Annotated in this window: 53 protein-coding genes (2 of these 53 cut by a window edge); 26 read left to right on the plus strand and 27 right to left on the minus strand. The window is 64.4% G+C overall.

Features of this window, described 5'->3' with window-relative positions:
- The 6 genes from FJ977_RS06330 to FJ977_RS06355 all read left to right on the plus strand — a co-directional run.
- A protein-coding gene (locus FJ977_RS06330) for an FAD-binding oxidoreductase (RefSeq protein ID WP_140769533.1) crosses the window boundary here: on the plus strand, positions 1-1,388 show its 3' portion. It extends 19 nt beyond the left edge of the window; 1,388 of the gene's 1,407 nt are visible here — the last part of the coding sequence; the start codon falls outside the window, past its left edge; its stop codon occupies positions 1,386-1,388.
- Between the two features lie 116 nt (positions 1,389-1,504).
- Positions 1,505-3,175, plus strand: a complete 1,671-nt coding sequence (locus FJ977_RS06335) for a thiamine pyrophosphate-dependent enzyme (protein WP_140769535.1) — start codon at positions 1,505-1,507, stop codon at positions 3,173-3,175.
- Complete coding sequence (locus FJ977_RS06340) at positions 3,172-5,268, plus strand: hydantoinase/oxoprolinase family protein (protein ID WP_140769537.1); 2,097 nt, start codon at positions 3,172-3,174, stop codon at positions 5,266-5,268. Before FJ977_RS06335 ends, FJ977_RS06340 begins: the two co-directional genes overlap by 4 nt.
- The gene (locus tag FJ977_RS06345) at positions 5,265-6,884 is read left to right on the plus strand and encodes a hydantoinase B/oxoprolinase family protein (RefSeq protein WP_140769539.1); all 1,620 of its coding nucleotides are present in this window, start codon (positions 5,265-5,267) and stop codon (positions 6,882-6,884) included. The genes FJ977_RS06340 and FJ977_RS06345 overlap by 4 nt, the downstream gene beginning before the upstream one ends.
- Positions 6,881-8,083: a pyridoxal phosphate-dependent aminotransferase gene (locus FJ977_RS06350; RefSeq protein WP_140769541.1), complete on the plus strand. Its 1,203-nt coding sequence runs from the start codon at positions 6,881-6,883 to the stop codon at positions 8,081-8,083. The genes FJ977_RS06345 and FJ977_RS06350 overlap by 4 nt, the downstream gene beginning before the upstream one ends.
- 3 nt (positions 8,084-8,086) lie before the next feature.
- Positions 8,087-8,899 carry an NAD(P)-dependent oxidoreductase gene (locus tag FJ977_RS06355; protein WP_140769543.1) on the plus strand — a complete coding sequence of 271 codons (813 nt, stop codon included), beginning with the start codon at positions 8,087-8,089 and terminating at the stop codon, positions 8,897-8,899.
- A gap of 43 nt (positions 8,900-8,942) precedes the next feature.
- On the opposite strand, the gene FJ977_RS06360 is transcribed toward FJ977_RS06355, so the two are convergent.
- From FJ977_RS06360 to FJ977_RS06385, 6 genes are all read right to left on the minus strand, one after another.
- A complete protein-coding gene (locus tag FJ977_RS06360; RefSeq protein WP_140769545.1) occupies positions 8,943-9,671 on the minus strand; it encodes an ABC transporter ATP-binding protein in 729 nt (242 codons plus the stop codon).
- A complete protein-coding gene (locus FJ977_RS06365) occupies positions 9,671-10,435 on the minus strand; it encodes an ABC transporter ATP-binding protein (RefSeq protein WP_140769547.1) in 765 nt (254 codons plus the stop codon). The genes FJ977_RS06360 and FJ977_RS06365 overlap by 1 nt, the downstream gene beginning before the upstream one ends.
- A 2-nt stretch (positions 10,436-10,437) precedes the next feature.
- Positions 10,438-11,397, minus strand: coding sequence for a branched-chain amino acid ABC transporter permease (locus tag FJ977_RS06370; protein WP_244735203.1), 960 nt, complete (start codon positions 11,395-11,397; stop codon positions 10,438-10,440).
- Positions 11,397-12,308 (minus strand): branched-chain amino acid ABC transporter permease, encoded by a 912-nt coding sequence (locus FJ977_RS06375; protein WP_140769551.1) that lies wholly within the window; start codon positions 12,306-12,308, stop codon positions 11,397-11,399. Before FJ977_RS06375 ends, FJ977_RS06370 begins: the two co-directional genes overlap by 1 nt.
- 121 nt (positions 12,309-12,429) lie before the next feature.
- Positions 12,430-13,539, minus strand: a complete 1,110-nt coding sequence (locus FJ977_RS06380; RefSeq protein ID WP_140769553.1) for a branched-chain amino acid ABC transporter substrate-binding protein — start codon at positions 13,537-13,539, stop codon at positions 12,430-12,432.
- 156 nt (positions 13,540-13,695) lie between these two features.
- Positions 13,696-14,328, minus strand: a complete 633-nt coding sequence (locus tag FJ977_RS06385) for an RraA family protein (protein WP_140769555.1) — start codon at positions 14,326-14,328, stop codon at positions 13,696-13,698.
- A gap of 231 nt (positions 14,329-14,559) precedes the next feature.
- Here FJ977_RS06385 and FJ977_RS06390 point away from each other — a divergent pair, with 231 nt between their 5' ends.
- From FJ977_RS06390 to FJ977_RS06415, 6 genes are all read left to right on the plus strand, one after another.
- The gene (locus FJ977_RS06390; RefSeq protein ID WP_181179632.1) at positions 14,560-15,336 is read left to right on the plus strand and encodes an SDR family oxidoreductase; all 777 of its coding nucleotides are present in this window, start codon (positions 14,560-14,562) and stop codon (positions 15,334-15,336) included.
- Between the two features lie 6 nt (positions 15,337-15,342).
- A complete protein-coding gene (gene pxpB / locus FJ977_RS06395) occupies positions 15,343-15,999 on the plus strand; it encodes a 5-oxoprolinase subunit PxpB (protein WP_140769557.1) in 657 nt (218 codons plus the stop codon).
- The gene (locus FJ977_RS06400) at positions 15,996-16,976 is read left to right on the plus strand and encodes a biotin-dependent carboxyltransferase family protein (protein ID WP_140769559.1); all 981 of its coding nucleotides are present in this window, start codon (positions 15,996-15,998) and stop codon (positions 16,974-16,976) included. The genes pxpB and FJ977_RS06400 overlap by 4 nt, the downstream gene beginning before the upstream one ends.
- A 122-nt stretch (positions 16,977-17,098) precedes the next feature.
- Positions 17,099-18,265: an epoxide hydrolase family protein gene (locus FJ977_RS06405; RefSeq protein ID WP_140769561.1), complete on the plus strand. Its 1,167-nt coding sequence runs from the start codon at positions 17,099-17,101 to the stop codon at positions 18,263-18,265.
- Positions 18,266-18,305: 40 nt separating this feature from the next.
- A complete protein-coding gene (locus FJ977_RS06410) occupies positions 18,306-19,337 on the plus strand; it encodes an Ldh family oxidoreductase (RefSeq protein WP_140769563.1) in 1,032 nt (343 codons plus the stop codon).
- Between the two features lie 44 nt (positions 19,338-19,381).
- Positions 19,382-20,407, plus strand: coding sequence for a proline racemase family protein (locus FJ977_RS06415; protein ID WP_140769565.1), 1,026 nt, complete (start codon positions 19,382-19,384; stop codon positions 20,405-20,407).
- Positions 20,408-20,458: 51 nt separating this feature from the next.
- Here the strand turns inward: FJ977_RS06415 and FJ977_RS06420 are convergent, their stop codons facing one another.
- Genes FJ977_RS06420 through FJ977_RS06440 form a run of 5 tightly spaced genes read right to left on the minus strand, consistent with a single transcriptional unit; the run spans position 20,459 to position 24,699 of the window.
- On the minus strand, positions 20,459-21,232 hold the full coding sequence (locus tag FJ977_RS06420; protein WP_140769567.1) for a 5-oxoprolinase subunit PxpA: 774 nt from the start codon (positions 21,230-21,232) through the stop codon (positions 20,459-20,461).
- 10 nt (positions 21,233-21,242) lie between these two features.
- Positions 21,243-21,665, minus strand: a complete 423-nt coding sequence (locus tag FJ977_RS06425) for a biotin attachment protein (RefSeq protein WP_140769569.1) — start codon at positions 21,663-21,665, stop codon at positions 21,243-21,245.
- On the minus strand, positions 21,655-23,028 hold the full coding sequence (gene accC, locus FJ977_RS06430; RefSeq protein WP_140769571.1) for an acetyl-CoA carboxylase biotin carboxylase subunit: 1,374 nt from the start codon (positions 23,026-23,028) through the stop codon (positions 21,655-21,657). The genes FJ977_RS06425 and accC overlap by 11 nt, the downstream gene beginning before the upstream one ends.
- Before the next feature lie 4 nt (positions 23,029-23,032).
- The gene (locus FJ977_RS06435) at positions 23,033-23,497 is read right to left on the minus strand and encodes a biotin/lipoyl-containing protein (protein WP_246682826.1); all 465 of its coding nucleotides are present in this window, start codon (positions 23,495-23,497) and stop codon (positions 23,033-23,035) included.
- Complete coding sequence (locus tag FJ977_RS06440; RefSeq protein WP_140769573.1) at positions 23,497-24,699, minus strand: pyridoxal phosphate-dependent aminotransferase; 1,203 nt, start codon at positions 24,697-24,699, stop codon at positions 23,497-23,499. Before FJ977_RS06440 ends, FJ977_RS06435 begins: the two co-directional genes overlap by 1 nt.
- 211 nt (positions 24,700-24,910) lie before the next feature.
- On the opposite strand from FJ977_RS06440, the gene FJ977_RS06445 reads away from it, so the two are divergent.
- Together FJ977_RS06445 and FJ977_RS06450 are read left to right on the plus strand one after the other, a co-directional pair.
- Positions 24,911-26,083 carry an FAD-binding oxidoreductase gene (locus tag FJ977_RS06445; RefSeq protein ID WP_246682827.1) on the plus strand — a complete coding sequence of 391 codons (1,173 nt, stop codon included), beginning with the start codon at positions 24,911-24,913 and terminating at the stop codon, positions 26,081-26,083.
- Positions 26,084-26,204: 121 nt separating this feature from the next.
- Positions 26,205-26,858 (plus strand): GntR family transcriptional regulator, encoded by a 654-nt coding sequence (locus FJ977_RS06450; RefSeq protein WP_140769577.1) that lies wholly within the window; start codon positions 26,205-26,207, stop codon positions 26,856-26,858.
- 40 nt (positions 26,859-26,898) lie between these two features.
- Here the strand turns inward: FJ977_RS06450 and FJ977_RS06455 are convergent, their stop codons facing one another.
- The 5 genes from FJ977_RS06455 to FJ977_RS06475 all read right to left on the minus strand — a co-directional run bounded on the left by FJ977_RS06455 (position 26,899) and on the right by FJ977_RS06475 (position 30,938).
- The gene (locus FJ977_RS06455) at positions 26,899-27,363 is read right to left on the minus strand and encodes a VOC family protein (RefSeq protein ID WP_244735207.1); all 465 of its coding nucleotides are present in this window, start codon (positions 27,361-27,363) and stop codon (positions 26,899-26,901) included.
- Positions 27,353-28,147, minus strand: a complete 795-nt coding sequence (locus tag FJ977_RS06460; protein ID WP_140769579.1) for an SDR family oxidoreductase — start codon at positions 28,145-28,147, stop codon at positions 27,353-27,355. Before FJ977_RS06460 ends, FJ977_RS06455 begins: the two co-directional genes overlap by 11 nt.
- Before the next feature lie 198 nt (positions 28,148-28,345).
- Entirely contained in the window at positions 28,346-29,824 is a 1,479-nt protein-coding gene (locus tag FJ977_RS06465) for an aldehyde dehydrogenase (RefSeq protein WP_140769580.1), read from the minus strand.
- Positions 29,825-29,832: 8 nt separating this feature from the next.
- A complete protein-coding gene (locus FJ977_RS06470) occupies positions 29,833-30,420 on the minus strand; it encodes a thiamine pyrophosphate-dependent enzyme (protein ID WP_140769781.1) in 588 nt (195 codons plus the stop codon).
- A 5-nt stretch (positions 30,421-30,425) separates the two neighbouring features.
- On the minus strand, positions 30,426-30,938 hold the full coding sequence (locus FJ977_RS06475) for a thiamine pyrophosphate-binding protein (protein WP_181179679.1): 513 nt from the start codon (positions 30,936-30,938) through the stop codon (positions 30,426-30,428).
- 148 nt (positions 30,939-31,086) lie between these two features.
- On the opposite strand from FJ977_RS06475, the gene FJ977_RS06480 reads away from it, so the two are divergent.
- The 5 genes from FJ977_RS06480 (at position 31,087) to FJ977_RS06500 (ending at position 35,351) form a co-directional block, all read left to right on the plus strand.
- On the plus strand, positions 31,087-32,019 hold the full coding sequence (locus FJ977_RS06480) for a LysR substrate-binding domain-containing protein (protein ID WP_140769584.1): 933 nt from the start codon (positions 31,087-31,089) through the stop codon (positions 32,017-32,019).
- 103 nt (positions 32,020-32,122) lie between these two features.
- Positions 32,123-32,326 (plus strand): hypothetical protein, encoded by a 204-nt coding sequence (locus FJ977_RS06485; protein ID WP_246682839.1) that lies wholly within the window; start codon positions 32,123-32,125, stop codon positions 32,324-32,326.
- Positions 32,323-33,063, plus strand: a complete 741-nt coding sequence (locus tag FJ977_RS06490; protein WP_140769586.1) for an NAD(P)H-dependent oxidoreductase — start codon at positions 32,323-32,325, stop codon at positions 33,061-33,063. Before FJ977_RS06485 ends, FJ977_RS06490 begins: the two co-directional genes overlap by 4 nt.
- Before the next feature lie 151 nt (positions 33,064-33,214).
- Entirely contained in the window at positions 33,215-34,396 is a 1,182-nt protein-coding gene (locus tag FJ977_RS06495) for a histidinol-phosphate transaminase (protein WP_246682828.1), read from the plus strand.
- Positions 34,397-34,445: 49 nt separating this feature from the next.
- On the plus strand, positions 34,446-35,351 hold the full coding sequence (locus FJ977_RS06500; RefSeq protein ID WP_140769588.1) for an allantoinase PuuE: 906 nt from the start codon (positions 34,446-34,448) through the stop codon (positions 35,349-35,351).
- 90 nt (positions 35,352-35,441) lie between these two features.
- Here FJ977_RS06500 and FJ977_RS06505 read toward each other — a convergent pair whose 3' ends face one another.
- From FJ977_RS06505 to FJ977_RS06520, 4 genes are all read right to left on the minus strand, one after another.
- Positions 35,442-36,341, minus strand: coding sequence for an SMP-30/gluconolactonase/LRE family protein (locus FJ977_RS06505; protein WP_140769590.1), 900 nt, complete (start codon positions 36,339-36,341; stop codon positions 35,442-35,444).
- A gap of 111 nt (positions 36,342-36,452) precedes the next feature.
- Entirely contained in the window at positions 36,453-38,873 is a 2,421-nt protein-coding gene (locus FJ977_RS06510) for an FAD-dependent oxidoreductase (protein ID WP_140769592.1), read from the minus strand.
- A gap of 125 nt (positions 38,874-38,998) precedes the next feature.
- Positions 38,999-40,654 (minus strand): ABC transporter substrate-binding protein, encoded by a 1,656-nt coding sequence (locus tag FJ977_RS06515; protein WP_140769594.1) that lies wholly within the window; start codon positions 40,652-40,654, stop codon positions 38,999-39,001.
- 194 nt (positions 40,655-40,848) lie between these two features.
- Complete coding sequence (locus FJ977_RS06520; protein WP_140769596.1) at positions 40,849-41,736, minus strand: LysR substrate-binding domain-containing protein; 888 nt, start codon at positions 41,734-41,736, stop codon at positions 40,849-40,851.
- 167 nt (positions 41,737-41,903) lie between these two features.
- Here FJ977_RS06520 and FJ977_RS06525 point away from each other — a divergent pair, with 167 nt between their 5' ends.
- From FJ977_RS06525 to FJ977_RS06545, 5 genes are all read left to right on the plus strand, one after another.
- Positions 41,904-43,322, plus strand: coding sequence for an MmgE/PrpD family protein (locus FJ977_RS06525; protein ID WP_246682829.1), 1,419 nt, complete (start codon positions 41,904-41,906; stop codon positions 43,320-43,322).
- Between the two features lie 64 nt (positions 43,323-43,386).
- Positions 43,387-44,295, plus strand: coding sequence for a dihydrodipicolinate synthase family protein (locus FJ977_RS06530; RefSeq protein WP_140769598.1), 909 nt, complete (start codon positions 43,387-43,389; stop codon positions 44,293-44,295).
- 8 nt (positions 44,296-44,303) lie between these two features.
- Positions 44,304-45,272 (plus strand): D-2-hydroxyacid dehydrogenase, encoded by a 969-nt coding sequence (locus FJ977_RS06535; protein ID WP_140769600.1) that lies wholly within the window; start codon positions 44,304-44,306, stop codon positions 45,270-45,272.
- A 76-nt stretch (positions 45,273-45,348) separates the two neighbouring features.
- A complete protein-coding gene (locus FJ977_RS06540; RefSeq protein WP_140769601.1) occupies positions 45,349-46,890 on the plus strand; it encodes a trimethylamine methyltransferase family protein in 1,542 nt (513 codons plus the stop codon).
- Positions 46,891-46,902: 12 nt separating this feature from the next.
- Positions 46,903-48,390, plus strand: coding sequence for a D-aminoacylase (locus tag FJ977_RS06545; RefSeq protein ID WP_140769603.1), 1,488 nt, complete (start codon positions 46,903-46,905; stop codon positions 48,388-48,390).
- Here FJ977_RS06545 and FJ977_RS06550 read toward each other — a convergent pair.
- The 7 genes from FJ977_RS06550 to FJ977_RS06580 are packed head-to-tail and all read right to left on the minus strand — an operon-like array spanning position 48,375 to position 55,530.
- Positions 48,375-49,040 (minus strand): isochorismatase family cysteine hydrolase, encoded by a 666-nt coding sequence (locus FJ977_RS06550; RefSeq protein ID WP_140769605.1) that lies wholly within the window; start codon positions 49,038-49,040, stop codon positions 48,375-48,377. The two genes, FJ977_RS06545 and FJ977_RS06550, sit on opposite strands and share 16 nt — an antisense overlap.
- Positions 49,037-50,320 carry a Zn-dependent hydrolase gene (locus FJ977_RS06555; RefSeq protein WP_140769607.1) on the minus strand — a complete coding sequence of 428 codons (1,284 nt, stop codon included), beginning with the start codon at positions 50,318-50,320 and terminating at the stop codon, positions 49,037-49,039. Before FJ977_RS06555 ends, FJ977_RS06550 begins: the two co-directional genes overlap by 4 nt.
- On the minus strand, positions 50,317-51,483 hold the full coding sequence (locus FJ977_RS06560; RefSeq protein ID WP_140769609.1) for an FAD-binding oxidoreductase: 1,167 nt from the start codon (positions 51,481-51,483) through the stop codon (positions 50,317-50,319). The genes FJ977_RS06555 and FJ977_RS06560 overlap by 4 nt, the downstream gene beginning before the upstream one ends.
- A gap of 13 nt (positions 51,484-51,496) precedes the next feature.
- Entirely contained in the window at positions 51,497-52,813 is a 1,317-nt protein-coding gene (locus FJ977_RS06565) for a Coenzyme F420 hydrogenase/dehydrogenase, beta subunit C-terminal domain (protein WP_140769611.1), read from the minus strand.
- 12 nt (positions 52,814-52,825) lie between these two features.
- Complete coding sequence (locus tag FJ977_RS06570) at positions 52,826-53,740, minus strand: nitrilase-related carbon-nitrogen hydrolase (protein ID WP_140769613.1); 915 nt, start codon at positions 53,738-53,740, stop codon at positions 52,826-52,828.
- Positions 53,725-55,155: a dihydropyrimidinase gene (hydA, locus tag FJ977_RS06575; protein WP_140769615.1), complete on the minus strand. Its 1,431-nt coding sequence runs from the start codon at positions 55,153-55,155 to the stop codon at positions 53,725-53,727. Before hydA ends, FJ977_RS06570 begins: the two co-directional genes overlap by 16 nt.
- A gap of 24 nt (positions 55,156-55,179) precedes the next feature.
- Entirely contained in the window at positions 55,180-55,530 is a 351-nt protein-coding gene (locus FJ977_RS06580; RefSeq protein WP_056564911.1) for a RidA family protein, read from the minus strand.
- 304 nt (positions 55,531-55,834) lie between these two features.
- Between FJ977_RS06580 and FJ977_RS06585 the strand changes: the two genes are divergently transcribed.
- Positions 55,835-57,088, plus strand: coding sequence for an MFS transporter (locus FJ977_RS06585; RefSeq protein WP_140769617.1), 1,254 nt, complete (start codon positions 55,835-55,837; stop codon positions 57,086-57,088).
- Positions 57,089-57,098: 10 nt separating this feature from the next.
- On the plus strand, positions 57,099-57,322 hold the 5' end (the start) of the coding sequence (locus FJ977_RS06590) for an SDR family oxidoreductase (RefSeq protein WP_140769619.1). Its footprint extends 526 nt past the window's final position; the window shows 224 of its 750 coding nt (coding positions 1-224); it begins with the start codon at positions 57,099-57,101; the stop codon falls past the right edge of the window.

A 57,322-nucleotide genomic window follows, 5' to 3' on the forward strand; every position in this document is an offset into this window, starting at 1 on the left:
CGTTGCGCGATATCCTCGGACCGAAAGGCTGGCTTTCGGGCGCCGATGCCGAGCCCTACCAGCGCGATTGGCTCAACCGCTATGGCGTTGCGCCGCTGGGCGTTGCCAGGCCAGCGAACACCGCCGAAGTGGCCGCGGTTGTCGTGACATGCCGGGAGGCCGGATTGGCGGTGGTGCCGCAGGGCGGCAACACAGGGCTTTGCGGCGGTGCCGTAGCGGAGCGGCCGAACGCGGTGATCGTCTCGCTGTCACGCATGGCAGCGATCGGCGAACCGGATCTCGACAGCGGCTCGATCGTCGTCGAAGCTGGCGTCGTGCTCGCCGCGCTGCACGAGGCGCTGGAACCGCATGGCCTGATGTTTCCCATGCATCTCGGCGCCGAAGGCAGCGCCAGGATTGGCGGGCTGATCGGCACCAATGCCGGCGGCAGCCAGGCTTTCCGATACGGCATGATGCAGGATCTCGTGCTCGGCCTCGAAGTCGTGATGCCGGACGGCGCGGTATGGGATGGACTGCGCGCGGTGCAGAAGGACAATGCCGGCTACCAGTTGCGCAAGTTGTTCTGCGGCGCGGAAGGCACGCTCGGCATCGTGACGCGCGCGGTGCTTCGGTTCCATCCCACGCCGAGGCAGCAGGCGAGCGCGCTTCTGGTCATGCCCGACTTTGCCGCCGCCGTGGCGTTCGGCGCTTTCCTGCGCGGCGAGGCAGGCGAATTCCTCACCGGCCTCGAATTCTTCAGCGATGTCGGCCTGACACTGGCTCTCAAGCACCTGCCTGACCTCGCCTATCAATTGGAGACGCGCGGTGACGTTTATCTACTTGTCGAACTGGCTTCCGGTTCGCCCCGCGTTCCCTTGGACGAAATCCTGAATTCGGCATTGGAATGGGGCATGGAGCAAGCTCTGGTCCTGGATGGTGCGCTGGCGACATCGGGCGCGCATCGGGCGCAGTTCTGGCGGTTGCGCGAGGAACAACCGGAAGGGCAACGGCTGGAGGGCGAGCAGCTCAAGCATGACATCTCGGTGCCGCCGGGCGCGATCGCCCGCTTTGTCGAGGCCGGCGCCAAGCTCTGCCACGAGATTCTGCCTGGCGTGCGGATCAACCCGTTCGGCCATCTCGGCGACGGCAACATCCACTACAATCTGTCGCCACCGGAGGGCCGTGCCGACTTCAACGGCAAGGCCGGGCAGTTCGCCGAGGCGCTGTCGGCGCTTGCCACGGAAATGGGCGGCAGTTTCGCGGCCGAGCATGGGCTTGGCCGGGCAAAGATCGCCCTGGCCGAGCGCAATCGCGGTTTGGTGGAGCGGGACCTCATGGCACGGCTGAAGGGCGCATTCGATCCTTTGGGCGCAATGAACCCCGGCGTTCTGGTGCGGGCTTCCAAGTAAAGAAAAACTTTCGAATAGACCGCATTTCTTGATTTCGTCCCGATCCGCCAGCGTGCACGTATGAATCCGAAAGGCAGGCCGGATCCGCTTGCCGCCAGACCGAGGATGCCGAAAACATGATCCGCAATGGCGGCCGCCTTCTTGTCGAATGCCTGATCGCTCTTGGCGCGACCAAGAGCTTCGGTGTGCCCGGCGAAAGCTACCTGGCCGTTCTCGACGCGCTGCACGACACGCATGGGAAGCTGGACTATGTGCTCTGCCGCAATGAGGGCGGCGCGGCGTTCATGGCTTCGGCCTATGGTAAGCTGACCGGCTCGCCCGGCATTTGCTTCGTGACGCGCGGCCCGGGCGTCACGAATGCCAGCATCGGCGTGCATACGGCCATGCAGGACAGTTCGCCGATGATCCTGTTCGTCGGCCAGGTCGGCACCGACATGAAGGGCCGCGAGGCCTTTCAGGAGATCGACTACCGAGCCGTCTACGGCACCGTCGCCAAATGGGCGGTCGAGATCGACGACGTCTCCCGCGTGCCCGAGATCGTGGCGCGGGCCTGGACCACCGCCTTGACCGGACGGCCTGGCCCCGTCGTGGTAGCACTGCCGGAAGACATGCTGACGACCCTGACCGAAGCCGCCCCGCTCCGCGGGCCGGCCGCAATCTTCGAAGCCGCTCCGGCGCAGGACGCGATGGCCGCGGCTCTCAAACTTCTGGAAGCATCCGAGAGGCCGGTCCTGCTGATCGGCGGAGCCAACTGGACGGCGGATGGACGCATGGCGCTGCAGGCTTTCGCCGAGGCTTCCGACATCCCGGTCGTGGCAGCGTTCCGCTACCAGGATCAGTTCGACAATCATTCGCAAGTGTTCGTCGGCGAGGCCGGTGTCGGCATGGTGGCGCATGTCAAGAAGCTGATCGGCGACGCCGATGTGATCCTGGCCGTCAATGTGCGCTTCGGCGAGATGACCACGGATGGCTATACGCTGCTGTCGGTGCCGCAGCCGCGCCAGAAGCTGATCCATGTCCACGGCTCCGACCGCGAGATCGGCAAGATCTACGTGCCGGCAATCGGCATCCACGCCGGCCCGAACGCCTTCGCCAAGGCGTTGACGCCGGTGAAGGGCGGCTGGACGGAGTGGCGCGCGTCGGCGCGCAGAGCCTATGAAGGGACATTCGCGGCTCCCGTCCAGCTCGGCCCGGTGGATATGGTGGCGGTCAGCGCCTGGCTGCGCGAGACCTTGCCCGCCGACGTCATCCTCACCAACGGCGCCGGCAATTTCACGGTGTGGCCGAACAAGTTCTTCAAGTTCGGGCCGCAAGCGCGACTGCTTGCGCCGCAATCCGGCGCCATGGGCTATGGCCTGCCGGCGGCCGTCGCGGCAAAGGTCGCATTCCCGCAGCGCACGGTGGTCTGCTTTGCCGGCGACGGCGATTTCCAGATGAACTGCCAGGAGCTCGGCACGGCGATGCAAGCCGGCGCGCAGCCGATCGTGCTGATCATCAACAACGGTATCTACGGCACGATCCGCGCGCACCAGGAACGCAACTACCCGGCCCGCGTCTCGGGAACCTCGCTTGAGAACCCGGACTTCGTCACGCTGGCGAAGGCCTATGGCTTTCATGCCGAGCGGGTCGAGACGACGGCGGATTTCGCCGCTGCCTTCGGTCGCGCGCTCAATTCGGCGACGGGCGCTGTTCTCGACATCGCCATCTCGCCCGAAGCGCTGACGCCCCGGCAGACCCTCTCCCAGATGCGCGAAGCCGCTCTCGCTTCGCAGAAGGCCAAGGCATGACCTCCGGAACCGACGACATCCGTCTTGGCGCTGACATAGGCGGCACGTTCACCGACATTGCCCTCGAGCTGCGGGGCACGCTGTTCTCCACCAAGGTGCTGACCAATTATGCGGCGCCCGAGCAGGCGATCCTCGACGGCATTGCCGTCGTCACCCGCGATGCCGGCATTTCGCCCTCCGAGATCGGCATTATCATCCACGGCACGACGCTCGCCACCAACGCCCTGATCGAGCGCCGCGGCGCGAAGACAGCATTGGTCACGACCGAAGGGTTTCGCGACGTCATCGAGATGCGCACCGAGAACCGCTTCGAGCAATATGATCTGAACCTGCAACTGCCGACGCCGCTCATCCCGCGCGAGCACCGCTTCACGGTCAAGGGCCGGATCGGCGCCGAAGGACAGGAGTTGCAGCCGCTCGATGAAGCCGCGCTGGAGGAGATCGCGGAGCGGATCGCGGCCGGCGGCTTCGGCTCGGTGGCGATCGGCTTCATCCATGCCTACACCAACCCGGCCCACGAGCGCCGTGCGCGCGAGATCCTTTCCCGCCACCTCAACATCCCGATTTCGATCAGTGCCGAAGTGTCGCCGCAGATGCGCGAATTCGAGCGCTTCAACACGGTCTGCGCCAACGCCTATGTGCGGCCGCAGATGGCCGATTACCTCGCCCGCTTCCAGATCCGTCTCAAGGAGATGGGCGCCGAGTGTCCGGTCTTCATGATCCATTCGGGCGGCGGCCTGATCTCGGTGGAGACGGCTTCCGAATTTCCCGTGCGCCTGGTCGAGTCCGGCCCGGCCGGCGGTGCGATCTTCGCCGCCGACATCGCCCGGCGCTTCGGCCTGGAAAAGGTCGTCTCCTACGATATGGGTGGCACGACCGCGAAGATCTGCCTGATCGAGGACTTTGCGCCACGCACGGCCAGAACCTTCGAGGTGGCGCGCACGTACCGCTTCTGCAAGGGTTCGGGCATGCCGATCTCGATCCCTGTCATCGAGATGATCGAGATCGGTGCCGGCGGCGGCTCCATCGCCTGGGTAGACGCCATGGGCCGCATCCAGACCGGACCGGAAAGCGCCGGATCGGAGCCGGGGCCTGCCTGCTACGGCCGCGGCGGCAAGCGTCCGGCAATCACCGACGCCGACCTGGTGCTCGGCAAGCTCGACCCCGACAATTTCGCCGGCGGCGCGATCCGGCTGGACACGGCGGCGTCGGAACAGGCCATCCTGCGCGACGTCGGCGAGCGCCTGTCGCTCGACGCCATGTCGACGGCCTTTGGCATCTGCGAGGTGGTGGACGAGAACATGGCCAATGCCGCCCGCGTCCACGCCGTCGAGAACGGCAAGAATATTTCCGACAATCTGATGATCGCCTTTGGCGGCGCCGCGCCGCTGCACGCGGCAAGGCTCTGCGAAAAACTCGGCATCGAACGCTGCATCATCCCCAAGGGTGCCGGCGTCGGCTCGGCGATTGGCTTTCTCAAGGCGCCGTTCGGCTACGAGGCGCTGGCATCGAAGCTCACCCGCCTGTCGCGGTTCAAGCCGGCCGAGGTCAATGCGCTGCTCGGCGACCTCAAGGCGTCAGCCGAAAGCTTCGTGCGCAGCGGCGCCAGCGGCAGCATCACCTGCGAAATCACTGCCTTCATGCGCTATGCCGGCCAGGGCTGGGAAATTCCCGTACCACTGGCAGACGAGCCGTTCGGCGACGATGCCGTCACAAGGCTCAAGGAGCTGTTCGAGGCGAACTACCAGCGTTTCTTCGGCCGCGCCATCGAAGGGCTCGACGGGCTGGAGATCGAGATCGTCACCTGGTCGGTCAAGGCGACCGATGTCAGGCCTGATGTCGCCAGGCACGAGCTTGCGAGCGGCAAGCGAACCAACGCGCCGACCATCGCCCGCGCAGTGTTCGATCCGGCGAGCGGCGAACCGCAAATCTATGGCATCATCGAACGCGATGCGCTCTGCGCCGGCGACCGCGTGACCGGTCCCGTGGTCATTGTCGAACGCGAGACGTCCACCGTCGTCACCACCAGCTTCGACGCCGTCATCCAGAGCGACGGCGCAATCCTTCTGGTCCGCAAAGGCAGCCGGTCATGAGCGACATCAGCGAAATCCGCATGCAGGTGATGTGGAACCGGTTGATCTCGGTGGTCGAGGAGCAGGCGCTCACCTTGCTGCGCACGGCCTTCTCGACTTCGGTGCGCGAGTCCGGCGACCTATCGGCGGGCGTGTTCGACCCGCGCGGCCAGATGCTGGCGCAGGCGGTGACCGGCACGCCTGGCCACGTCAACACCATGGCCGAGGCGGTGCTGCATTTCATGAATGAAATCCCGCGCGAGGCCATGTTCGAGGGCGACACCTATGTCACCAACGATCCCTGGCTGGGCACTGGTCATCTGCACGACATCACCATGGTGTCGCCGTCGTTCCTGAATGGCGAGTTGGTGGCATTCTTCGCCTGCACGGCGCATGTCGTCGATGTCGGCGGGCGCGGCTTCGGCGCCGACGGCAAGTCGGTCTACGAGGAAGGCATCCAGATCCCGATCATGAAGTTCGCGGAGAAGGGCAAGGTCAATCTCGACCTCGTCCGCCTGCTGCGCGCCAATGTCCGCGAACCGAACCAAGTGGTCGGCGATTTCTATTCGCTCGCCGCCTGCAACGAGGTCGGCCATCGCCGCCTCGTCGACATGATGAAGGAGATTGGCCTGGCATCACTTGATGGCCTTGGCGACTTCATCTTCTCGCGCACCCGCGACGCTATGCTCGAACGCATCAAGGCGCTGCCGAAGGGCACTTGGTCGAATGAACTCGTGACCGACGGCTATGACGCGCCGGTGAAGCTGGCGGCAAAGGTGTCGGTCCGCGACGACCATGTCGAGGTCGATTTCACCGGCACCGATGCGATGAGCCGGTGGGGCATCAACTGCCCGATCATCTACAGCAAGGCCTATGCCTGCTACGCGCTGAAATGCGTGGTTGCGCCCGACATTCCCAACAACGCCGCCTCCCTCGCCTTCTTCACCGTGACATCGCCGGTCAACATCCTGAACGCGGTGCGGCCGGCGCCGGTGGCGCTGCGGCACATCTTCGGCCACATGGTCCCCGATCTCGTGCTGGGCGCGCTCTCCCAGGCCTTGCCAGGCAAGATCCTCGCCGAAGGCGCCGGCGCGCTGTGGAACATCCATATCTCGGTGCGTCCTGTCGCGGGCGGTTTTGGCCGTCGCGCCGAGGTGCTGATGTTCAATTCCGGTGGCATGGGCGCGCGGCCCGGGCTCGACGGCCTGTCGGCGACCGCCTTCCCGTCCGGCGTGCACACGATGCCGATCGAAGCGACCGAGCACACCGGTCCCATCGTCATCTGGCGCAAGGAGCTGCGGCCGGGTTCCGGCGGTGACGGAGAGTTCCGTGGCGGCCTCGGACAAGTCATCGAAATCGCCGCGTTGGAAGGCCACGAATTCGACTTCTCGGCGATGTTCGACCGCGTCAATCACCCCGCCCATGGACGCAATGGCGGCGAGCCTGGCGTCGCTGGCGTGGTCAGGCTGGACGATGGCACGCAGATGCGGCCCAAGGGCTGGCAGCACGTCCCGGCAGGCCGCCGACTGATCCTCGAACTGCCTGGCGGCGGCGGCTATGGCGATCCGGCCAAACGCAGCACCGAGGCGCGGGCGAACGACCGCTCCAAGCAATACATTTCGGAGAACGGTAAATGAGCTACATTGCCTCGCGCCTGTCGGCGGTGAAGCCCTCGGCTTCGATGGCTGCGTCGCAAGCCGCCAAGGCGCTGCGCGCTAAGGGCGTCGACGTGATCGATCTCGGCCTGGGCGAACCGGATTTCCCGACGCCCAGCCACATCATCGACGCCGCCCATTTTGCGGCGAAGGCGGGACAGACGCTCTACACCGGTGCGGCCGGCACGATAGAAGTGCGCGAAGCCATTGCCGGCAAATTCAGACGCGAGAACGGGCTGGACTACACGACCGACGACATCGTCGTGGCCAACGGCGCCAAGCAGATCATCTTCAACGCGCTGATGGCGACGCTGGAGAGCGGTGACGAGGCGATCCTGCCGGCGCCCTATTTCGTCTCCTATCCCGAAATGGTGAAGCTTCTCGGCGGCACGCCCGTCACCGTCGAATGCCCGGAAACATCAGGCTTCCGGCTGACGCCGGATGTGCTGGAGAAAGCCATCACGCCAAGGACGAAATGGCTCTTCCTCAACATGCCGGGCAACCCGTCCGGCGCCGTCTACTCACAATCGGATCTGCAAGCGCTGGGCGCGGTTCTGGCAAGGCACCCGCAAGTGCTCGTGCTCTCCGACGAGATCTATGAGCACATCCTGTTCGACGGCCGCGAATTCGTTTCCTTCGGCAAGGCCTGCCCGGAACTCAGGGACCGCACGCTGATCGTCAACGGCGTCTCGAAATCCTATGCGATGACCGGCTGGCGTGTCGGCTATGCGGCCGGACCAGCGCCGCTGGTGAAAGCGATGTCGACCATCCAGAGCCAGTCCTGCACCTCCGTCTGCTCCATCGCACAGGCGGCGACGGTGGCCGCGCTCAACGGTCCGCAGGACGAGGTGGCGCGCTTCCGGCAAGCCTTCGAAGCGCGCCGCGATCTGGTTGTCGACGGGATCAGGAAGATCAACGGACTGACGCTGTCGCCGCCGGACGGCGCCTTCTATGCCTATATCGGCTGCGCCAGCCTGATCGGCCGCAAGACGCCGAAAGGCGTCGTGCTGGAGGACGATGCGGCGGTGGCAAACTATCTCCTCACCGAAGGCCGCGTGGCGTCCGTGCCGGGTGCGGCCTATGGACTTTCACCCTATTTTCGTATCTCGACCGCGACCAGCGAAGAGGTGCTGACCGAGGCGATCGCGCGGATCAACGCCGCCGTCGCGCAAGTGGAGTAGATGATGCCGCATTACGACCGTATCCTGATCACCGGCGCCGCCGGCCGCCTCGGTTCCGAACTGCGCAAGGGGCTGGTGCCGCTGGCGAAAACCATCCGCCTGGCGGGACGCCTACCGTTCGGCGACCTCGCGCCTCACGAAGAAGAAGCGGTCTTCGATCTCGCCGACATGGAGGCGACGATCGCGGCTACCAAGGACTGTGACGCGATCGTTCACTTCGGCGGCGCGCCGCTCGAATGCGAATGGCAGACGATCCTGGATTCCAGCATACGCGGCTCCTACCACATCTACGAAGGCGCCCGGAAACACGGCGTCAAGCGCGTCATCTACGCCTCCTCGGTGCATGCGATCGGCTATCACGAGGTCGAGGCGCATATCGGCATCGACGCGCCGGTGCGCCCCGACAGCCTCTACGGTGTCTCGAAGAATTTCGTCGAGAGCCTCAGCCGTCTCTATTGGGACAAATTCGGCATCGAGACGGTGTGCTTGCGCATCTTCTCATCCTTCCCCGAACCGGCGGACCGGCGCATGCTGTGGTCCTACCTCTCCTTCGCCGATTGCGTGCGGCTGGTCGAGGCGGCGCTCACCGCGCCACGCGTCGGCCACACGATCTCCTTCGGCATTTCGGACAACAAGGTGAAGACGGTCGACAACAGCGGCGCCAACCATCTGGGGTTCATCCCGCAGGACAGCGCCGAGCCGTTCCGCGCCGCCGTGGAAGCAAAGACCCCCATTCCCGATCCGAAAAGACCGTCGGTAAAATATCTCGGCGGCTGGTTCTGCGAGCTCGGCCACCCCGACGACAAACCCGCATGACTATAGAGCGGGCCGCTGTTTCGGTGAAACGGCGGCCCCGCTTTCAGGCAGCAGCACCGCCCAGATAAGCGCCGATGACCGCGTCGTTGCTCGCGAGATCGCTGCCGGTTCCCTCGAGGACGATGCGCCCGCCTTTCAGGACATAGCCGTAGTCGGCGAATTTCAAGGCAACCTTGCTGTTCTGCTCCACCAGCAGGATGGTCACGCCTTCGCGGTTGAGGCGCTGCACGATGTTCATGACCTCCTTGATCAATTGCGGTGCCAACCCCATTGACGGCTCATCAAGCAACAGCACCTTCGGCGCGGCCATCAAGGCCCTGCCGATCGCAAGCATCTGCTGCTCTCCGCCGGACAGGTTCCTTGCATCGCCATTGCGCCGGCGCGCCAGGATCGGAAAAAGTTCGAAAACGTGATCCATCCGCCGGCGCCGCTCGGCATCGTCGGTCAGCGTGAACGAGCCCAGGTCAAGGTTCTCCTTGATCGTCATGTCGCCGAATATGCGCCTGCCCTCCGGCACATGGACGAGCCCGCGATGCGGCAGGCGATGGGCGGCAACCCTGGTTATGTCCTCGCCCAGAAATCGGACACTTCCGGAGGATGCCGCGATGAGGCCGGACAGTGTGCGCAACGTCGTGCTCTTGCCCGCGCCATTGGCGCCAAGCAGCGTGACGATCTGGCCGCGCTTGACCGAAAGGCTGACGCCGTGAAGGGCTTCGATGCCGCCATAACGCGTGACGATCCGGTCGGCGGAAAGAACAATATCGGCGTCCATCAATCCTCCGTCCCGAGATAGGCTTCGATGACCTTGGGATCCGCACGCACGGCCTCCGGCGTCCCATCGGCGATCTTCTGGCCGTGATCGAACACGACGATCCTTTCCGATACCTGCATGACCAGGCCCATATCGTGCTCGATCAGCAGGACAGTCACACCGGTTTCGTCGCGGATGCGGCGGATCAGGTTCACCAGGTCCAGCTTCTCGTGCTCGTTGAGGCCGGCGGCCGGCTCGTCCAGCAGGATAAGCTGGGGCGTCGATGCCAGGGCTCTTGCGAGTTCGAGCCGCCGTTGATCGCCATAGGAAAGACCGCCGGCCTGGCGATGAGCATGTTCTTTTATGCCGACGAAATCGAGCCAGCGCATGCCGGCCGCGTGAATAGCTTCCTCTTCGCGCCGCTGCGACGGCAAGTGCAGGATCGCCGAGACAATGCCGTGGCGGCTGCGGCAATGCTGGCCCGACATGGCGTTTTCCAGAACGGTCATTTCCTTGAACAGCCTGATGTTCTGGAACGTGCGGGCAAGCCCAAGCGCGGTGATACGATGCGGCGGCAGACCGGTGATCGACCGGCCGGCCAGGCTGATCGACCCACCCTTCGGCTTGTAGAAGCCGGTCAGGCAGTTGAAGAGCGACGTCTTGCCGGCGCCATTGGGGCCGATCAAGCTGTTGATGGCGCCCTTCTCCACAGAGAAGGAGATGTCATGAAGGACCTTCAGCCCTCCGAAGCTGAGACGCAGATCGCGGACTTCCAGCAAGGCCATGGTCAACCCCGCTTGTCCGGCCACAGGCCGTTCGGCCTGAAAAGCATGATTGCCAGCAGTGCCAGAGCAGTTACGAGCGGACGATAGGTGCCCGCCCCACGCAGCACCTCCGGAAGCAGGGCAACCAGGACGGCGCCGAGCACGACACCGGGAATGCGGCCCATACCGCCAAGGACGACGCCGAGAAGGATGAGAAGCGACTGGTTGAAGGTAAAACTCTCAGGCGAGATGGCGGTCATCTTGGCGGCGTAGAGGCAGCCGGCCACGGAGGCGATCACCGCCCCCATCATGTATGCCTGCAGCTTGGCCGCGACCCGGTTGATGCCGATGCCGGCGGCGGCATCCTCATCATAACGAACATAGAACCAGGCCCGCCCCATTCGCGACCGCTCCACGCTCAGGCAGACGAAGACGGTGACGAGGGCCAGCACCAGGAACGCATAGTAGAAGTGTTGCACATGCATCAGTTTGAAACCGAAGATCTCGGGCCGCTCGATGCCGACGAGGCCACTGGCGCCACCCGTGATATCGAGATTGCGGGCGATGATGCGCACGATCTCGCCGAAGCCCAGCGTCACGATAGCCAGATAGTCGCTGCGCAGCCTCAGCGTCGGCGCGCCGATGATGATGCCGGCCACGCAGGCTGCCGCCATGGCGATCGGGATGGTGAGCCAGAAATTGAAGCCGAACTCCGCGGTCAGGATGCCTGATGTGTAGGCGCCCACCGCAAAGAAGGCGGCATAGCCGAGATCGAGCAGGCCGGCATAGCCGACGACGATGTTGAGGCCGAGGCACAGGACGACATAGAGCAGCGTCGTCGTCGCCACCTCCGTCACATAGGCGTTGGCGAATTGCGGCAGCGCCAGCGCGCAGGCAAGAGCCGCCAGTGAGGGCAGTACAATCGACCAGCGCACCGATCGCGCTTGCGCGGCGGCCGGCAAGATCCTTGCTTCGTCGCTCATCACACCCGCTCCACGACGGCGCGGCCAAGAATGCCGGTCGGCTTGAAGACCAGGAACAGGATCAGGGCGCCGAAGACGAAGACGTCGCGCCATTCCGATCCGACGAAGGGCAAGGACGACCCGAAGGCCTCGAGCAGGCCGAGCAGCAGGCCGCCGAGCATGGCTCCCGGCACGCTGCCGATCCCGCCGATGACCGCGGCGGTGAACGCCTTCAGCCCCATGATGAAACCCATGAAGAAATGGACGCTGCCATAGTAGGCGCCGGCCATGACGCCGCCGCCGGCGGCGAGCGCCGAGCCCATGAAGAAGGTCAGCGCGATGACCCGGTCGACATCGATGCCCATCAGGCGGCTGGCGCCCATGTCGATGGAAACGGCGCGCATCGCCTTGCCGTACATGGTGCGCGAGATGAATATCTGCATGCCGGTCATCAAGGTGATGGAAGCGCCGACAAGCACTATCTGCGTGTAGGTGATGTGGACCGAGGAAACATCGATGCCGGCAAAACCGAGATCCGTGCTGAAGGCATAATGCCGCCCGCCGGTCAGGGCGAGTGCACTGCCGTTCAGCACCATCGAGGCACCGAGCGCAGTGATGAGTATGGAGAGGCGCGGCGCATTGCGCATCGGCCGATAGGCGAAGCGCTCGATGACGACACCCAGCAGGCCGACGACCAGCATCGACGCGAGCAGCGCGCAGACGACACCCAGCCAACCATTGCCGACCCAGATGCCGACGAAGGAAAACACGATAAGGCCGATGAAGGCGCCGCTCATGTAGATATCGCCATGAGCAAAATTCAGGAGCTTGATGACGCCGAAGACCATGCTGTAGCCAAGCGCGATCAGGGCATAGAACGAACCGACGATGAGGCCGTTCACCAGTTGCTGAATAACCAGGTCGAACGTCATTGATGCTCCAGATCTGGAAATTGAGACGATCTTGTCCAGGTGGCACGGCTGCGTGCCAGACAAGCGGCAACGATGCCGGGGCGGGTTCGGGCCCCGCCCCGGCATCGATCTGCTTTGCCTTTTATTCGGCGGCCACCCACTTGCCGCCCTTGGCGATCACCGGGCGGAAGTTCGACGTCTGCAGCGTGTTCTTGTCGGTGAACTTGATCTCGCCGGCGAGGCCCTTGAAGTCGCTTGCCTTGAGCGCCTCGATGATTGCCTTCTGATCCGCCGACTTCGCCCGCGTGATCGCGTCGACGATCAAGTCGCCGACATCATAGGAGAGAGCGGCATAGGCACCGGCATCGCGGCCATAGGCCTCCTTGTACTTGGCCTTGAAATCGCCCGCGCCGGACAGGAGATCGACGGTCGGCGGAGACAGGAGGTACACACCCTCGCCGGCCGAGCCGGCGATCTCTAGATATTCCGGCGAATTGTTGCCGTCGCCGAGCACGATGCCACCCTGGAAACCGGCCTGGCGAAGCTGCTTGGTGAGCAGGGCGCCACCGGCATGATAGGCGGTCCAGAAGACGGCGTCGGCGCCGCTTGACTTGACCTTGGTGACGACAGCCGAATAGTCCTGCTCGCCGGCAGTGGTGGTTTCCCTCGCGGCAATCTCGCCGCCGGCGTTCTTGAAGGCTTCGGCGGTCAGCTTGGCCAGGTCGGACGAATAGGCGTCGCCCTCGTCGATGACCGCGATCTTCTTGTAACCGTTCTTCTTGAACAGCTCGACGGCCGTTACGGCCTGCATGTCGCCGGTTGAATTGGCGAGGAAGGCATTGCCCTGATTGGCGGCGACCAGCTTGGTCGAGTTCGCGCCGATGATGACGAACGGAATGCCGGCATCACCATAGATCTTCAATGTCGGCAAGACCGCGCCCGAGCAGTAGCCGCCGACGATGGCGGTCACGCCTTCCGAGACAAGCTTGCTGCCCGCGGTCACAGCTTGCTGCGGATCGCAGGCGTCGTCGGCGGTCGTGGTGACGATCTTGTCGCCGTTGGCGCCGCCCTTGGCATTGGCGGCGTCGATCGCCATCTTGACGGCGTTCTCCATGTCCTGGCCTTCGCTGGCGAGTTGACCCGTCATCGGGGCGATGATGCCGACCTTGATGTCGGCGGCCGCGGCCGCCGCTGTCATGACCAACCCGGCAAGGGCGGTGGCGCTAGCGAGCTTCTTGAAACAAACAACCATTATTCTCTCCATTTCCCCTGTTGGCGCATCCAGGCGGCGTGCCCGGAATGCATTCTTGTGTTTTTGTCGAACCGCCCTCGGGCGATCGGATGTGGTTGGCTCCCCTGGCCGGGCGCGGAGCATGTCACGATCGACGGCAGGACCTCGCCCGGCAGGTCAATGCCCGCCGGCGGCCTGGGCATAGGCACCCTGGTAGCGGTTCTCCCTGATGCTCTGCATGATCTCGGCTTCGCGCGCTTCCTGTGCCCGGACGGCGGCCAGCAAGGCCGTGGCACCGTCAACCGGAAAGGCCACGACGCCGTCCTCATCGCCCACGACGATGTCGCCTGGGCTGACAACCATGCCACCCACACAGACCGGAACATTGATCGCGCCTGGACCGTCCTTGTAAGGGCCGAGATGGATGGCCGAACGCGCGAAGCATGGAAATGCGCTGCGGCCGATGGCGCCGGCGTCGCGAATAGCGCCGTCGAGGACAATGCCAGCCGCGCCGCGCGAGGCCGCCACGCTCGTCATGATCTCACCGACCAGCGCGCGCCCTTCATAGCCGCCACCATCGACGACAATGACGTCGCCGGGCTGCAACAGGTCGAGCGCGCGATGGATGAACTGGTTGTCGCCCGGGCGGGTCCTGACCGTCAGCGCCCTCCCCGCCATGACACCACCCAGGCGGTGAAAGGGCCGCAATCCGACAGCCCCGGGGACACGCAAAAGGTTGTCGCTGATCAACGGGGTGGCGAATGCGCGGAACGCGTCGATGAGTTCGCTGTCCTGACGCCTATCTGCCATCTTCCGCTCTCCCATAGTCGGTACCTTTTATGAATATATTATCCAATCACGATTGAAGCGAGAAAGTCAACCGGGTTCCGACAGCTCACCAAAGAAAGCCGTAATGCGAGGAAATCCCCGCATTTCCTGCCCACCCTGGCGGTTCAATCACTCCAGCCATGGGCTTGCAATTACGCAAAAGCTTGAGATAGATTGGATAACATATCCATATTCGTCAAAAAAGGAATCGCCGTGAAGCACGCAGGAAAAGTCGCGATCATTACCGGGGCAGCTCAAGGATTGGGCCTTGCCTGCGCCGAGCGCTTTCATGCCGATGGCGCCAATGTCGTGCTTGTCGACGTCCAGGCCGATCGCGGACGCGAGCATGCCGAACGCCTTGGCGAGCGCGCCGCCTGGCTATCGGCGGATCTGTCCGAATGCACCCAGAAAATGGCAGCCGATATCATTGCCAAGGCCACGGAGAGATTCGGCGGCGTCGATATCCTCATCAACAATGCAGGCGTCATCCATCTGGATAATTTCGTCGACTTTCCCGAAGAGGCTTTCGACTGGGTCCAGCGCATCAATCTCAAAGCGCCCTTCCTGCTCGGCCAGGCGGCGGCACGCGCCATGATCGCGCAGGGACGTGGCGGCTCGATCATCAACATGTCGTCGATCAACGCCATTCTGGCCATTCCCAATTCGGTCGCCTATGCCGTGTCCAAGGGTGGCATCAAGCAGCTGACGGCGGTGATGGCGGTCGGACTGATCCCGCACAACATCCGGGTCAATGCCATCGGCCCGGGCACCATCCTGACCGACATGGTTAAGAGCTCGGTCATGGCGAGCGAGGAGCAGCGCCAGACCATCCTGTCGCGCACGCCGAGCGGCCGCTGCGGCGAGCCGTCGGAAATCGCCAGCGTCGCCTCCTTTCTGGCCAGCAACGACGCCTCCTACATTGTCGGCCAAACCATCTATCCCGACGGTGGCCGGCTGATCCTGAACTATACGGTGCCGGTCAAGGACTGAGCGCCCATGACCATGCCCCGCATCAGCCTCGCCGGGTCCGGTGCCCTGCTTCTCGATGGCGCGCAGGGCGCCTTTGATGATGCTGTCCAGGAACTGGTCTGGGCGGTGACGAAGGCCGCGCTGACCCTGGAGGGGGTGCACGAGGCCGTGCCCGGCATGAACAACCTGCTCGTGCTGTTCGACCCGCTGACCACCGACGCAATGAGCATCTGCGCGCAGCTAAGGTCGCTCTGGACCGGTACCGATGCCCGCGCGGTGGCCGGCACCAATCACACCGTTCCCGTCAACTATGGCGGCGCGCGTGGCGAGGACCTGGCCGGATGGGCCGCGCATTGCGGCATGACCATAGACGAGACCGTCAAGCGCCATGCCGCGGCCACCTATACGGTTGCCGCCATCGGCGCCATGCCGGGCTTTCCCTATCTCTCGGGCCTTGACCCTCGACTTGCCTGGGCAAGGCGGGGCACGCCGCGCCTGAAAGTGGCCGAGGGTGCCGTCATCATCGGTGGCGCGCAGGCGGGCATCATGCCGATGACCGCGCCGTCCGGATGGCACATTGTCGGCCATACCGACATGAAGCTCTTCACGCCCGAAGCGCAATCGCCGGTGCTGCTCAAGCCCGGAGACAAGATCCGGTTCACAATCGCCGATATCGAAGCATGATCGAGATCCTCACCACCGGCCTGCTGAACACGGTCCAGGATCTTGGCCGGCCCGGCCATCTCGCGCTCGGGGTCAGCCATGGCGGCGCCATGGACAAGCAGGCCCTGGCAGTCGCCAACCTCATGCTGGGCAATGACGTTGCCGCGGCCGGGATAGAAGTCGCGCTGCATCCGTTCCGGTTCCGCGCCCATATGGACACAGCCGTCGCCGTCACAGGCGCGGATTGCGCCGTCAGCATCGCCGACCGGCCCTGCCCGCCCTGGTGGGCGATGACTATCCGCGCTGGCGAGACCCTCGTCATCGACGCGCCGCGCACCGGTGCTCGCTCCTACATCGCCTTCGCCGGCGGGCTCGATCTGCCGTCGGTGATGGGATCGCGCGCGACAGATCTGAAGGGCAGTTTCGGCGGGTTGGCAGGGCGCGGCCTGGCACGCGGCGACAGGCTCGCGCTCAACCCCGCGCAATGCCCGCTGCCGGCGGGCGGCCTTGGCGCAGCGGCGGAGGAGCGACGCGGCGCGGCCGATGGCCTTGCCGCCGCCATCAAACTGCGGGTTCTGCCGGCGGCCGAGTTCGACGCCTTCACGCCGGAGGCCCAGGCAACCTTCACCACCGGCGAATGGAGCATCACCAACGATGCCAATCGCATGGGGTATCGGCTGTCCGGAGAGCCGCTTTCGCTCATCTCGCCGCTGGAGCTTTTGTCACACGGTATCGTGCCGGGCACCATTCAGGTGCCGCCATCCGGGCAGCCGATCATCCAGCTTGCCGATGCCAACACCTGCGGCGGCTATCCGAAGATCGCCACTGTGATCGAGGCCGACCTCTGGCGGCTGGCGCAGGCGCCGGTCGGCGCAAATCTGCGCTTCTTGCCGGTCTCCGTCGAAGCGTCGACAGACGCGCTCCGCGCTGGCCAGACGTGGCTTCACGACTTCGCCGCCGCACGCAACCTCGTGGCCGCACGGCCACGGCCGGGTTGAACGAAAAACGTGCGCGCTCTCCCACCGTGCTGATCGGGCCGAGATTCGACGGCGATGACAGCGGGGCGGTACGATATCCGCATTCGCTTCGTTCGGCAGGTATCAGCGAGCAGGACAGGTCCATGGAAATCCGCCCTTTCACGATCCAGATTGCCCAGGCTGAAATCGATGAATTGAAGAAGCGCATTTCAGCCTGGCGCGCGCCGGACCAGTTGCAGGCAATAGGATGGGCGCAGGGAACCGAGTATGAGGCGCTGCGGCGGCTTATGCAGTATTGGGGCACCGGCTTCGACTGGCGCAAGCAGGAAGCCACCTGGAATATCCATCCGCACTACCAGACGGATATTGGCGATCAAACCATCCATTTCATCCATGCGCCCGCCGCCGTCGCGACCCGCAGGACGGTGATCCTCACCCATGGCTGGCCGGGCAGCGTCTTCGAATTCCACAGGCTGATCCCACTTCTGACCGACCCGCTTTCCCATGGCGGAAGACAGGAGGATGCCTTCAATGTCGTGGTCCCGTCGATCCCTGGATATGGCTTTTCAAGCCGGCCAGGCAGGCCCGGTCTCAACCTGTTCACCGTTGCCGGGCTCTGGGCGGAATTGATGCGCCGTCTCGGCTATGAGCGATATCTCGCGCAAGGCGGAGATCTGGGCGCCAGCGTCTCGACATGTCTGGCATATGCGCATCCCGACAGTCTGGCTGGGGCGCATTTGAATTTCATTCCTGGCTCATACCTGCCTCCCCACGACGCGGGCCCGGGCGGCGACCTGACTTCGGAAGAACGCGCGTTCCTGCAACGGAAAGCCGAATGGGCGGATCTCCACGGCGCCTACGGCCATATCCAAGGCACGCGCCCCCAAACGCTTGCCTACGGGCTGACGGATTCGCCAGTCGGACTGGCGGCGTGGATGATCGAGAAGTTCCGGGACTGGAGCGATTGCGACGGCGATCTGGGCAAGGCCACCTTTTCGCAGGACGACATGCTTGCCGACATTTCGCTCTACTGGTTCACCCGGACAGTCGCCTCGTCGATGCGCCTCTATTGGGAGACGCGCGCGCGCCCGCTTGCATTCCCGCGCGGCACGGCAATCGACGTGCCGCTCGCGGTGGCATTGTTTCCGAAAGAACTGCCAATGCCGCCGAGGAGTTGGGTCGAGCGTGTCTTCCGCGACGTGCGGCGGTGGACCGCGATGCCGCGCGGCGGCCATTTTGCGGCTCTCGAGCAGCCTGTGCTGCTTGCGCAGGATCTCATAGACTTTGCCCGCGACCTGAAATTTTCCTGACGGCAGATGTGTCGCGTGCCGCCAACCCAGAGGCCAGAAAATGAGCACCAGCGTTCTCAGCACCGATGCCTTGTCCGCGCGCGTGGACACAATTTTTCACAAGGCCGGTCTCAACGCCCTCCAGGCCAGCGCCATCACGCGGGTGATCGTCGCCGCGGAGCGCGACGCCTGCAAGTCGCATGGCATCTATCGCATCGAAGGGGCGCTACGCACGATCAAGGCCGGGAAGGTCACGCCAGACGCGGTGCCCGAGTTGCTGCCGCAACAGGCACCGGCCATCGTGAAAGTGGACGCCAAGGGCGGCTTCGCCAACCCGGCCTTCGAAGTCGGCCTGCCGGCGCTGATCGAGCGGGCACATGCCTGTGGGGTCGCGGCGCTGGCGATCAATGACGCCGTGCATTTTTCCGCTCTCTGGGTCGAGGTCGAGGCCTTGGCGCAAGCCGGCCTTGCCGGCCTCGCCATGTGTCCGAGCTATGCCACAGTCGCCCCGACCGGCGGCAACAGGCCGTTGCTGGGCACCAATCCCTTTGCTTTCGGCTGGCCGCGCGAGGGACAGCCACCCTATGTCTTCGATTTCGCGACCTCGGTTGCCGCGCGCGGCGAGATCGAACTCCATCGCCGGGCTGGCAAACCGCTGCCTGAAGGTTGGGCCATCGATTCGGACGGCAAGCCGACGACGGATCCCGAGGTCGCGCTCGCCGGCGCCATGCTGTCCTTCGGCGGGCACAAGGGTTCCGCCATCGGCACGATGATCGAACTGCTCGCAGGCATCATGATTGGCGACCTGACCAGCCCCGAGGCGCTGGACCTGATCGGCACCACGACGCTTTATCCGTCGCATGGCGAGCTGATCATCGCCTTTTCGCCGCAAGCCTTCGCCGCCGGCCGGGCCGGCAATCCCCTGGCTCGCGCGGAAACCCTGTTCGAAGCGATCCTCGGCCAAGGCGCGCGCCTGCCCTCGCAGCGGCGGTTCCTGGCCCGCGAAAAGTCGGAGCGCGACGGCATTGTCCTCACGCACCAGGAAATGGAGCAACTTGACCGTCTTCTCGAGCAAGGGCTCGACGCGGTCTGAACCGATAATGGCCAAGGCCAAGACCAACCACAGGAGGGACAGAAATGCGCTGGACGAAAACATTCACGGTCGTCGGCTGCCACGCCGAAGGTGAAGTGGGCAACGTGATCACCGGGGGCGTCAGGGACGTTCCCGGCAAAACGATGTTCGAAAAGAAGGAATATCTCGAAGAGCATATGGACGACATTCGTGGATTGCTCTTGTTCGAGCCGCGTGGCGCGCCATACGTCAACGGCAACATCATCCTGCCGCCTTGCGACCCCTCGGCCGATCTCGGCTATGTCATCATCGAAAGCACCGAGTATCCGCCCATGTCGGGCTCGAACACGATCTGCGTCGCCACGGTGGCACTGGAAACCGGGATCATCCCGATGCAGGAGCCCGAGACACTGCTGCGCATGGAAGCCCCGGCAGGAATGATCGAAGTGCGCTGCCTGTGCGAGAACGGCAAGGTGAAGCAAGTGGAATTCACCAACGTGCCGGCTTTCGCGCTCCATCTCGACACGCCGGTCGAGGTCGAAGGGCTGGGCACCATCACCGTCGACACCTCGTATGGCGGCATGACTTTCGCCCATGTCAACGCAAGCGCGCTCGGCTTTGCCGTCACCCCCGACGAGGCTCATCAAATGTCCCTGACAGGCCAAAGGATCAAGAAGGCGGTCAACGAGCAGCTCAAGGTGGTGCATCCGGAGAATCCGAAGATCCGCGATGTCTCCAACGTCATCTTCGAAGGCCCGATCGCGCGCGTCGACGGGCGCGTGGAAAGCATCAACGGCACGGTCTGCCTGCATGGCAGGCTCGACCGCTCTCCAACCGGGACCGGCACCACCGGGCGCCTGGCGGTAATGTCGGCAAAAGGTCAAATCGCCAAAGGCGAGCTGTTTCGCAACAAGTCGATCATCGGCACCCATTTCGATTCGCGCGTGATCGCCAGTGCGCGCGTAGGCGACCTTGATGCCGTCGTGGTCACCATCGCCGGACAGGCCTGGATCACCAGCATCGGCCAGTACGGCCTCGACCCGACAGATCCTTATCCGCGCGGCCACAGGCTGGCAGACGTCTGGTTCTGAAACAAACGAGGCCGTGCCGGCAGGCACGGCCTCGTTTCTGTTCCGCCATGCTCAGACTGTTGTCACGAAGGCTCTTACCTCGACACCGCTCTCTTCCAGCCGGGCCCGCACACGCGCGGCGATGGCGACGGCCGCCGGCGTGTCGCTGTGGACGCAGATCGAATCGATCGGCGTTTTCAGCAGCTGCCCCGAAATCGTCTCGATGGCACCTTGCCTGACCATGCGGACGACCCGTTCCGCCGCCTTCTCGGCATCGTGGATGACCGCGCCCTCCAGCTTGCGCGAGACAAGAAAGCCTTCCTCCGTATAGGCGCGATCAGCGAAGATTTCGGACCGGACCGTCAGGCCGGCGTCGCGCGCGATCCTGTCCTGGAAGCCCAGCGCGATGGCGAGACATATCAGGTCGGGATCGACGGCCTTGACCGCGCGCGTCACGGCTTCGGCGACGCCACGGTCGGTCTGGGTAAGATTGCCCAGCGCGCCATGCGCCTTGACGTAGCGGATCGGGTGGCCGGCATAGGCGGACAGCGCCTGCGCCGCACCAACCTGGTAGGCCACCAGCCTTTCGATCTCATCCATGGAATGCGGAATGACACGGCGTCCGAACCCCCACAGATCGGCAAAGCTCGGATGCGCGCCAACCGCGACGCCCTTCTCGCGCGCCATCGAGAAGGTGGCGGCCATGATCTCCGGGTCGCCGGCATGAAAGCCGCACGCGACATTGGCGGAGCTGACGATGCCGAGGATCGCGGCGTCGTCGCCGAGCCTGTAGGCGCCGAAACCCTCACCCATGTCCGAATTGATATCGACCTGCAGTCCGCTCATGGCGCCTTCCTCATTGTCTTGCACGATCGGCTGTCGCCAGCGCGTAGAGCGGCGTGCCGTAACCGACCACCGTTCCGTCCTCGACCAGTGCGGCGCCCAGGACGCCATCGTCGGGCGCAAGCACGGCCTTCAGGTGTGACCCGACTTGCAGGACACCGACTGTCTCGCCCTTGCGAACCTTCTGGCCTGATGCGGCAACAGGGCGACCGGTCGTCGGATGATCGAGACGGAAGACGCCGACGCCCGGTGCGCGCACGCCGTTGAAGGCCGCTTCGGCCTTGGGGGTCGTGGCCACAGCCAAGGACGTTTCGGCGACGGACGATTGCGGGTTCAGACGCAGGCGCAGCGAGAAGCCGGTCTGCGCCAACTCGATCTCACCGATGCCGGCGCGTGTGCACCAGCCCGCCAGCCTTTCGATTTCTTCAAGCGTCATCGCCGCCCCGTCCCTTGAGCAAGCCGCCTTCGATGAGACGTTCAAGATGATGAATATCGAAGCCTCCGGCGGCGAAGCCTGGCTCCTCCATCAGCAGGCCGTGCAGCGGCGCGTTGGTGGCGATGCCAACAGCCTCCATCTCGGCCAGCGCGCCGCTCATGCGCCGGACCGCATCGGCTCGCGTCGCGCCATGCGCCAACAGCTTGGCCACCAGCGAATCGTAGTGCGGCGGCACCGTGTAGCCGGAGTAGAGGTGCGAATCGACGCGGATGCCCGGACCGCCCGGAGGCGTCCACCGCTCGACCCGGCCAGGATGCGGCCGAAAGCTGTAGGGATGCTCCGCGTTGATGCGGCATTCCAGAGCGTGGCCGTGAATGCGGATGTCTTCCTGCCTGAACGACAGATGCTCGCCCTGGGCGATGCGGATCTGTTCGCGCACGATATCGATGCCGGTGACGAGCTCGGTAACGGGATGCTCGACCTGCACCCGGGTGTTCATCTCGATGAAATAGAAGCGCCCGCCCTCGTAGAGGAATTCGAAGGTGCCGGCACCGGTATAGCCGATGGTCAGGCATGCACGCGCGCACAGCTCGCCGATCTCGGCGATCGCCTCGCGCGCGATGCCGGGCGCCGGCGCTTCCTCGATGATCTTCTGGTGGCGCCGCTGCATGGAGCAGTCCCGCTCACCAAGCCAGACCGCCGTCCCTTGCCGGTCGGCCAGCACCTGGATCTCGATATGGCGCGGGTGCTCGAGGAATTTCTCCAGATAGACCTGCGGATTGCCGAAAGCGCGGCCCGCTTCCTCGCGCGCCAGCGACACGGCTTCCATCAGCCCGCTTTCAGACCGCACGATGCGCATGCCGCGCCCGCCGCCGCCGCCGGCTGCCTTGACAATGACCGGATAGCCAATGGCCGAAGCGATGCCGCGCACGGCCTGCTCGTCTTGCGGCAGCGCGCCTTCCGAGCCTGGAACGCAGGGAACGCCGGCGGCAATCATCGTCCGCTTGGCGGACACCTTGTCGCCCATCGCGCGGATCGCCGCCGACGACGGGCCGATGAAGGCAAGCCCGGCATTCTCGACGGCTTCGGCGAAGGCGGCGTTCTCCGAAAGGAAACCATAGCCCGGATGGATCGCGCCCGCGCCGGTAAGCTGCGCGGCGGCGATGATCTCGCCGATGTTGAGATAGCTTGCAGCGGCGGTCGCCGGGCCGATGCAAATCGCCCTGTCCGCCAACGCCACGTGGCGAAGGCTGGCATCGGCTTGCGAATGGGCCGCGACCACCTTCAATCCAAGGGCCCGGCAGGCGCGCAGGATACGCAGCGCGATTTCACCACGGTTGGCGATAAGGACGGTGTCGAACATCGCCTCAGCCCGCCTCTTCCAGGACGAACAGCACGTCGCCGGACTGCACACCGGCATGGTCCTCGAAAGCGATCTCGACGATCTTTCCAGCGCGGTCGGATTCCACGACGTTGAACGTCTTCATGGCTTCCAGCACACCGATTTTCTGCCCCTCCTCGACAATGTCGCCGACGGAAACGAGCGGTGGCTCGCCTTCGGCGGCGGCGCGGTAGAAGACACCGGTCAGCGGGGCACGGATCGAATGCCGCGCGATCGTCAAGACCATTGGGGCGGAAGCAGCGGGAACGACCGCGACGGCAGTTGGCAAAGGCTGTGCCGACGAACCGGCCTGCGTCGCGGATGGCGTCGCTGACATCTGCCTTGCGAGGCGCACGCGCACGCCGTCGCGCTCGACTTCCAGTTCATCGATGGGCGAACGCGCGACAAGCTCGATCAGCCCATGGACGAAGTCCAGATCCATCGCCGACATTACCGCAGCGCCTGGACAGCCTCGGCGATGCGCCCGATCGCTTTCTCGATCTGGTCCATCGACGTGGCTATGGAAATGCGGAAATGCGGCGACAGGCCGTAGGCCGAGCCCTGAACCACCGCGACCCGCGCCTGGTCGAGCAGATAGAGCGAGAGGTCGTCGTCGCCACCGATGACAACGCCGTCGGGACGGCGTCGGCCGATAAGGGCCGAACAATCGGGGTAGAGATAGAAAGCCCCCTCCGGGGTCTGGCAGGTGAGGCCGGGGATTGCCCGCAGCAGTTCCAGCGCCCGATCGCGCCGGTCCTGGAATTCGAGCGCCCGCGGGCGAAGAAAATCCTGCGGACCCTCGAGCGCGGCTATGGTCGCGGCCTGCGAAATGGAGGACGGGTTCGACGTGCTCTGGCTCTGCACCGTCGCCATGGCGCGGATCAGCGGCTCCGGTCCGCCGGCGTAGCCGATCCGCCAGCCGGTCATGGCATAGGCCTTGGACACGCCGTTGACCGTCAGCGTGCGGTCCTTCAGCCGCGGCTCGACACCGGCGATGGTGTCGAAGGTGCGGCCGTTAAACAGGATATGCTCGTAGATGTCGTCGGTCAGCACATGGACCTGGCGGTGGTCGAGCAGCACTTCGGCCAATCCGGCGAGTTCGTCACGGTCATAGACGGCGCCCGTGGGATTGGAAGGCGTGTTGAGGAGCAGCCATTTCGTGCGTTCGGTGATTGCGCCGCGCAGAGCCTGCGGTGTCAGCTTGAACCCATCGGCCTGCGTGCAGGGAACGACCACCGGCCTGCCTTCGCCCAACAGCACGATGTCGGTGTAGGAGACCCAATAGGGTGCGGGAACGACAACCTCATCACCGGGAGCGAGCGTCGCCAGCAGGGCGTTGTAGATGACCTGCTTCGCGCCACCGGCGACAGAGATTTGCGACGGCTTGTAGTCAAGACCGTTTTCACGCCTGAACTTGTCCGCCACCGCCTTCTTCAGCGCGGCCGTACCGTCGACCGCAGTGTAACGTGTCTCGCCCCTGCGCATCGCCGCATAGGCCGCCTCGACGATATGCGGCGGCGTCGGAAAGTCCGGCTCGCCGGCGCTGAGGCTGATGACGTCGATGCCGGCAGAGCGCATTTCGATGGCCCGGGCGGTGACCGCCATGCTCGGGCTTGGCTTGATGACGTCGAGACGGGGAGCAATGAGGCCCACGGAACGTTCCTCGGCATGGCCACCTCGATTGCCGAGGCAGATCCTGTTCTGTTTAAAATTGGATAATGTATTCCTTTTTTCACGTCAAACCCCTTTTTCTCTATCGGAGACCGGGCTATGACTGGGTGAAGGAGGCGAGATTGGCCACGAAAGTATCCAATCCATCGCCAGACCATATATCGGCCGGATAGGGAACACGACTGGAATGGGCATGAAATATGATGTGGTGATCATCGGTGGAGGCGTTGTCGGAAGCTCGATCGCCTATTTCCTGTCCGCCAATCCGGATTTCAGCGGCAGCATCGCTGTGATCGAGCGCGATCCCTACTACACTGCCTCTTCGTCCTCGCTGTCGACCAGCGCCATACGCCAGCAGTTCGGCACGCCGCCGAACATCGCCATGTCGAAATTCAGCATGGAGTTCCTGCGCAATGTGGGGACGCGGCTTGCCATTGGCGACGAGCCGGCGGACATCGGGCTCCATCAGCCCGGCTATCTCGTGCTGGCAACGCCCGAGCGGGCAGACGCACAACGCGCAAAGAACCTGGTTCAGCGCAGCATGGGCGTCGACATCGAGCTGATCGAACAGTCCGATCTGGCGCGGCGCTTGCCCTGGCTCAACACGGAAGACCTCGCCCTTGGCTCATTCGGTGTCGGCAGCGAGGGCTGGTTCGACGGCCCTGGCTTGATGCAGGCATTTCGCCGAAAGGCGCGCGCTCAGAAGGTCGACTACATCGCCGCGACCGTGACCGGACTGGCCATGGCTTCATCGCACAGGGTTGGCGAGGTGGTGCTGGACAATGGCGAACGGCTGGTAGCCGGCACGGTGATCAACGCGGCCGGGCCATGGAGCGCGGGCATCGCCCGGATGGCCAGTGTCGAGGTGCCGGTCGTGCCGAGCAAACGCTGCGTTTTCGTCTTCGAGACCCCGGCAAGGATCGAGAACTGCCCCTTCGTCTTCGATACGAGCGGCTTCTGGCTGCGGCCGGAGGGCCAGCTTTTCCTGTGCGGGATTCCGCCGCTGCACGAGAATGATCCGGACGATTTTGGCCTGGATGTGGACTACGAGCTGTTCGACGACCTGATCTGGCCCGCACTCGCCCATCGTGTGCCCGGGTTCGAGCAGCTCAGGATGCTGCGCGCCTGGGCAGGGCTCTATGAGTACAATACTTTCGACCACAGCGGCATTATCGGGCGTCATCCGGAGGTCTCGAACTTCGTACTGGCCACCGGCTTCAGCGGACACGGCATGATGCACGCGGCGGCAACAGGCTCAGGGGTCAGCGACCTGATCGCCTACGGAGAATACCGCTCCATCGACCTCTCGGCCTTCCGCTATGAGCGCATCGCCAGCGGCCAGCCCATCGAGGAACATGTCTACTGAGGCGAAACCGGCGGCGGGCCTTCGGAGTGACAACAACCTATGCGCAGTGCTATGCGTCCGTTTCTTCAATCAAAATTGCGCCGCATGCCAAATCACAAGGCGGTCGCCCCCAGGCTGATCAATGCTCGTACAGAAGAAAACCATCTCGGCCCAGGTCGCGGACGCCATCAGGCAGAAAATCCTGATCGGCGAATACGAGGCCAACTTCCAGTTGCGGCAGGAACATCTGGCCACCGAGTTCGGCGTCAGCCGGATACCGGTACGGGAAGCGCTGCATCAGCTTCACTCCGAAGGCTTTGTCACGCTCGTCTCCCACAAGGGCGCGGTCGTCACCTCGATCTCCCTGGACGAGATCCTCGAGCTCTACGAATTGCGGGCCCGGATTGAAACCTGGCTGCTTGCCCTTGCCATTCCGAGGATGACGGAGGCCGATCTCGCGCTTGCCCGTGAACGGGCAAAGCAGCACCAGGAACAAGGCCGGACCGGTGAATATTCCAACCAGTTGAACTGGAACTTCCACGCAGCGCTCTACGCGCCGTCCGGCCGCAAGGCGACGATCGAACTGGTCGGGCGCATCTACCAGCAGCTGGAACGATACACGCGCATGATGGTCACGCTCACCGAGATCCAGGCACAGTCCGACCGTGACCACTGGCAACTCATCGAGCTCTGCGAAGCCAAGGATACGCTGCGCGCCGTCAGCCTCCTGGAAATGCATATCATCACCAGCGGCAAGTTCCTGGTCGACCGGCTCCAGGAATTGCGGGGCAGCTGACGAAGCGACCCCGATCCCCGGCCGGCCACCCCGGCACGGATCATTTGCCGGGCAGATTGGTTGCCCGGGTCAAAAGGATGACACCAGCCTTGTCGGCCGTATCGTAATAGGTGAAGCCGGTGCGGTTTTTCCTGCGCCCGCGCATCAGCACGGACAGCCCATCGATTTGCGCCTTGGTTTCGGCCGCGTCGGCATCACGAACCTCGAAGCCGATGTGGAAGACACCCTCGCCCTTGGTGTCCAGATGGATCCGCTGCGGTGAAGGATCACGGCTCGGCTGGCAAAGCTGCAGCTGAACATTCGGCAGGTTGCAAATACGGTATTGCATCACCTTGAACCCCTCGGGGCTGGGCACCTGGAGTTCCTCATATTCGGCCAGCGGCGGATAGGCTTCCCACGGCCCTATACCGATGGAATCGTAATAGGTCTGCGCCTTGTCGATATCATGCACGACGATGCAGATGTGATGCAGCTTGTCGAAATTGCCCATTTCCTCACTTCCCATTTTTCTCACTCTTGACCGGAACCGTATAGTTCAGCACGCGGCGTCCCCCGTCGGGATAGATCGTCTCGCCGGTGATGTAGGAGGCATCGTCGCTGGCCAGGAACGCCACGACAGAAGCGATCTCGGCCGCCGTCCCGAGGCGCCCCAGCGGTGTGCGCGAAAGGATCGCCTGCCGCATTTCTTCAGAATCGATGAAGGTCCCGTCCATCACCATCTCTGTTGCGATGGTGCCCGGGCCGACGCCGACGACACGGATGCCATGGGGGGCGAAGGCGACGGCCGCGGTACTGGTGACCTGGTTCATGCCACCCTTGGAGATCGCATAGGTGGCGACGCGCGGATTGGCGAGGCCGGAATTGATGGAGGACATGTTCACGATAACGCCACCATTGCCTTGCGCGATCATCTGGCGGGCCGCGGCCTGGGTGCCCATGAACGCGCCCTTCAGGTTGACGGCGAGAACCCTGTCGTAGTCCGCCTCTGTGATGTCGAGAAAGTCCTGGACCGGAGCGATGCCGGCATTGTTGACCATGATGTCGAGGCGGCCGAACTTCGCCACCGCCGCCGCGACCAGCGCATCGACCTGATCCTTCCTGCTGACATCCGTGATCACTGCCAGGACGGTCTCGTCCGTGCCGATTTCAGCGGCGCATTTCTTCAGTTCCGCGGCATCGATGTCGCCGATCACGACATAAGCGCCTTCGGCCAGAAAGCGTTCCGCGCAAGCGCGCCCGATGCCGCGCGCCGCCCCGGTGACAACAGCCACCTTGCCCGCCTGTCTCATGTGCAATTCCTTCGTCATTGTGAGCAGGTCACCGTTCGTGGGATCGGCACACCAAGCTCGGCCACGGATAGGGATAATTCTCCCACCGAAGCCTATCCTAGAGCAGGGTGACGTTTGGTTTAATCGTCATCCTGCTCTATCTGTTTGTTGGAGCATGATCTTTTCCCAAAACCGGTTCCCACTTTTCGGGATCATGCTCTAGCGGATCACGAACGGGTTGGCGGTCTTGCCAACCGTGTCTATCCACACCGTCTTGGTCTGCAGATAGGCATTGATCGCCTCCTGCCCGCTCTCACGACCGATACCGCTTCTCTTGTAGCCGCCGAAGGGCGCCATATAGGAGACGGCGCGGTATGAATTGATCCAGACCATGCCGGCTTCCATCGCGGCCGCGCCGCGCAGCGCCCGCCCCATATCGCCGGTCCAAATACCTGCCGCCAGCCCATAGGGGCTGTCATTGGCGATGGCGAAGGCCTCTTCCTCGTCGTCGAACGGGATGACGGACAGGATCGGCCCGAACACCTCTTCGCGGGCGATCCGCATGGTGTTGTTGACGCCAGTGAAGATGGTGGGCTGGACGAACCAGCCGTCGGCCAGTTCGGCCGCATCCGGCTTGCCGCCGCCAAGCACGCACAGCGCACCCTCGCGCCGTGCGATGCCGAGATAGGAAAGCACCTTGTCGCGCTGGGCATGCGTGGTGATCGGCCCCACCTGCGTTTCGGCCAGCGACGGATTGCCTATCCGGGCACTTGCCGCCAGCGTGATGACATCTTCCACGAACCGATCGTGTATCTTGCGGTGGACCAGCAGGCGCGAGCCGGCAATGCAGGTCTGGCCGCTGGCCGCGAAGATGCCGGATATCGCGCCGTTGACCGCGCTCTCGAGATTGGCGTCGTCGAAGACGATGTTGGCCGATTTGCCGCCCAGTTCCAGCGTCACGGTCTTCAGTCCCTCGGCCGCCGCGCGATAGACGGCAAGACCGCCCGGCTCGCCACCGGTGAAGGCGATCTTGGCGATGTCGGGATGGGAGACGAGCGGCACGCCGACGTCCTGCGGCATGCCGGTGACGGTGTTGACGACGCCCGGGGGAAAACCCGCCTGCGCGAACAGTTTCACGAATTCCAGCGTCGAGGCCGAGGCGTGTTCCGACGGCTTGATGACGACCGTGTTGCCTGCCGCCAGCAGCGGTGCGAGCTTCCATGTCAGAAGCAGTAGTGGCGAATTCCAGGGCACGATGGCCGCGATGACGCCCAAGGGCTCATGCCTGGTGAAAGCGAACATATCAGCCTTGTCGATCGGCAGCACCGAGCCTTCGATCTTGTCGGCAAGCCCTCCGAAATAGCGGAACCATTCGGGGATATAGCGCAGCTGCGCCGTCATCTCGGTGAGCAGCTTGCCATTGTCGCGCGTCTCGATGGCGGCAATGCGCTCGGCGTTCTCCGCAATCAGATCCGCCAACCTCACCAGCAGCTTGCCGCGCGCGGTTGGCGTGAGGCCGCCCCATTCCTTCGACCGGAAAGCCGCCTTGGCAGCCGCCACGGCGGCGTCGACCTCGGCCTTGCCGCAGCGCGGGATCAGTGCCCAAGCCCTGCCGGTAAACGGATCGTGGCTCTCGAATGCATGGGCAATCGATTGCAGCCGACCGCCGACCGTGTTCTGGAAGCTAATCAGCGGCATATCGGCCCTCAACAGGTGGCGAGGCCCAGATGGGCGCGAAAGCGGTTCTTGACCTCGACCGCGTCGCGCGGCGGCAGCGAGCGTGGCAGATTTTCGGCTGCGATCTTCAGCACGAACAGGCGCGGGCCTTCGGCCGGGCGGCGAAGCTGGTCGCACAGCGCCTCGACCTCCTCCAGCGAACGCAACTCGCGGGTTTCGGCGAAGCCGCAGGCGGCCGCGACCTTGTCGAAAGCGATGCCCTTTCCGGTGTGGCTCGACTGCATGCCGGTCTCGCCGAAATGCTGGTTGTCGAGCACGATCAGATCGAGGTTTTTGGGCCGCGCCACCGAGATCGTCGCCAGCGACCCGAACGCCATGAGCTGTTCGCCGTCACCGGTAATGACCATGACCCGCTTCAGCGGCTGGGCCTGAGCAAGTCCGAGGCCGATCAGCGCCGCACCGCCCATGGCGCCCCAGAGGTAATAATTGTCGTCGCGATCACCGGCAGCGTGCACGTCGTAGCTCGGCGAGCCTAGACCGGTCACCACCAATGCGCCGTCGCGGGCATCGAGGAGCTTCTTCACCGCGACCCTACGGTCCATCGTCGGCAAGTTCATGTCGCTCACCACTTCTTCTTGCCAAGCAGCCGCTGCCCGATCAGCACGGCGATCTGCTGGTCGGCGTCGAACGCCATCGAGGCCGCCTGCGCCACCGTCTCGACTAGATCTGGACCGGTCTCGGCGCGCAGTACCCTGAGGCCGATCGCCTTCAGCGAGGCTTCCGTCGCCTGCCCCATCGGCACCTGCCACGGGTTGAACTCGGCCCATTCGCCGCGCATCGTCACCAGGACGAGCAGGGGAAAGCGTGCCTGCACGGGAAGCGACAGCATGTTGATGCAGTTACCGACGCCGGAGGACTGCATGAGCACGACGCTGCGCTTGCCGCCGAGCCACGAGCCGGCGGCGATGGCGATGCCCTCTTCCTCGGTCGTCAGCACGTTGGTCACGACCTCCGGATCTTCACTGAAGCGGCGGATCAAGGTGGTGTGGCCGGCATCGGGCACATAGGACATCTGGCTGATGCCGGCAGCCTTGAGCACATCATAGACCTGATCCGGCCACTGCTTTTCAGGCACCGTGGAAGCGGGTGTCTTCGCTTGTCTTGCTTTCAGGCTCGCTGTCACCTTGGACCCCCGAGGATTGGATTGGCGTCAGATTACCTCTGTTCTGCGATCCAATCTTCGTCTCTTTCTTGTGATCAGATATAATGATATTCGATAACTCATGGAGCTATCGCAACTGCGCACCCTGATCCATGTCGCCGATCTGGGCAGCCTCAGCAAGGCAGCCGACCGGCTGCACATCGCACAGCCGGCTCTCAGCCGGCAGGTGCGCATGCTGGAGGAAGAACTGGGATTTGCCCTGTTCCTGCGCCACGGACGCGGCATGGTGCTGTCCGAGCAGGGCAAGGAAGTGCTGGCGCACGCCATGCGCGTGATGGCCGAGATCGACGAGATCCGCGCCACGGCCACGCCCGCCGACGCGCCGCTGACCGGCGAGGTCGCCATTGGCCTACCACCCACGGTGGCAGACATCATTTCGCTGCCGCTCGCCGCCGCCTTCGGCAAGGCCCACCCCAAGGCCAAGCTCAGGCTGGTGAGCGCCTATACGGGTTATCTGCTGGACTGGCTGCACCGCGGCGAGGTCGACGTCGCAGTGCTCTACGACCCGCGCATGGCAAGATCGCTGCGCTCCCGCCCGCTGCTGCTGGAAAACCTCTTCCTGATCGGTCCACCCGAGGCCGGCTTCTCCACGGTGCGCGCGGTGCCGTTCGCATCGCTCGCCGGCAAACGCCTGCTGATGCCCAGCATCAAGCATGGGCTGCGCATCATCGTCGAACGCTGCGCCGCAGAATCAGGCATCACGCTCGATGTCGGCATCGAAGCAGATTCGTATGCCGCGCTGAAGGACCTGGTACGCAACGGCCATGGCTGGACGATCCTGCCGCTCGCCCCCATCCACGCCGATGTCGCCGCCGGCCTGCTGACCGCCGCGCCGCTGATCGATCCCGTGCCCGTGCGCCGCCTCATCCTTGCCTACCCGGCCGACCGGCCCGCCTCGCGGCTGGCACGGTTTGCCGGCCAAGCCATAGAAGACATCGTCAAGGACCTGGTCGAAAGGACCGTATGGGTCGGCCAGCTTCTTGGCTCACCCTGAGCGTTTGAATTCCGGCATATCTGATAACGCCAGCCTTGCATTGCGGATGGGGAGTGCCGCAACGATAATACGGCCTGCGCGAGACAGAAGGCCGGGGCCCCTCATGGACCAGTACCAGGACATCCGCGACGCCTCCGCCAGGCTCCGCACACGGGTTCCCGGCTTCGCGGAGGGATACGATGTCGAGCGCAAGTTCCGCGAGACGCGTCGCTATCAGGTCGCGCCGATCTCGACCAACCTCATCCTGTCAAACCTTTCCGAGCATGTGCTCGGCCTGCCGCGTTCCTACCAGGAGCTATCGCCGTGAACATCCTCATCGTCTATGCCCATCCGGAACCGAAGTCCTTCAACGGCGCCATGAAGGATCTCGCGCTGGAAACCTTGACCCGCGCCGGCCACGAAGTCGTCGTCAGCGACCTCTACGCAATGGGCTTCAACCCTGTCGCCGGGCCCGGCGACATATCAGGTGAACGCAACGATCCGGAGTTCTTCAGCCTGCCGCGCGAACAAACCGCCGCCTACGATGCCGGCGTGCTCTCGTCCGACATCGCGGCCGAGATCGAAAAAGTAAGGCGGGCCGACTTCGTGCTCTTCCAGTTCCCCATTTGGTGGTTCGGCATGCCCGCAATCCTCAAGGGCTGGGCCGACCGTGTGTTCGCACGCGGTTTCGCCTATCTGCCGGGCCGCAAATATGACACCGGCATGTTCAAGGGCAAGCTCGCCATGGTGGCCGCCACCACGGGCACATCGGCCGACACCTATGCGCCCGATGGCATTGACGGCGATATCCTCACCGTGCTGTGGCCCGTGCATAACGGCCTGCTGCGCTATTCGGGCTTCGACGTGCTGCCGCCCTTCGTCGCCTACATGCCGGGCCGTGTCGGCGACGATGGCCGCCAGGCCTATCTCGAGGCCTACGGCAAGCGGCTGGCAGAGATCGACGACACGCCGCGCCTGTTCTTCCACCCCGCCGAGGATTACGGCAAGAACGAGCGGCTGAAGCCGGGCGTGCTCGCCCGCTCGGGAGTGCAGCGCAATAGCTGACGCCGGCGCGCGCCCGCTGGAGGATCTGCTTACCGTTTCCACCGAGCAGGTGGCGCCGCGCCGCTTCGCACGGTCCGCCTTCGCCGACGACTGAAGCGGCATTGCCGGATGACAAGCGCATCGCAGAACAAGGGCCAGAATTTCGGAGCCATTGCGCGGTAAGTTTTTGCTTGTGAACAGGCTGGCGGATTGTAGCCTGCGCGCGAGCCGGTCCAACAAAGGTGGTGCGCGAGATGGTCGACATCCAAATTCCGATGGATGCAGCGTGCCGCTGAAAGCAGGAGCTCATATCGAGGCCATGTCCGCCTTCGCGCTTGCGAATTTCGGTGGCTATGACGGGCCAACCCTTGCTCAGAATGAAAGCGCTTTTCCGCCCAGCCCCAAGGCCATCGCCGCTGGCCAGGACGCGATTGCCCGCAGCCATCTCTATCCCGACCCGGACTGGACGGCCCTGCGCGGGGCAATCGCGCAAGCCTATGGGGTCGAGCGCGACATGATCCTGTGCGGCGCCGGTTCGATGGACCTGATCAGTTGCGCCATCGCGGCGTTTGCGGGCCCAGGCGAGGAGGTGCTTGGCACCTCCTATGCCTATAATTTCGCCGCATCCGCCGCCGCGCGTGTCGGTGCGGCCTACGTCAAGGCAGCAGAGCATGATTTCACCGTTTCGATCGACAGCATCCTGGCTGCGGTCACGCCTGCAACGCGCATCGTCTTCGTCTGCAATCCGGGCAACCCGACCGGCACCCGTATCCGCAACAGCGAACTGCTGCGACTGCGCGCGGCGTTGCGGCCAGACGTGCTCCTGGTGATCGATCAGGCCTATGGCGAATTCGACGACCAAGACCCCGGACCGATCCTTGCGCTCGTCGCGCGCGGCGATACCGTCGTGCTGCGCACCCTCTCCAAGGCTTATGGCCTCGCCGGGGCGCGCGTCGGCTGGGGCCTGTTTGCGCCTTCGGTCGCGGCGCAAGTGCGCAAGATGCAGAATTCGAACCAGGTCACGACGCCTAGCCTCGCCATGGCCGTCGCGGCTGTGGAGGACCAGGCCTATATGCGCGAAACGGTGGCCCGCACGGCCGGAATTCGCGACCGGTTTGCGCAGGATCTGAGGTCCGCCGGGTACCATGTTCCCGAAAGCCGGGCGAATTTCGTGCTGATCCGCTTCGCCAGCGTAGCCGCCGCGGAGGCTGCCGAGAGAACCTTGCGCGGCGCCGATATCATCGTGCGGAGCCTGGGGGGCTACGGCCTCACCGACTGTTTGCGCGCGACGGTCGGCCCGCAAGAGATGATGGATCGGGCGCTGCGCATACTCATCGACATGCGCGGCGACTAGATCCCGCGACCGCATGTTTTGCGACTTGCACCCTGGGGAGATTTGAGAGATGCCGTACCTGCCCGTCCGAGACTTCATCGGCTATGGCGAAAAGCCGCCTGCCGCGCAGTGGCCTGGCGGCGCCAAGCTGGCCCTCAACATCGTCGTCAACTATGAGGAAGGCGCCGAATACAGCATCGGCGAGGGCGACGGCGTCTCCGAGGCGATCCTGTCGGACCTTGCCGTGTCCCCGGCGGCGCCGGGTCTGCGTAACCGCAACATGGAATCGCTCTACGAATACGGCTCACGCGTCGGCGTATGGCGGCTGGCCTCGCTGTTCCAGGAAAAGAACATCATCCCGACCTTCTACGTCGTCGGGCGAGCGCTCGAACTCAATCCGGCGGCCGGCCAGGCGATCGCGGCACTTGGCAGCGACATCGTCTGCCATGGCTGGCGCTGGATCGACTACGCGCCGCTGAGCGAGGACGAGGAACGCCAGCACATCGCGATGACAGTGGACACCGTCCAGCACCTGACCGGCATTCGCCCGCTTGGCTGGTACACGGGCCGGCCCAGTCTCAACACCCGGCGGCTGGTGGCGGAGCATGGCGGCTTCCTGTTCGACTGCGACGACTACAATGACGACCTGCCTTATTTTGTCGACGTCGATGCCAAGCGGCATCTGGTCGTGCCGCACAGCTTCGACAACAATGACAGCCGGTTCTCGCGCGGCTCCGGCCTGGAGACAGGCAGCCAGTTCTTCGAATATGTCAGCGATGGCGTGGACTGGCTGCTGGCCGAAGGCGAAAAGACGCCGCGCATGATGACAGTCTCGCTGCACTGCCGGCTGGCGGCCCGGCCGGGCCGCATGATCGGGCTCGCCCGCTTCCTCGACAAGATCAAGGCCAATCCGGATATATGGATCTGCCGCCGCTCCGACCTTGCCCAACATTGGCTGGATCGGTTCGGCGGCTGAGAAAGCATTCGGCGGCATTGTTTTGACGCAATTCCGGACGGAAAACCGCTTCGCACTTTTCCTGGAATTGCTCTGGCCGCCGGCTAAACCCTACTTGTTCGGAACCTCGTAGACCTTGCCGTGCCATGGCGCCGCGTCGATCTGGTCCAGCGCCATCACGTAGAGTTCTTTCTCGTCCGGTCCGAAGGCGAAATTCGGCATGGACGGCGACGGAACCGAAAGCGTGCGCAGCAGCTTCGCATCCTTGTCGACGACGATGATCTTGCCTGGCGCATCGAGCGAGCGCGGGCTCTGGCCGATATACATCTCGCCGGCCTTGTCCATCTTGATGCCGTCAGGCCAGATATGCGGCTGGTTGGGGAACAGGTCGTCGAGGCGCAGGAAGACGCGGCGGTTGCCCAGGCCGTGGTCGGGCTGGACGTCGAACTCAATGATCCTGTTATCCTCGGTCTCGACCAGGTAGAGGATTTTTCCATCGTTCGACATGACCAGGCCATTGGCATTGTGCAGGTCGCCGGCAACCTTCTTCACGCTGTCCTTGCCGATGTAGTAGGCCGAGGCGTCGATCAGCGGTCCGCCCTTGCCGGACCCAGTGAAGTAGATGCCGCCATCCTTGTCGGGCGCGAAGTCATTCGGTCCGCTGAACGGCTTGCCGTCCGTATCCTTGTCATAGGCCGGCAGCGTCTTGCCGTCGACGGAGATGCGGCCGATCGAGTTGCTGTCGTAGCAGGTGACAAGAAACTCGCCGGATGTCGTCGGTAACACCGCTGAAGGGCCACAACCGTCCATCTTCCAGAAGATCTCGTTCTTCTTGCCGTCCCATACGGTCACCGTGCCGCGGCCGTATTCGACGTAGAAGAGCTTATCCTGATACCAGATCGGACCTTCGGCGAACCACGCGTCTTCATTGATGACCTTGACGTCTCCCGCATGCGCGGAGGATGTGAGGGCCAGGGCAAGCATGGTGCCCAGCAGATGCCATTTGATCATGCGATTCCCCTTTGTTTTCAGGTGGTCGAAATCTTCCTCGTTCAGCTTCGCCGGCGTTTCCGGCCGGCTACGGTTTTCGTCAGTTGGTCGAATGGATGGACGGCCGTGTCTCTATGAGCGCAACCGCTTGCCTTCGGGGTCGAAGGGCGGATGCGGCAGCAGGATCGCCTCATGCGGCCTTCCCAGTATGGCGACCGAGACCTTGTCTCCGGCCTTGGCCGAGCCGGCCTTGACATAGCCGAGCGCCAGCGACTTCTCGACGAAATAGCCATAGGCGCCCGAAGACACCTGTCCGATAGGCGTGCCATCGGTGAGGAAGATCGGTTCGCCGCCGGTCGCGTCGGCATCCCTGGCGTCGATCGACAGCATGATGAGTTCATCGCGCGCCGGCTTGCCGGCGATGGCGGCATAGGCATCGCGGTTCAGGAACGCTCCCTTGTCCATTTTGACAAGGCCATCGAACTTGACCTCCTGCGGCCAATATTCGGGCGAATATTCGCGACTCCAGCTACCATAGCCCTTTTCGACGCGCAGTGACATCAGCGCACGCGATCCGACCGGTCCGGCGCCGACTTCGTTGCCGGCCTTGAGCAGCGCGTCGTAGAGCTCGACCTGGTCGGTGGATTTGCAATGCAGTTCCCAGCCAAGGTCGCCGGTGAAGGACACCCTGAGCGCCACCACATCGATGCCGGCGACGGTGATCCGTCGCGACTGCATGAAGGGAAATGCCTCGTTCGACAGATCCTCATTGGTCAGGCGCTGCAGGAGGTCGCGCGAACTCGGTCCCGCCACGTTGAAGCCGCAGAGCTCCTCGGTGCGCGAGCGGAAGGTCGTGCCCTCGGGCAAGGGGACGGCCTTGAAGAACCTTTGGTGGAAGCGTTCGGCCATGCCGGAGCCGATGACCATGAATTCGTCGTCGGCGAGCCTGGTCACGGTGAAGTCGCCGGCGATGCCGCCGCGCTTGCCGATCAGCGGCGTGAGGCAGGAGCGGCCAACCTTTACCGGCATGCGGTTGGCGAACAGCGCATTGAGCCAGGCCTCGGCACCAGTGCCCTTGACCTCGTATTTGGCGAAATTGGAGATGTCGATGATGCCGGCGCGTTCGCGCAGCATGCGCGCCTCGCGGCCCACCGGTTCCCACCAGTTCTGGCGCGTGAAGCCGATCGTCTCCTCGCGCGGCTCGCCCTCGGCGGCGAACCACAGCGGGTGCTCCCAGCCGAAATTGAGGCCGAAGACGGCGTTCATTCCCTTTTGCGTGTCGTAGACGGGCCTGGTGCGCACCGGTCGCCCGGCGGCGCGTTCCTCGTTGGGGAAATGGATCTTGAAGCGATGGCTGTACTGATCGTGGACGCGGGCCTTGGTGAAGGCCTTGCCGGCCCAGTGGCCGAAGCGCGCCATGTCCCAGGCGAACATGTCGAGCGAAGGCTCACCCTCGATCATCCACTCAGCCGCCAGCTTGCCCATGCCGCCCGACTGCGAGAAACCGGGAATGATGCCGTTGCAGCAGAAATAGTTGCTGAGTTCGGGCACCGGCCCGAACAGCACCGCGCTGTCCGGCGACCAGATCATCGGCCCGTTGATCACCTTCTTGACGCCGGCTGTGCCGACGGCCGGCACGCGCGCGATCGCGCGCAGCATGTTCTCCTCGATACGGTCGAGATCGTCGGGAAAGAGTTCGTGGCCGAAGTCCAGCGGCGTGCCGTCCTCGGCCCAGAACTTCATCTTGCGCTCGTAGGCGCCGATGAGCAGCCCGAGGCCCTCCTGGCGCAGATAGTACTCGCCGTCACGATCGGCGACCGAAGGCAAGCGGCGGCCCATGGCGGCGATTTCCGGAATGGTCTCGGTAACGAAATACTGGTGCTCGGTCGGGATCAGCGGCAGCTGTAAGCCAGCCATGGCGGCGACCTCCCTGCCCCACAGGCCGGCGGCGTTGACCACCCATTGCGTGTGGATGTCGCCCTTTGGCGTGCGCACGATCCAGCTGCCGTCTGCTTGCGCCTCGGTCGCGGTCACCGGCGTGAAGCGATGGATCTCGGCGCCGCGCTGGCGCGCGCCGGCGGCGTAGGCCGCGGTGACGCCGGACGGGTCGACATTGCCGCCTTCCGGCTCGTACATGATGCAGCGTATGCCGTCGAAGTCGACCAGCGGATGCAGCCGCTCCGCCTCGTCGCGCGCGACTTCGTAGAAATTCATCTTGTAGCGCCGCGCCTTGGCTTCCTGGAGCCTCAGCTGATGCTCGCGCGCCTCGGTCTGGGCGAGATAGAGCGAGCCCGGCTGGAAGATGCCGCAACCCTGGCCGGTCTCGGCCTCCAACTCCTTGTAGAGCGCCATCGTGTAGTGCTGGAGACGGCTGATGTTGGTGGAATCATGCAGGCCGTGAATGTTGGCCGCCGCATGCCAGGTGGAACCGGAGGTCAGTTCGCTGCGCTCGAGGAGGACGACATCCGTCCAGCCGAACTTGGCAAGGTGATAGAGGATCGAGCAGCCGATCAGACCGCCGCCGATGACGACGGCTTGTGCATGAGTACGCATGTTTCTTCCCTTTGTACGGCGACTTTATCCTGGCGTTTGATTTAGCTGACTGGTCAATCGCAGTCGCCCGGCGAGTTCGGGGGCGCAACATGCGCCCCCGAGATATTTGCTGTGGTTGAACCGACCTATGCCTTGTCGAGCCAGACCTTATCCAGCTGCAGTTCGAATGTCTGATGCATGCCAAGGTTCTTCACATAGGTTGCGTGGTGCCGGTAGAGCGAACGCCAGAACGCCTGGATGAGGATGCCGGAGTCCTGCAGAATGGATTCGACGTCCTTCATCAGCTCCTTGCGCTTGTCGACGTCCGCCACGGCGAGCGCCGCGCTGAGCTTCTTGTCGAATTCCGGATTGGCGTAGCCCGACTCGTTCCAGGCCTCACCGCTGCGATAGGCGATCGCCAGCACCTGGACGCCGAGCGGCCGCATGCCCCAATCGGTGGTCGACCACGGATATTTCGTCCAGTCGTTCCAGAACGACGAGCCCGGAATGATGGTGCGCTTGACCTTGAAGCCGGCCTCACGCATCTGCGCGGCGACGACGTCGGCCGGGTCCTTCACATAGTCCGCATCGTAGGAGATCAGCTCGAACTCGTGATCCGTCTGGCCGGCCTCGGCCATAAGCGCCTTGGCTTTGGCGATATCGCGCGGAACTTTAGGCAGCGCGTAATATTCCGGATGGATCGGACAGACATGGTGGTTCTCAGCGACCTGCCCAAGGCCGCTGTAGCCGAGCTTCAGCACCGTCTCGTTGTCGACAGCGAGCTGGATGGCGTTGCGCACGCGTTTGTCGTCATACGGCTTGTTGGTCACATTGGTGCGCAGCACGATGGTGCCGGCTGTGACCACCTGCTCCTTGACCAGCCCCATGCTGTCATAGAGGTCGACCGTGCCGCCCACCGTCTGGTAGTTGCAGTCGATCTCACCGGCCTCGAAGGCGCTGCCGATGGCGGGGTTGGACGCGTCCGATCCGTAGTCGGTCCAGTCGACGCCATCGAGATAAGGCTCGCCGCCGAACCAGGTGAAGTCCTTGCGCCGCCGCACCGAGGCCGACTCGCCGACCTTGTACGAGATCAGCTCATAGGGACCGGTGCCGGGCGTCTTGAGCATGTCGGCGCCGCTCTTGTCGAAGTCACGATGGACGATGACCGCCGGATAATCGGAAAAGCCCGGAATGATGGTGACGTCGGACTGATTGCATTTCAGCTTCACCGTGTGGTCGTCGACCTTGGTGATGGCGCCGGCCGCGGCTTTCTTGGTGGCGGGATCGATCAGGGAGCTCATGCGCCCGGCCATCGAATTGCCCTCGGCCGCCTTGTCGCACCAGCGTTCGATGTTGTGCACGATGTCGTCGGCGTTGAAGTCGTCGCCGTTCGACCACTTCACGCCCTTGCGCAGATGCAGCGTGTATTGCGTGGCGTCGTCACTCACTTCCCAGCTCTCGACCAGGTGTCCCTCGAAGGTGAAGTCGGTGGTGTAGCGGATCATGTAATCGTTGCACTGGCGCATGACGTTGGCGATCTCGGACCAGTCCCAGGAGCGCGGATCCTTCATGTCCTTGATGATCATCTGCATCTTCAGGATGCCGCCCTTCTTGCCGGGCACGATCGTCGCGGCCTTGGCCGGGGCGATGCCGGCCATCGAATAGGCGAACGCCGTGGAGGCCCCCATCGCGCTTGCCATGGCCAGGAATTCGCGGCGATCCATCTTGCCGCTTTTGACTTCGGCTGCGTAGCTTTCGATAACCGCCGGGACGCGGTCACCGTTGCTCTTGAACATTGTCATCGTTGTTCTCCGGTTCAGGGCTTTCCGCCCGTTACATTCCCCTTGCGATATTCATGTTAGGGGCGATGCAAAAATCCCGGAAGGGCTCGAGCCGTGAAGAACCGCCAAAACGCGGCCCTAAAGGCCTAAAAAAACGATGCCATTGGCGTGTCAATTTTTTGAGCGCGGGCCTGTCGCCCGCACGCGGACGGCTATCAGGCGCTGTCTTCGCGTGCTCGCGAGAGGATCCATTCCCGCACGATGCGAGCGATGTTTCCTTTCGAGAGCTGGCTCTCGGTGAGGTAGTAATTCCAGGGGCTTGGCGGCCGAACCGGAAAGGGTTCAACGAGCAGCCCGCGACGCAGATAGGCATGGGCAAGCGAACGCTGGGTGGCGACCAGTCCGGCCCCCATGGCGGCGAGTTCGAGCGCGATGTTGGAGGCGTTCGTCGACAGCCCCTTGTCGTGCTCGTCCATGTCGACGCCGAGCGCGGTGGCAACAACCTGCCAGTATTCCTGGCGGCCGTGCACGAAGATCCAGTCCACCTTGAGGATATCCGCCGGCGCCTTCACGGCATGCTCGCCTTCGAGCAGCGAAGGCGCGCAGAGCAACAGCAGTTCGTCGTTCCAAAGCGGGATGCCGGCGGGCGGACGATCGTCGAAACGGCGCGTCGAAATCGTGATGTCGGCGATCTGTTCGCTGATATCCTCCCAGATCGTACCGTGCAGCACGATCTCGATCTCGGGATGCTTCTTGCGAAACGCGGCCATGCAGCCCGCCAGCCAGTTCTCCGCCAGGCTCATCGGGCAGGAGACGACCACGGTGCGGTTGCGCGAAGAGGTCACGATCGCCTCCGTTGCCTGGTCGATCTGATCGAGGGCCTGGCGCAAGGTCGGCAGGAATGCCTCGCCCATTTCGGTGAGCTTGAGGCTGCGCGGATAGCGGATGAACAATTGCCGTCCGATGTAATGTTCGAGCGCGCGGACATGGGTGCTGACCGCGGCCTGCGTGTATCCGAGTTCGTTGGCGGCGGCGGTGAAGGAGAGATGCCGGGCCGAACTCTCAAAGGATCTGATATAGTTCAACGGGGGTGGCGGCTTCATCGCTAACTCCTGCAAGACGCAGTGATAGCTATCCCACAGACAGGGCGGCGTTCAATCATGACCGACCACAAGACGTGAATTTTTTTGGCCAATGCCGCTGAACTAATTGCGTGAAAGCACGATGAACCCAAATTAATGATGTCGTGACGCAGAGGGGAGTAATGCAAGTGGCTGTGCCGTCGCATCGGCGTGAAGGGCCTGACGCGAGTACCAGCGTTACCGTCCGCCTGGCTGATTTCGTGTTACGGCGGCCGGCGGCGGCATTCCCCGCCTCGGTCCTCGAGCAGGCGCGCTATCTCCTGCTGGATACAATCGGCATTGCCATTGCCGCCGGTCCGATGGAAGCGGGCCGGATTGCCCGCGACACCGCAGCACTTCTCTACGGTTCGACCGACCCGCGGCATTCGGCACGCATGCTTTTCGATGGACGTCGTGCCAGCATCGCTGGAGCCGCCTATGCGGCCGCGACTCAGATCGACAATCTCGACGGCCATGACGGATACAGCCCGACCAAGGGCCATATCGGCGTCGCTGTCGTGCCGGCGCTGGCAGCCCTTGCCGAGGCACGCCCCGACCTTGGCGGGCCGGAGGCACTGGCGGCCCTGGTCGTCGGCTACGAAATTGCCGGGCGGGCGGGCATCGCGCTGCACGCGACTGTGTCGGACTACCATACATCGGGCGCCTGGAATGCGCTGGGCGTCGTCGCGGTGGCGGCGAGGTTGCGGCGGCTCGACGACAATCAACTGCGCCAGGCGCTTGGCATTGCGGAATATCACGGCCCACGCAGCCAGATGATGCGCGAGATCGCGAACCCGACGATGCTGCATGACGGCTCGGGCATCGGCACGCTGGTCGGCCTGTCCGCGGCAGTGCTTGCCGAACGCGGCTTTACCGGCGCGCCGGCGATCACGATCGAGGAGCCCGAGGTCGCGCCGCATTGGCAGGATCTCGGCGCCTTCTGGCAGGTGCTGCATCAGTATGTGAAGCCGTACCCGATCTGCCGCTGGGCGCACGCCGCGATCGACGCGACACGCGGGCTCTGCCATTCGCATCATCTCGCGCCCTCCGACATCAGCCACGTCGAAGTGAACAGCTTTCATTACGCCGCCACGCTGTTCGACGGCATGCCGGACACGACCTCGAAGGCGCAGTACAGCCTGCGCTTCGCCGTCGCGACCTTTATCGTCCATGGCCGTATCGGGCTCGAGCACATTTCCGGCAGCGGGCTGGAGGATGCTGCCGTGGCGGATATGCTGAGCCGCATCACGGTCCTGGAGTCGGAGCGCCACAGTGCCCGTTTTCCGGCGGGCCGCTGGGCCGACGTGGCGATCACGACATCAGATGGGCGGATCCTCGCTTCCGGAGACGTCCATGCGCGCGGCGGACCGGAGGCGCCGCTGACCCAAGCTGAAATCGAGGCCAAGTACATGGAATTCGCCGCGCCGGTACTCGGACAAGGCCGCGCCGAGGCGATCCGCGACGCGGTGCTGTCGCTCAGCGACCGCGACAGCCTCTTCAGCGATCTGTCGGCATTGCTCTACGATCCTCCTGTCATCACCAGGATGCTGCAACGGCCAGCGTGGTAGCGGCCGGATAGCGGCAGCGGCGGTCACACACGGCATCGAATACCATCACGCACAGAGGACACAGATGACCCGCCCGCAAGGAACCATCGCACCGATCCTGACGCCATTCGCTGACGACGGCGGCATCGCACGCGACCTCTTTGTGTCCCATGCCAGATGGGTTCTGGACCAGGGCGCGCATTTCCTGTCCCCCTTCGGCACCACCGGCGAGGCGCTGTCGCTCTCGCTGGGTGAGCGCATGCGGGCGCTGGAGTGGCTGATCGAAGCCGGCATTTCGCCAGATCGTCTGATGCCCGGCACCGGCGTCACCGCGCTGCCCGAAACCGCCGAACTGTCGAAGCATGCGGTCGAGCTCGGCTGCGCAGGAGTGATGGTGCTGCCGTCCTTCTTCTACACCGCCGCCGGCGATAGCGGCCAGGCGCGCTACTACAGCGAACTGATCGAGCGGGTGGCGAACCCGGCAATGAAGATGATCCTCTACCATATCCCGCAGAACTCCGGCGTGCCGGTGAGCCCGGCCTTGACCGCCCGGCTGAGCGCGGCGTTTCCCAACACCGTTGTCGCTTACAAGGACAGCGCTGGTGACTGGAACAACACGGCAGCGGTGATTGCCGCGGCGCCTAAGGTTGCGGTGTTCCCGAGTTCTGAGGCGCAACTGACCAAGGGCCTGGCCAGCGGCGCGGCAGGCTGCATCTCGGCCACCGTCAACCTCAACGCCGCGGCCATCCGCTCCCTTTACGATCGCACGCTGGCCGGGGAGGACGTTGCCGAAGCGGATGCCGCGATCAAGGCGTTCCGCAAGATCATCCAGGATGCCGGTCTGATCCCGGCTATGAAGGCCGTGCTGGCGGTGCGCTCGGGTGACCGGCGGTGGCTGAACCTGCGCGCTCCACACGAGAATGCGACGCTTGAGAACGGTGAGAAGCTGCTCGCGGCGCTCGGCTCTTCGGCAGATCACATTGGCCGGAACTGAGCGGCACCATGTCGGCTGAGCCATCCGTCATCCTGCACACAGACCGGCCGGGCGCGGCGCTGGCCGTGCTGATGGAGACGCATCCGGACCTCGCGATCCATGCTTGCGACAATTACGCCGCCCTGCCCGAACTGATCGGGCGCGTGGCGGCGGAAGTGGTTTATTCCGTCCGCTTCGACGGCACGCCGCGCTTTCCGCGCCAGGCCCTGGTCGAAAGCCCGACCGTGCAATGGGTCTCGGTCGGCGGCTCCGGCACCGATCATCTCGGACATTGGGACCCGGAGCGGCTGACGGTGACGAACGCCGCAGGCGTTGCCGCCGGCATGCTTGCCGAATATGCGCTCGGCGCCATGCTGTCCTTCTCGCTCGACCTGCGCGGCTTTGCGGGCCGCCAGCAGGCACGACAGTGGGGCGGCGGCCGCGTTGAGCCGATCGAAGGCAAGACGGTGCTGATCATCGGCCTTGGCAAGACCGGCGAGGCCGTCGCCAGACGGGCGCACGCGATGGGCATGCGCACGCTCGGCATCCGCGCGCGCCCCAAGCCGACACCAAGCCTGGATGAGGTTCATGGCGTTGACGCGCTGCTGCCGCTCGTCGGCCGCGCCGATTTCATTATCTGCTGCGTGCCTTTGCTGCCGACCACGCGCGGCCTGCTCGGCAAAGCGGCCTTCGCAGCGATGAAGCCCTCCGCCGTGCTCATCGATATTTCGCGCGGTGGCGTGGTCGATGAGACCGCGCTGCTCGAAGCCCTTGACGACAAGCGGATCAAGGGGGCGGCGCTCGACGTCTTTGCGACCGAGCCGCTGCCCGCCGAGCATCGTTTCTGGGGTTACGACAACGTCGCCATCACGCCGCATTGCGCGGCGGTCTATGACGGCTGGGACATCAAGTCGGTGCGCATGTTCACCGACAATCTGGCGCGCTATCGCCGCGGCGAGCCGCTGGAGAATGTGGTCAGTCCGGAGCGCGGCTATTGAAAGCAATTCCAGGAAAAGTGTGCAGCGGTTTTCCGTCCGGAATTGCGAAAAAGAGAGTCGGGAAGGAATAAATCCGATGTCACAGGACAGGCGCGGCGGCGGCCGCAGATCGAAGCTCGGGCGCAGCGGTGGCGGCATCGCGCAACTGCCGTGGCAGAGCGTCAAGAATCCCTATCCGCCCATGCAGCTTCTCGACGAAGAGCGGATGCAGCAACTGCACGACACCTCGATGCGTATCCTGTCCGAACTCGGCATCCGCGTCATGAGCGAGCGGGTGATGGACCTGTTCGCTTCCGCCGGCGCCATCGTCGATCGCGAAGAGAAGACCATCCGCATCGATGAGAGCCTCGTGCGCGAGGCGCTGCGGGCGGTGCCGTCCTCCTTCACGCTGACCAGCCGCAATCCGGAAAAGCAGGTCCATCTCGGCGGCAACTCGCTGGTCTTCGGCCTGGTGGCCGGCCCGCCCAACGTGCATGACCGCATCAACGGCCGCCGTCAGGGCAATCTTGCCGACTACCAGAACTTCATCCGGCTCGCGCACCACTTCAACGCCATCCACATCATCGGCAACCAGGTGGTGGCGCCGATGGAGCTGCCGGCGAATGCGCGCCATCTCGACACCTACCATGCCAATCTGACGCTGAGCGACCTCTCCTTCCACTGCACCGCGATCGGCCGCGCCCGGGCCATGGACGGCATCAACATGATGGCGATCGCGCGCGGTATCTCCGTCGAGGAGATGCGCGCCTCGCCTGGCGTGACCACGATCATCTCGATCAACTCGCCGCGCCTGTTCGACGACGCCATGGCGGAGGGCCTGATCGCCATGGCGGAGCACGGCCAGCCGGTGACCGTCACGCCTTTCACGCTGATGGGCGCGATGACGCCGGTGACGCTGGCCGCCGCACTCTGCCAGCAGAACGCGGAGGCGCTGTTCGGCGTGGTGCTGACGCAGCTCGTCAATCCCGGCACGCCGGTGATGTATGGCGCCTTCACCTCCAATGTCGACATGAAGTCGGGCGCGCCGGCCTTCGGCACGCCCGAGAATGCCAAGGCCAACATCATCGCCGGGCAATTGGCGCGGCGCTACAACCTCCCCTATCGCACCTCAAATGCGAATGCCTCGAACGTGGTCGACCTGCAGGCCGCCTACGAGACGGAAATGGCGACGTGGGGCGCGGTGCTCGGCGGCGCCAACCTGATCTACCATGCGGCAGGCTGGCTGGAGGGCGGGCTGACAGCGTCCTATGAAAAGCTCGTGCTGGACGTCGAGATCCTGCAGAACATGATGGAGTTCCTGCGGCCGCTGCCGTTCCAGGAAGACGACCTGGGCTTCGAAGCGATCAAGTCGGTGCCGGCCGGCGGCCATTTCTTCGGCGCCGAGCACACCATGTCGCGCTACACCACCGCCTTCTACCAGCCGATGCTCTCCAACTGGCAGAACCATGGCGCCTGGGAGGAGGCCGGCGGCAAGGACGCGCTGGAGCGGGCGACGGAGCTCTGGCAGCAGGCGCTGCACGATTACGAAGAACCGGTGATGGACCCCGCGATCCGCGAGGAGCTCGACGCCTATGTCGCGCGCCGCCGCGAGGAGATCGCCGCCAATCCGGAAGGTTAGGATTTCTACCCGATGCCCCATGATCTCGTCATCCGTCACGCGACGCTGATCGCCGGCGACGGCTCGAAACCTTTCGAGGCTGACATCGCCGTCACCGGCGACAGGATCGCCGCCATCGGCCGGCTGGACGACGCGACTGGCATCGAGGAGATCGATGCCAGGGGCAAGGTGGTCGCGCCCGGGTTCATCGACGTGCACACCCATGACGATGGCGCACTGCTGGCGCCCCGCGGCATGGATCCGAAGATCAGCCAGGGCGTGACGACGGTGATCGCCGGCAATTGCGGCGTCAGCCTGGCGCCGCTGCTTCTCGACAGGACGCCACCGCCGCCCTTCACGCTGGTCGGCGGTCGCGAGAATTTCCGCTTCGATCGCTTTGCCGACTATGTCGCCGAGCTCAGGCGGCGCGGCATCGCCACGAACGCGGCTCTATTGGTCGGCCACACCACTTTGCGCCAGCGCTGCATGCCGGTGACCGACCGTCCGGCCAACGAAGCGGAGACGGCGGCGATGCAGGAGGCGGTCGCCGAGGCCATGGCCGAAGGCGCCTTCGGCCTCAGCACCGGGCTCGACTATCCGCCCGCCGTGAAGTCCTCGACCGAGGAGGTCAAGGCGCTCGCAGCCATGGCGGCCGGCCTCGGCGGCCCGTATGTCACTCACACACGCAACTATTTCGAAACGATGGACGAGGCGATCGAGGAGGCGATCGACATTGCCGATCATGCCGGCGGCAAGCTGTTCATCTCGCACCACCAGTGCACCGGCCGCGCCAATTTCGGCAAGAGCCGTCCGTCACTGGAAAGGATCGACCGGGCGCGCGAGACGATGGACATCGGCATGGATGTCTATCCCTATGCCGCAAGCTCTACCGTGCTTCGCCTGGAACGTTGCGACACGGGCCTAAAGATCCTCGTCACCTGGTCGGATCCGCATCCGGAGATGGCCAGGCGCGAGATCGCCGACATCGCGCGGGAATGGAATTGCAGCGAGCGCGAGGCGGGTGAGCGCCTGCTGCCGGCGGGTGCTGTCTATTTCCAGCTCGACGAGATGGATGTGCGCAACATCATCGCCCATCCGCGCACCATGATCGGCTCGGACGGCCTGCCGCACGATATCCACCCGCATCCGCGCCTGTGGGGCACCTTCCCGCGCGTGCTCGGCCACTATGCCAGGGATGTCGGCCTGTTCAGCCTGGAGGAGGCCGTGTTCCGGATGACCGGGCTGCCCGCGAAGGAATTCGGCATCGCGCAACGCGGGCTGCTGGTCGAAGGCAATTTCGCCGATCTCGTCGTCTTCGATCGCGACACGATCATCGACACCGCCACGTTCGAGGAGCCGCGTCGGCCCGCCGCCGGCATCGAGCATGTCTTCGTCAACGGCGTATCCGTATGGCGCGGCGGCAGGGCGACCGGCGCACTGCCTGGCACTGTGCTCAAGCCCTCGGCCTCAAAGGTCGTCAGGGGCGCATGCGGCTGCGGCGCCGATCACAGCGCCTCGTAAATCCGGTCGACCGTTTTGAGCGTGTAGACGAATTCCACCGGCCGCGTGCAGCGCCAACCGTCGAAAGGCTGGCCGGCGAGCGCCTTCAACGCCTCGGGCAGGCGCAGGATGCCGCCGCCATAGAGCCGGTTGGCCATGTCGAGCATGCCGGTGCGGTGCATGGCCTCGCTCATGCTGCCGCAGGCGTCCTTGACCAGCCAGACCCTGAAACCCTGGTAGACCGCGTCGAACACGCTCTCGGTCACGCAACTGTCGGTCAGCACGCCGGTCACGATCAGGTTCTCGACCTTGAGGTCGGCAAGCCGTTTTGAAAGATCGGTGCGGCGAAAGGCGCTCGGCCAGTGCTTGTGGATGATAATGTCGCCGGGCAGCGCCGCCACTTCGGCGCAGATCGCCGCGCCATCGCTGCCGGCCACGGCGGAGCGGAATTCCTCGGTCAGGATCTCCTCCTGCCTTGCGTAGCCGTCGCGTTCCTCCGGCTTCACCCAGGCCTGCGCATGGATGACCGGCACGCCCGCCGCACGGGCGGCTGCGATCAGCGTGGCGGCATTGGCGAGCACGGCGTCATAGCCGATCACCGGCCAGGCCGCACCGGGGCGGTATTCGTTCTGCAAATCGATGACGAGCAAGGCGGTCGCGGCAAGGTTCATGGCTGTCCCAGGGGATTGTCGAAGTCAGTGATGAAACGAAGAAGCAAGCGGATCGCCTGATCAAGGTCGGCGATCTCCATCGCTTCATGCGGGTTGTGGCTGCCGTTCTCGTTGCGAACGAAGATCATGGTGGTCGCGATGTCGGCGCCGGCGAAGGTGGCTGCGTCATGCCCCGCCCCGCTCGGCACATGCGGCGCCCGCATCTGCAGTTCGGTGGCGGCACGGTCCAGCCTTGCGATCAGAGCCGGCGACATGGTTGCCGGCTCCCAGGTAAAGCGTGGCCCGGCCTCGAAGCTGACGCCGCGTTTCCTGCCGACTTCGGCGAAGAGCGCGTTCAGTCTTGCATCGACCCGTTCAAGAACAGCAGCCTCGGCACTGCGCACATCGAGCGTGAAGCGGAGTTCGCCCAGGACGCGGCTGCCGCCGTGCTGGCTCGGATCGGATTCCACCCGGCCGAAGGTGATGGTGGCCTCATGCCCTTCACGCTCGAGCGCGTCCCATTCCGCTTCAAGGCCGGCGACCAGATCGGCAAAGCCGAGCACACTGTCATGGCGGGCAAAGCGCGGCTCGGCACCTGAATGCGCGTAGGCGCCAAGGCATTTCGCATCGACATAACGGAAGCCGCCGGCAATACCGGTGACGATGCCGACCGGCGCGCCGGATGCGACGAGGCGCGGTCCCTGCTCGATATGCACTTCGACAAAAGCCGCGATGCGGCCGGCATCGATGCCCGGCACGCCGCGCCGCACGGCTTCGGGGTCGAAGCCTTCCTCACGCATGTGATCCGCAAGCGTGCGTCCGCTGTCCGAGCGCCTCGCGTCCAGCGCCGCCGGCTCCAGCAACCCAAGTGCGGCCTGGCTGCCGGGATAGGATAGCGGAAACCACACCGCTTCCTCGGCGCGGGTCGCCAGCACGATCAGATCGCGTGACAATTGGATGCCTTGCCCGACCAGTTCGGCCATCACCGCCAGCCCCGCCACAACACCGGCAGCGCCGTCGAAGTTACCGCCGTGCGGCACGCTGTCGAGATGCGAACCGACAACGATCGCCGGCAGGTCGGGGTCGCGGCCCTTCACCGTCAAATAGAGATTGCCGGCGGCATCGACATGCGCCGTGGCGCCGAGCTTTTCCGCTTCGTCGCGCACGAGATCGTGGGCGAAGCGTTCACCGGGTCCATAGGCGATACGCGTGATCCCCGGCGCATCGGTGGTGGCGTGCGCAAGCCTGTCCAGCAGATGCCCGGCCAGCCTGCCGCCGGCCGTGAGTGCGGCATCGCTCATGACGCAACCTGCCTGGCTTGGGACTCGACGCCGCGCAGCCGGTGTGGCGCGAGATCTTCCATAGACACGCCCTGCCTTGCGACATCATCTGGAAAGCCCTTGCCCGCGATCAGGCTGGCGCAGACGCGCGACAGCCCCGGCGAGGTCTTGATGCCGTAGCCGCCCTGCCCGACCAGCCAGACGAAATCCGGTACTTCGTCATCCGGTCCGACCACCGGCGACCCATCGGCGACGAAGGTCCGCAAGCCTGCCCATGAGCGCGACACGCGCTGCACCTCGATCGTGGTCGCCCGTTCAAGACGTTCGGCGCCGATCGCCACATCGATATCCTCGGCATAGGCATCCATCGGCGCTGAGGGCGTCGCATCGGCAGGCGAGACGAACAACTGCCCTGCATCCGGCTTGAAATAGAATTCGGCGCCGACATCGTTGACCAGCGGCCACTCTGATATGTCCACACCTGCGGGCGCCGGGATGTTGAAGGCGGTGCGGCGCTTCGGCTGCAGGCCGATCGGGCGCACGCCAGCCATGACGGCGATCTCGTCACCCCAGGCACCGGCGGCATTGACGATCTGTGGCGCAAGGAATGTTCCCGCCGGGGTTTCGACCCGCCATTGGCCGCCTTGCCGATCGATGGCGTTGACGCCGGCATTGGTGACGATCCTGGCGCCATGCGCACGGGCGCCACGCAAGAAGCCCTCGTGCAGGCCGTTCACATCGATGTCCATCGAATGCGGTTCGATATAGGCGCCGGCGAGATAATCCGCGCGCAGCACCGGCACGCGCGCAATCGCCTCGGCCGGTGTCATGGCGACGATCGACGGCACCAGCGCCCGCGCGGCCTCGAGATCCTGAGCCAGGAGATCGAGCTGATCGGCGCGCGCCACGGTGATCATGCCGCGTTTACCGAGAAGCGGATAATCCGTGAAGCCAGCCGGCGGTTCGGTCAGGAAAGATCGGCTCGCCAGCACGATCCGGCGGATGATGCCGTTGCCGTAGTTTTCGGTAAAGCTTGCCGCCGAGCGGCCGGTGGTGTGGTAGCCGCAATGGCTTTCCCGCTCGAGCACGACCACCTTGGCGGAGCGGGAGATCTCGAAGGCAGCGCCGGCCCCGGCCATGCCGCCGCCAATGATGATGATTTCGGTTTGCTCGGCGGTACTCATATCAGCTCATCCTTCAACAAGATCGCACAGCCTTGCTTTCACGCGGCACGGCAGGCGGCTCACCCAGGCGTCCGCGCCGGGCGCGGTCGCGGGCGCCACGCCCCTCGGCCAGATTTTCGGCCAACGAATTCTGCGCGGCGCAATCTTCAAGTGCGAGGTCGGTGACAAAAGGCATCGGCTTGCCGGCGATCGCCATGCCTTTCAGCCGCGCCCAGACGGCGCGCCGCTTTCGCACCTGATGCGACTGCAACTCACTGATCTCCGCTATACTGGTTTCCCGCTTGATCTCCAGCGCGCCGGCTTCGACCGCCGCGTCGAACAGCTCAAGGCCGCGCCTGGTGCGCACGATGATGCCGTTGAGCGCCTCGTCCTCGACCGCCGGCCCGCCATTCAGCCAGGCGTCATGAACCGCGATGTCCGCCACCTGGCCGATCGCGTCGGGGCAGATCTTGCAGCGCGGCTGGATCATCCATTTGTCCTCGTCTTCCCACAGCTGCCGATAGGTGAGTTCGAAGGCGCGCCCGTCGCTGGTTTCGATTCGGTTGAGGCCGGGATTGCCGTGACCCCGATAGCGGAACAATCTGAGTTCGTCCTCGCCGAGGCCGAAGCGCTGCAACGCCTGTTCCGATTTCGACAGATCCGAGGCACCGCCGCAGACGAAGGCCAAGGCATATCGCATCAAATCATCGACGCGGGGATCGAGCCGCGCCAGGTTGCGCACGGCGGTGACGTCGCAAGGCTTGGCGATCAGCGCGAACGGCTCGCCGCGATCGAGGATGTCGCCGAAATCCACCAGGGTCGCAGCCGGGCCATAGCGCGAGCCGGCGCCCTCAAGCACCGAAGCGGCATCAAAGCTCAGGCGGCGCTCGCTGCGCATCGGCTGGGAATGCGATGCGGCGACATGCAGCACGAACTTGACGCGTCCGGAACTCAGGAGGAATTGGCCAAGCGCCGTCAGCACCCCACCTCCCGAGCCGACAAACCGCACCGCGGGATCTCCCGCGCAGCCGAGGACAAGCCGTTCGGCAGGACCCCAGACGGTGTCCGTCAACGCGGCATTGCTTGCCTGCGCCGGCGGCGGACCAGCGATACGCGTTCCCGGACAGACGGCGTTGATCAGCATCAGCGTCGACCTGTCCAATGCCTGGTTCGCCACCGGCCGCTCGCGCCCCTCCGGCGTCATTACCATCTCGACCGCGCCGGGGCCGGCGATCGATCGACAGAGGCCGCAGCCGATGCAAAGACCGTTCTCGACGATCTCGCTCAGCGAAAGTGGATCGGTCGGCAGCATCATCGTGGCTTGGCTATGGCTGGCTTCGATCAGGCCCATCTCGTTTCGATCTCAGACCGGTTCCGAAATACGCCGATACTGATCGGGGCGGCGATAGAGCGCGAAGTTGAAATTCACTTTCCGGCAGGTCTCGATCAGGTCGAGGTCAGCGCGATGGACGATGATCTCGTCGCCGAGTGACATCGCCTGCGCGGCGATCTCGCCGGTCGGCGCGATGATGCAGGAGCCGCCTATCAGTGCCTGGCCGTCTTCAAGCCCGGCCTTGGCGGCGGCCGCCACCCACAGCGTGTTCTGGTAGGCGCCGGCCTGCATCGGCAGATGGTTGTGGAACATCCTGAGATGCGCCAGCGCCGGCGCCTCATCGAGCAGCAGCGGCGTGTTGTAGCCGAGCAGCACGACCTCGGCGCCGTTGAGGCACAGCATGCGATAGGTTTCCGGCCAGCGGCGGTCGTTGCAGATCGCCATGCCGACGCGGACGCCGCGATAGTCGAAGACCGGGAAGCCGAGATTGCCGGGCTCGAAGTAACGGCGCTCCAGATGCGTGGTGGTGCCTTCCTCCGGCTCGCTCGACCCCGGCACATGCATCTTGCGATAGCGGCCGATGAAGCGCCCGTCGGGGCCGACAAGGTCCATGGTGTTGAAGTGGCGCGTCCGGCCGTCTTCCCGAGCGATCTCGCAATAGCCGAGCGCGAAGCCGACCTTGAGGCGCGCGGCGGCGGCATAGAGGCGCTGCGTTTCGGGGCCAGGCATCGACTGTTCGAAGAAGGCGTCGACCTCCGCCTGATCGTCGATGCGCCAGCGCGGGAAGAAGGTGGTGAGCGCCATCTCAGGGAACGCCACAATTTCCGCACCCGCGGCCGCGGCCTGTTCCAGCAAGTGGACGAGGCGATCGACAGTTTCGGCACGCGAGGCGCTGCGCTGGATCGGTCCAGTCTGGGCGACCGCTATTGTCAGGCATCGAGCCATGGCGTCGTCTCCTCGACTGGTTTTCCCGAAAGGGCCGGATCGGCCGCGGTGCGCTCTACGAATTGTCCGAACCCAGGCTGCACCTGCAGCACGCCGTCTGCGACCACCGGCACGCCGCGCACCAGCACGGTGGTCGGCTTGCCGGTCACGCTCCTGCCCTCGTAGGGCGTGAAGTCGACGCGCGAATGCAGGGCCGAATGGCCGAGGGTCCAGGTCGCTGTGGGATCCCACAGCGCCAGATCGGCATCGAGGCCGACCGCTATCCGGCCCTTGGCGTGGGCCAGACCATAGATCGCGGCGGCATTGCGCGAGGTGAGATCGAGATAGCGCTCCAGCGTCAGCCGGCCGGAGAGCAGTCCTTCCGAGAAGAGCAGCGGCAGACGAGTCTCGATGCCTGGGATGCCGCTCAGCGTGGTGGTAAAACCGGGCGTCCGCGATCGTGCGATCTTGTCGGCGAAGAAATAGGGCGAATGGTCGGAGGACCAGAGATCGATGCCGCCATCGATCAGCGCCTGCCACAGATGCTCATGGCTGCGCGGCGAACGCGGCGGCGGCGAAAAGACGAAGCGCGCGGCATCCAGGGCCGGCCGGTCGAGGTCGGCAGCGCCGATGAACAGATATTGCGGACAGGTCTCGGCGATCGCATCCACACCACGAGCCCGCGCCCGCGCCACCTCCTCGGCCGATTGCCAGGAGGAGACGTGGACGATGGTCATGCGTGCGCCGGTCATTTCGGCGAAGGCCAGCGCACGATGCGTGGCCTCGCGCTCCATCGTCTCGCTGTGGGCAACGACATGGTAGCGGATGTCGGTTCGGCCGAGATCGATCAGCCTCTGGCGCGTGCGGCGGATGGCGGCGTCATTCTCGGCATGGACCATGACGATCCAGCCAAGCCTGTGCGCGGTATCGAGTACCCTGAAGAAGAGATCGTCGTCGACCGCAAAGCCCTGATAGGTCATGAACAGCTTGACCGAGGCGATGCCGCGTCCAGCGAGCTGCGAAAGCTGTTGCTCGACATCGGGGCCGGTGCCCATGGTCACCACCGCGTGCAGCCCGTAGTCGATCACCGCGCGCCCCGTGGCGCGATCGAGCGCGCGGTCGACGGCGCCAATCGTCGTCATGTCCGGGCCCGGCATGCCGAACGGGACGATGCATGTGGTGCCCCCGAAGGCCGCCGAGATGGTGCCGGACTCGAAATCGTCGGCATTGCCGGCACCGCCCCAGACCGGCTGGTCGAGATGGCAGTGAGCGTCGATGCCGCCGGGCATGACCCAACGACCGTCGGCGCCGATCACGGATTTGCCGGACAGGCCGGCCCCGATGGCGGCGATGCGCCCCTCATCGATGGCGATGTCGCATTCGGCCCAACCGTTGTCGAGCGCAACCCTTCCGCCTTTGATCACCAGCTCATGCATACGGTTTGCCCACCCCAATCGGCATCAGCCGACGGCCGCCGTGACCATGATCTCGACGCGATACTGATCACCCGCAAGTCGCGCCTCGACCGTTGCGCGCACTGGCATGGCGCTACGGTCGATCCAGGCGTCCCATGCCGCATTCATCATCTCGAAGTCGGCGATGTCGCGCAGCCAGATTTGGGCGCTGAGAAGCTTCGACTTGTCGCTGCCGGCCTTGGCCAGAAGGGTATCGATCTTGGCGAAAATCTGCTTCGTCTGCGCGGTGGTGTCGCCGGAAAGGTCGTCCGCCGTCAGGCCGGAGACATAGACGGTGCCGTTGTAGCGCAGCACCCGGCAGAAGCGTTGCCCGTTCTCAAGACGTTCGATCGTCATACCCTGGTCTCCTCTCGATCTTCGGCAGGTGACCTATCGTAGGGAGCGTGCAAAAGGACTGTAAAGCCTGTCGCACGGCGCAACGCCGTTTTCCGCCACCGGGATGGCCAAAAAAAATCACGCCATAGCCGTGTCAATCTTCGCTTGTGGCGTGCATGACGAAGTGTAGCTTCTGTCTGGGAGAGCAGCCGCTGGCCGGCGTGACTGCCAAGGGGAGCCGTCGCAATGCATCAAGGTTCAGCGTCGGTCATTGATCCTGCTTGCGATCGCCGGCGCCTGTCCTAGCCGGCTGACGGCGGCATTCATGGGGTCGATCTCTCAATCCGCGATGCGCTTCTGGCGGAACGCCGAGCGCTCCCGCGCCACGCTGCCGATCATGGCAAGCGTCTGTCTCGCCTGCATCGGCAGCGCCATGCTGACGACCGCGGTCTCGTTCCATCTGGGCAAACCTGGCGTCGACCCCGACGTCGTGCAGATCGTGCTGACCGCCTATCCGGTCGGCTTCCTGATCGGATGCCTGATGACGCGTCCATTGGTCGCCCGCTATGGCCATGAGCGGACCTTCCTGCTGATCCTGACAACCGCGCTGCTGTCGGCCCTGGGCTTCATCTTCACCGACTTCATGCCGAGCTGGTTCTGTTTCCGGCTGCTTGGCGGCATGTCGATGGCCTCGATGTTCGTCGTCTGTGAGAGCTGGATCAATCTCTATGCCGAACAGCACAATCGCGGCGCGATGTTCTCGATCTACATGCTGACGACAGCGATCGCCGTGCTGCTCGGCCAGATACTGGTCGCGCTGGTCGGTCCGAAATCTCCGCATCTGTTCTTGGTGGCGACGGCGACGGTGCTTCTGGCCTTCGCGCCAAAATTCGCGGGGCTACGCTGGCCGACGCTGCCTTCGGTGCCGGCCGATCCGGTGCCCACGCCCGGAGCGAAGGCAGACAGGCGGCTCGGACCGCTCGCGCTTTTCAGGCTGGCGCCGGTGACGGTCGTCGCCATTTTCCAGGCCGGCATCACCAACATGAACATCTTCGTGCTGACACCTCTTTACGGGACGCAGATCGGACTGTCGGCGGTGGCTACCGTCTGGCTGGTGACCATAATTAGCATAGCCGGCATGCTCGCGCAGACCCCGGTCGGCTGGCTGTCGGACCGGTTCGACCGTCGCCTGATGCTGCTCATCCAAGGGCTGGTGTCAGTGACGACCTGCGCCGCGATCGCATGGGTCGGCACCCTGTCGGTGCCGTTGCTGTTCGTGCTGTTCTTCCTCTATGGTGCCACGGCGCTGACGATCTATCCGGTGGCGATGGCCTTCGGCGCATCGCAGCTTCACAGCCGGCACATGGTCGCCGCGTCCGGCACGCTGCTCCTGCTCTACTCGATCGGCAATGTGGCGACGCCGGGCGTCGCCGCGGGATTGATGGCGCATCTTGGCCCTCCCGCCATGTTCCTGCTGCTCGGCGGCGGCGCTGCCCTGGTCACGATCGCGGCCTGCTACAATCTTCTGCGCCGGCCGGTCACGGCGCCGATCATGCAAAGTGTCGAGGAACGGGTTTGAGGTCGCCGCGATGAACCGATTGCAAGGCAGCGTTGTCCTGATCGCGGGCGCCGCAAGCGGCATTGGCGCCGCCATTGCCCGGCGGTGCGTCGCGGAAGGCGTCAGCGTGGTCTGCGCCGACTATGATCTCGCGGCCGCGACACAGCTTGCCGATACACTTGGCCCTTCGGCTGCCGCCTGCCAATGTGACGTGACCGACATCGGTTCCGCCCGGGACGCCGTCGAATTCGCCAG

The sequence above is a fragment of the Mesorhizobium sp. B2-1-3A genome, from assembly GCF_006442655.1.
Classification (GTDB): Bacteria; Pseudomonadota; Alphaproteobacteria; order Rhizobiales; family Rhizobiaceae; genus Mesorhizobium.

Bases quoted from the DNA above. Each gene is read 5' to 3' on its own strand.
- FJ977_RS06335 (WP_140769535.1), top strand. From the start codon at position 1,505: ATGATCCGCAATGGCGGCCGCCTTCTTGTCGAATGCCTGATCGCTCTT.
- FJ977_RS06340 (WP_140769537.1), top strand. From the start codon at position 3,172: ATGACCTCCGGAACCGACGACATCCGTCTTGGCGCTGACATAGGCGGC.
- FJ977_RS06345 (WP_140769539.1), top strand. From the start codon at position 5,265: ATGAGCGACATCAGCGAAATCCGCATGCAGGTGATGTGGAACCGGTTG.
- FJ977_RS06350 (WP_140769541.1), top strand. From the start codon at position 6,881: ATGAGCTACATTGCCTCGCGCCTGTCGGCGGTGAAGCCCTCGGCTTCG.
- FJ977_RS06355 (WP_140769543.1), top strand. From the start codon at position 8,087: ATGCCGCATTACGACCGTATCCTGATCACCGGCGCCGCCGGCCGCCTC.
- FJ977_RS06360 (WP_140769545.1), bottom strand. From the start codon at position 9,671: ATGGACGCCGATATTGTTCTTTCCGCCGACCGGATCGTCACGCGTTAT.
- FJ977_RS06365 (WP_140769547.1), bottom strand. From the start codon at position 10,435: ATGGCCTTGCTGGAAGTCCGCGATCTGCGTCTCAGCTTCGGAGGGCTG.
- FJ977_RS06370 (WP_244735203.1), bottom strand. From the start codon at position 11,397: ATGAGCGACGAAGCAAGGATCTTGCCGGCCGCCGCGCAAGCGCGATCG.
- FJ977_RS06375 (WP_140769551.1), bottom strand. From the start codon at position 12,308: ATGACGTTCGACCTGGTTATTCAGCAACTGGTGAACGGCCTCATCGTC.
- FJ977_RS06380 (WP_140769553.1), bottom strand. From the start codon at position 13,539: ATGGTTGTTTGTTTCAAGAAGCTCGCTAGCGCCACCGCCCTTGCCGGG.
- FJ977_RS06385 (WP_140769555.1), bottom strand. From the start codon at position 14,328: ATGGCAGATAGGCGTCAGGACAGCGAACTCATCGACGCGTTCCGCGCA.
- pxpB (WP_140769557.1), top strand. From the start codon at position 15,343: ATGACCATGCCCCGCATCAGCCTCGCCGGGTCCGGTGCCCTGCTTCTC.
- FJ977_RS06400 (WP_140769559.1), top strand. From the start codon at position 15,996: ATGATCGAGATCCTCACCACCGGCCTGCTGAACACGGTCCAGGATCTT.
- FJ977_RS06405 (WP_140769561.1), top strand. From the start codon at position 17,099: ATGGAAATCCGCCCTTTCACGATCCAGATTGCCCAGGCTGAAATCGAT.
- FJ977_RS06410 (WP_140769563.1), top strand. From the start codon at position 18,306: ATGAGCACCAGCGTTCTCAGCACCGATGCCTTGTCCGCGCGCGTGGAC.
- FJ977_RS06415 (WP_140769565.1), top strand. From the start codon at position 19,382: ATGCGCTGGACGAAAACATTCACGGTCGTCGGCTGCCACGCCGAAGGT.
- FJ977_RS06420 (WP_140769567.1), bottom strand. From the start codon at position 21,232: ATGAGCGGACTGCAGGTCGATATCAATTCGGACATGGGTGAGGGTTTC.
- FJ977_RS06425 (WP_140769569.1), bottom strand. From the start codon at position 21,665: ATGACGCTTGAAGAAATCGAAAGGCTGGCGGGCTGGTGCACACGCGCC.
- accC (WP_140769571.1), bottom strand. From the start codon at position 23,028: ATGTTCGACACCGTCCTTATCGCCAACCGTGGTGAAATCGCGCTGCGT.
- FJ977_RS06435 (WP_246682826.1), bottom strand. From the start codon at position 23,497: ATGTCGGCGATGGATCTGGACTTCGTCCATGGGCTGATCGAGCTTGTC.
- FJ977_RS06445 (WP_246682827.1), top strand. From the start codon at position 24,911: ATGAAATATGATGTGGTGATCATCGGTGGAGGCGTTGTCGGAAGCTCG.
- FJ977_RS06450 (WP_140769577.1), top strand. From the start codon at position 26,205: ATGCTCGTACAGAAGAAAACCATCTCGGCCCAGGTCGCGGACGCCATC.
- FJ977_RS06455 (WP_244735207.1), bottom strand. From the start codon at position 27,363: ATGGGAAGTGAGGAAATGGGCAATTTCGACAAGCTGCATCACATCTGC.
- FJ977_RS06460 (WP_140769579.1), bottom strand. From the start codon at position 28,147: ATGAGACAGGCGGGCAAGGTGGCTGTTGTCACCGGGGCGGCGCGCGGC.
- FJ977_RS06465 (WP_140769580.1), bottom strand. From the start codon at position 29,824: ATGCCGCTGATTAGCTTCCAGAACACGGTCGGCGGTCGGCTGCAATCG.
- FJ977_RS06470 (WP_140769781.1), bottom strand. From the start codon at position 30,420: ATGAACTTGCCGACGATGGACCGTAGGGTCGCGGTGAAGAAGCTCCTC.
- FJ977_RS06480 (WP_140769584.1), top strand. From the start codon at position 31,087: ATGGAGCTATCGCAACTGCGCACCCTGATCCATGTCGCCGATCTGGGC.
- FJ977_RS06485 (WP_246682839.1), top strand. From the start codon at position 32,123: ATGGACCAGTACCAGGACATCCGCGACGCCTCCGCCAGGCTCCGCACA.
- FJ977_RS06500 (WP_140769588.1), top strand. From the start codon at position 34,446: ATGCCGTACCTGCCCGTCCGAGACTTCATCGGCTATGGCGAAAAGCCG.
- FJ977_RS06505 (WP_140769590.1), bottom strand. From the start codon at position 36,341: ATGATCAAATGGCATCTGCTGGGCACCATGCTTGCCCTGGCCCTCACA.
- FJ977_RS06510 (WP_140769592.1), bottom strand. From the start codon at position 38,873: ATGCGTACTCATGCACAAGCCGTCGTCATCGGCGGCGGTCTGATCGGC.
- FJ977_RS06515 (WP_140769594.1), bottom strand. From the start codon at position 40,654: ATGACAATGTTCAAGAGCAACGGTGACCGCGTCCCGGCGGTTATCGAA.
- FJ977_RS06520 (WP_140769596.1), bottom strand. From the start codon at position 41,736: ATGAAGCCGCCACCCCCGTTGAACTATATCAGATCCTTTGAGAGTTCG.
- FJ977_RS06530 (WP_140769598.1), top strand. From the start codon at position 43,387: ATGACCCGCCCGCAAGGAACCATCGCACCGATCCTGACGCCATTCGCT.
- FJ977_RS06535 (WP_140769600.1), top strand. From the start codon at position 44,304: ATGTCGGCTGAGCCATCCGTCATCCTGCACACAGACCGGCCGGGCGCG.
- FJ977_RS06540 (WP_140769601.1), top strand. From the start codon at position 45,349: ATGTCACAGGACAGGCGCGGCGGCGGCCGCAGATCGAAGCTCGGGCGC.
- FJ977_RS06545 (WP_140769603.1), top strand. From the start codon at position 46,903: ATGCCCCATGATCTCGTCATCCGTCACGCGACGCTGATCGCCGGCGAC.
- FJ977_RS06550 (WP_140769605.1), bottom strand. From the start codon at position 49,040: ATGAACCTTGCCGCGACCGCCTTGCTCGTCATCGATTTGCAGAACGAA.
- FJ977_RS06555 (WP_140769607.1), bottom strand. From the start codon at position 50,320: ATGAGCGATGCCGCACTCACGGCCGGCGGCAGGCTGGCCGGGCATCTG.
- FJ977_RS06560 (WP_140769609.1), bottom strand. From the start codon at position 51,483: ATGAGTACCGCCGAGCAAACCGAAATCATCATCATTGGCGGCGGCATG.
- FJ977_RS06565 (WP_140769611.1), bottom strand. From the start codon at position 52,813: ATGGGCCTGATCGAAGCCAGCCATAGCCAAGCCACGATGATGCTGCCG.
- FJ977_RS06570 (WP_140769613.1), bottom strand. From the start codon at position 53,740: ATGGCTCGATGCCTGACAATAGCGGTCGCCCAGACTGGACCGATCCAG.
- hydA (WP_140769615.1), bottom strand. From the start codon at position 55,155: ATGCATGAGCTGGTGATCAAAGGCGGAAGGGTTGCGCTCGACAACGGT.
- FJ977_RS06580 (WP_056564911.1), bottom strand. From the start codon at position 55,530: ATGACGATCGAACGTCTTGAGAACGGGCAACGCTTCTGCCGGGTGCTG.
- FJ977_RS06585 (WP_140769617.1), top strand. From the start codon at position 55,835: ATGGGGTCGATCTCTCAATCCGCGATGCGCTTCTGGCGGAACGCCGAG.